57 protein-coding genes and 1 pseudogene (1 of these 58 running past the window's edge) are annotated in these 57,671 nt (G+C 43.1%); 5 read left to right on the top strand and 53 right to left on the bottom strand.

Features of this window, described 5'->3' with window-relative positions; all coding sequences use genetic code 11:
- The 3 genes from recR to AB3329_RS03870 form a co-directional block, all read right to left on the bottom strand.
- A protein-coding gene (recR, locus tag AB3329_RS03880) for a recombination mediator RecR (RefSeq protein WP_368394431.1) crosses the window boundary here: on the bottom strand, positions 1-218 show its 5' portion. 382 nt of this gene lie to the left of the window's left edge; 218 of the gene's 600 nt are visible here — the first part of the coding sequence; the start codon lies at positions 216-218; its stop codon lies beyond the left edge, outside the window.
- Positions 219-233: 15 nt separating this feature from the next.
- On the bottom strand, positions 234-2,339 hold the full coding sequence (gene pbp2b / locus AB3329_RS03875) for a penicillin-binding protein PBP2B (protein ID WP_368394430.1): 2,106 nt from the start codon (positions 2,337-2,339) through the stop codon (positions 234-236).
- Between the two features lie 229 nt (positions 2,340-2,568).
- The gene (locus AB3329_RS03870; RefSeq protein ID WP_067063232.1) at positions 2,569-3,264 is read right to left on the bottom strand and encodes a phosphoglycerate mutase; all 696 of its coding nucleotides are present in this window, start codon (positions 3,262-3,264) and stop codon (positions 2,569-2,571) included.
- Positions 3,265-3,665: 401 nt separating this feature from the next.
- Between AB3329_RS03870 and AB3329_RS03865 the strand changes: the two genes are divergently transcribed.
- A complete protein-coding gene (locus AB3329_RS03865) occupies positions 3,666-4,604 on the top strand; it encodes a dihydroorotate oxidase (protein WP_368394429.1) in 939 nt (312 codons plus the stop codon).
- 188 nt (positions 4,605-4,792) lie between these two features.
- Here AB3329_RS03865 and AB3329_RS03860 read toward each other — a convergent pair whose 3' ends face one another.
- The 20 genes from AB3329_RS03860 to argF form a co-directional block, all read right to left on the bottom strand.
- On the bottom strand, positions 4,793-4,984 hold the full coding sequence (locus tag AB3329_RS03860; protein WP_368394428.1) for a hypothetical protein: 192 nt from the start codon (positions 4,982-4,984) through the stop codon (positions 4,793-4,795).
- 850 nt (positions 4,985-5,834) lie between these two features.
- The gene (locus tag AB3329_RS03855; RefSeq protein WP_067063244.1) at positions 5,835-6,110 is read right to left on the bottom strand and encodes an HU family DNA-binding protein; all 276 of its coding nucleotides are present in this window, start codon (positions 6,108-6,110) and stop codon (positions 5,835-5,837) included.
- 111 nt (positions 6,111-6,221) lie between these two features.
- Positions 6,222-6,818, bottom strand: a complete 597-nt coding sequence (locus AB3329_RS03850) for a YpmS family protein (protein ID WP_368394427.1) — start codon at positions 6,816-6,818, stop codon at positions 6,222-6,224.
- On the bottom strand, positions 6,796-7,632 hold the full coding sequence (locus tag AB3329_RS03845; protein ID WP_368394426.1) for an SGNH/GDSL hydrolase family protein: 837 nt from the start codon (positions 7,630-7,632) through the stop codon (positions 6,796-6,798). The genes AB3329_RS03850 and AB3329_RS03845 overlap by 23 nt, the downstream gene beginning before the upstream one ends.
- Positions 7,625-8,461 carry a DegV family protein gene (locus AB3329_RS03840; RefSeq protein ID WP_368394425.1) on the bottom strand — a complete coding sequence of 279 codons (837 nt, stop codon included), beginning with the start codon at positions 8,459-8,461 and terminating at the stop codon, positions 7,625-7,627. The genes AB3329_RS03845 and AB3329_RS03840 overlap by 8 nt, the downstream gene beginning before the upstream one ends.
- 246 nt (positions 8,462-8,707) lie before the next feature.
- Positions 8,708-10,366 carry a DNA repair protein RecN gene (recN, locus tag AB3329_RS03835; protein ID WP_368394424.1) on the bottom strand — a complete coding sequence of 553 codons (1,659 nt, stop codon included), beginning with the start codon at positions 10,364-10,366 and terminating at the stop codon, positions 8,708-8,710.
- Between the two features lie 11 nt (positions 10,367-10,377).
- Positions 10,378-10,848: an arginine repressor gene (locus AB3329_RS03830; RefSeq protein ID WP_368394423.1), complete on the bottom strand. Its 471-nt coding sequence runs from the start codon at positions 10,846-10,848 to the stop codon at positions 10,378-10,380.
- The gene (locus AB3329_RS03825) at positions 10,835-11,662 is read right to left on the bottom strand and encodes a TlyA family RNA methyltransferase (protein WP_368394422.1); all 828 of its coding nucleotides are present in this window, start codon (positions 11,660-11,662) and stop codon (positions 10,835-10,837) included. Before AB3329_RS03825 ends, AB3329_RS03830 begins: the two co-directional genes overlap by 14 nt.
- Positions 11,655-12,521 (bottom strand): polyprenyl synthetase family protein, encoded by an 867-nt coding sequence (locus tag AB3329_RS03820; RefSeq protein WP_368394421.1) that lies wholly within the window; start codon positions 12,519-12,521, stop codon positions 11,655-11,657. Before AB3329_RS03820 ends, AB3329_RS03825 begins: the two co-directional genes overlap by 8 nt.
- Positions 12,521-12,751, bottom strand: coding sequence for an exodeoxyribonuclease VII small subunit (locus AB3329_RS03815; RefSeq protein ID WP_368394420.1), 231 nt, complete (start codon positions 12,749-12,751; stop codon positions 12,521-12,523). Before AB3329_RS03815 ends, AB3329_RS03820 begins: the two co-directional genes overlap by 1 nt.
- Entirely contained in the window at positions 12,741-14,069 is a 1,329-nt protein-coding gene (xseA, locus tag AB3329_RS03810; RefSeq protein WP_368394419.1) for an exodeoxyribonuclease VII large subunit, read from the bottom strand. Before xseA ends, AB3329_RS03815 begins: the two co-directional genes overlap by 11 nt.
- A gap of 322 nt (positions 14,070-14,391) precedes the next feature.
- Complete coding sequence (locus tag AB3329_RS03805) at positions 14,392-15,237, bottom strand: NAD(P)H-hydrate dehydratase (RefSeq protein WP_368394418.1); 846 nt, start codon at positions 15,235-15,237, stop codon at positions 14,392-14,394.
- Positions 15,227-16,090 (bottom strand): bifunctional methylenetetrahydrofolate dehydrogenase/methenyltetrahydrofolate cyclohydrolase, encoded by an 864-nt coding sequence (locus AB3329_RS03800; RefSeq protein WP_368394417.1) that lies wholly within the window; start codon positions 16,088-16,090, stop codon positions 15,227-15,229. The genes AB3329_RS03805 and AB3329_RS03800 overlap by 11 nt, the downstream gene beginning before the upstream one ends.
- A gap of 104 nt (positions 16,091-16,194) precedes the next feature.
- A complete protein-coding gene (locus AB3329_RS03795; protein ID WP_368394416.1) occupies positions 16,195-16,347 on the bottom strand; it encodes a FeoB-associated Cys-rich membrane protein in 153 nt (50 codons plus the stop codon).
- A gap of 17 nt (positions 16,348-16,364) precedes the next feature.
- Positions 16,365-18,515 carry a ferrous iron transport protein B gene (feoB, locus tag AB3329_RS03790; protein WP_368394415.1) on the bottom strand — a complete coding sequence of 717 codons (2,151 nt, stop codon included), beginning with the start codon at positions 18,513-18,515 and terminating at the stop codon, positions 16,365-16,367.
- Positions 18,512-18,988 carry a FeoA family protein gene (locus AB3329_RS03785; RefSeq protein WP_368394531.1) on the bottom strand — a complete coding sequence of 159 codons (477 nt, stop codon included), beginning with the start codon at positions 18,986-18,988 and terminating at the stop codon, positions 18,512-18,514. Before AB3329_RS03785 ends, feoB begins: the two co-directional genes overlap by 4 nt.
- Positions 18,989-19,059: 71 nt before the next feature.
- The gene (locus AB3329_RS03780) at positions 19,060-19,794 is read right to left on the bottom strand and encodes an amino acid ABC transporter ATP-binding protein (RefSeq protein WP_368394414.1); all 735 of its coding nucleotides are present in this window, start codon (positions 19,792-19,794) and stop codon (positions 19,060-19,062) included.
- 6 nt (positions 19,795-19,800) lie between these two features.
- Positions 19,801-20,481, bottom strand: coding sequence for an amino acid ABC transporter permease (locus AB3329_RS03775; protein WP_368394413.1), 681 nt, complete (start codon positions 20,479-20,481; stop codon positions 19,801-19,803).
- A gap of 582 nt (positions 20,482-21,063) precedes the next feature.
- On the bottom strand, positions 21,064-21,294 hold the full coding sequence (locus AB3329_RS03770; RefSeq protein ID WP_067063289.1) for a YkuJ family protein: 231 nt from the start codon (positions 21,292-21,294) through the stop codon (positions 21,064-21,066).
- A gap of 79 nt (positions 21,295-21,373) precedes the next feature.
- Positions 21,374-22,354: an ornithine carbamoyltransferase gene (gene argF, locus AB3329_RS03765; protein WP_368394412.1), complete on the bottom strand. Its 981-nt coding sequence runs from the start codon at positions 22,352-22,354 to the stop codon at positions 21,374-21,376.
- Positions 22,355-22,578: 224 nt separating this feature from the next.
- Here argF and AB3329_RS03760 point away from each other — a divergent pair, with 224 nt between their 5' ends.
- Positions 22,579-24,840, top strand: a complete 2,262-nt coding sequence (locus AB3329_RS03760; protein WP_368394411.1) for an ATP-dependent Clp protease ATP-binding subunit — start codon at positions 22,579-22,581, stop codon at positions 24,838-24,840.
- A gap of 514 nt (positions 24,841-25,354) precedes the next feature.
- Here AB3329_RS03760 and AB3329_RS03755 read toward each other — a convergent pair.
- Positions 25,355-27,400 carry a DUF2079 domain-containing protein gene (locus AB3329_RS03755; RefSeq protein ID WP_368394410.1) on the bottom strand — a complete coding sequence of 682 codons (2,046 nt, stop codon included), beginning with the start codon at positions 27,398-27,400 and terminating at the stop codon, positions 25,355-25,357.
- Positions 27,401-27,792: 392 nt separating this feature from the next.
- Between AB3329_RS03755 and AB3329_RS03750 the strand changes: the two genes are divergently transcribed.
- Together AB3329_RS03750 and AB3329_RS03745 are read left to right on the top strand one after the other, a co-directional pair.
- The gene (locus AB3329_RS03750) at positions 27,793-28,254 is read left to right on the top strand and encodes an NUDIX domain-containing protein (RefSeq protein WP_368394530.1); all 462 of its coding nucleotides are present in this window, start codon (positions 27,793-27,795) and stop codon (positions 28,252-28,254) included.
- A gap of 56 nt (positions 28,255-28,310) precedes the next feature.
- Positions 28,311-28,610 (top strand): DUF1827 family protein, encoded by a 300-nt coding sequence (locus AB3329_RS03745; RefSeq protein WP_368394409.1) that lies wholly within the window; start codon positions 28,311-28,313, stop codon positions 28,608-28,610.
- A 192-nt stretch (positions 28,611-28,802) separates the two neighbouring features.
- Here the strand turns inward: AB3329_RS03745 and ileS are convergent, their stop codons facing one another.
- From ileS to AB3329_RS03655, 19 genes and pseudogenes are all read right to left on the bottom strand, one after another.
- A complete protein-coding gene (gene ileS / locus AB3329_RS03740) occupies positions 28,803-31,595 on the bottom strand; it encodes an isoleucine--tRNA ligase (RefSeq protein WP_368394408.1) in 2,793 nt (930 codons plus the stop codon).
- 419 nt (positions 31,596-32,014) lie between these two features.
- Positions 32,015-32,803 carry a DivIVA domain-containing protein gene (locus tag AB3329_RS03735; protein WP_067063317.1) on the bottom strand — a complete coding sequence of 263 codons (789 nt, stop codon included), beginning with the start codon at positions 32,801-32,803 and terminating at the stop codon, positions 32,015-32,017.
- A 10-nt stretch (positions 32,804-32,813) separates the two neighbouring features.
- Positions 32,814-33,605 (bottom strand): YlmH family RNA-binding protein, encoded by a 792-nt coding sequence (locus AB3329_RS03730; RefSeq protein ID WP_438272891.1) that lies wholly within the window; start codon positions 33,603-33,605, stop codon positions 32,814-32,816.
- Positions 33,605-33,859 (bottom strand): YggT family protein, encoded by a 255-nt coding sequence (locus AB3329_RS03725; RefSeq protein ID WP_368394529.1) that lies wholly within the window; start codon positions 33,857-33,859, stop codon positions 33,605-33,607. The genes AB3329_RS03730 and AB3329_RS03725 overlap by 1 nt, the downstream gene beginning before the upstream one ends.
- A 6-nt stretch (positions 33,860-33,865) precedes the next feature.
- On the bottom strand, positions 33,866-34,441 hold the full coding sequence (locus AB3329_RS03720; protein ID WP_368394406.1) for a cell division protein SepF: 576 nt from the start codon (positions 34,439-34,441) through the stop codon (positions 33,866-33,868).
- Positions 34,442-34,453: 12 nt separating this feature from the next.
- Positions 34,454-35,125 (bottom strand): YggS family pyridoxal phosphate-dependent enzyme, encoded by a 672-nt coding sequence (locus tag AB3329_RS03715; protein WP_368394405.1) that lies wholly within the window; start codon positions 35,123-35,125, stop codon positions 34,454-34,456.
- 1 nt (position 35,126) lies between these two features.
- Positions 35,127-36,431 (bottom strand): cell division protein FtsZ, encoded by a 1,305-nt coding sequence (ftsZ, locus tag AB3329_RS03710; RefSeq protein ID WP_067063335.1) that lies wholly within the window; start codon positions 36,429-36,431, stop codon positions 35,127-35,129.
- 20 nt (positions 36,432-36,451) lie between these two features.
- Positions 36,452-36,628 (bottom strand): cell division protein FtsA C-terminal domain-containing protein, encoded by a 177-nt coding sequence (locus tag AB3329_RS11630; protein WP_438272890.1) that lies wholly within the window; start codon positions 36,626-36,628, stop codon positions 36,452-36,454.
- Positions 36,619-37,813, bottom strand: a pseudogene (ftsA, locus tag AB3329_RS03705) (cell division protein FtsA); the annotation flags it as partial. The gene AB3329_RS11630 and the pseudogene ftsA, both read right to left, overlap by 10 nt.
- A 140-nt stretch (positions 37,814-37,953) precedes the next feature.
- Positions 37,954-39,108, bottom strand: coding sequence for a cell division protein FtsQ/DivIB (locus AB3329_RS03700; protein ID WP_368394403.1), 1,155 nt, complete (start codon positions 39,106-39,108; stop codon positions 37,954-37,956).
- Entirely contained in the window at positions 39,109-40,185 is a 1,077-nt protein-coding gene (locus tag AB3329_RS03695) for a UDP-N-acetylglucosamine--N-acetylmuramyl-(pentapeptide) pyrophosphoryl-undecaprenol N-acetylglucosamine transferase (RefSeq protein ID WP_368394402.1), read from the bottom strand. It lies immediately after the preceding gene.
- Positions 40,178-41,542: a UDP-N-acetylmuramoyl-L-alanine--D-glutamate ligase gene (gene murD / locus AB3329_RS03690; protein WP_368394401.1), complete on the bottom strand. Its 1,365-nt coding sequence runs from the start codon at positions 41,540-41,542 to the stop codon at positions 40,178-40,180. Before murD ends, AB3329_RS03695 begins: the two co-directional genes overlap by 8 nt.
- A 421-nt stretch (positions 41,543-41,963) precedes the next feature.
- Positions 41,964-42,215 carry a DUF3165 family protein gene (locus tag AB3329_RS03685; protein WP_368394400.1) on the bottom strand — a complete coding sequence of 84 codons (252 nt, stop codon included), beginning with the start codon at positions 42,213-42,215 and terminating at the stop codon, positions 41,964-41,966.
- A 38-nt stretch (positions 42,216-42,253) separates the two neighbouring features.
- Positions 42,254-44,098, bottom strand: a complete 1,845-nt coding sequence (gene typA, locus AB3329_RS03680) for a translational GTPase TypA (RefSeq protein ID WP_368394399.1) — start codon at positions 44,096-44,098, stop codon at positions 42,254-42,256.
- Positions 44,099-44,490: 392 nt separating this feature from the next.
- Entirely contained in the window at positions 44,491-44,874 is a 384-nt protein-coding gene (locus AB3329_RS03675) for a rhodanese-like domain-containing protein (protein WP_067063360.1), read from the bottom strand.
- 383 nt (positions 44,875-45,257) lie between these two features.
- A complete protein-coding gene (locus AB3329_RS03670) occupies positions 45,258-46,229 on the bottom strand; it encodes an ROK family glucokinase (RefSeq protein WP_368394398.1) in 972 nt (323 codons plus the stop codon).
- Positions 46,226-46,441, bottom strand: coding sequence for a YqgQ family protein (locus tag AB3329_RS03665; RefSeq protein WP_368394397.1), 216 nt, complete (start codon positions 46,439-46,441; stop codon positions 46,226-46,228). The genes AB3329_RS03670 and AB3329_RS03665 overlap by 4 nt, the downstream gene beginning before the upstream one ends.
- Positions 46,442-46,535: 94 nt before the next feature.
- Positions 46,536-47,261 (bottom strand): metallophosphoesterase, encoded by a 726-nt coding sequence (locus AB3329_RS03660; protein WP_368394396.1) that lies wholly within the window; start codon positions 47,259-47,261, stop codon positions 46,536-46,538.
- 86 nt (positions 47,262-47,347) lie between these two features.
- On the bottom strand, positions 47,348-47,875 hold the full coding sequence (locus tag AB3329_RS03655) for a Dps family protein (RefSeq protein ID WP_368394395.1): 528 nt from the start codon (positions 47,873-47,875) through the stop codon (positions 47,348-47,350).
- Between the two features lie 114 nt (positions 47,876-47,989).
- Between AB3329_RS03655 and AB3329_RS03650 the strand changes: the two genes are divergently transcribed.
- Positions 47,990-48,649, top strand: a complete 660-nt coding sequence (locus AB3329_RS03650; protein WP_368394394.1) for a prepilin peptidase — start codon at positions 47,990-47,992, stop codon at positions 48,647-48,649.
- Between the two features lie 46 nt (positions 48,650-48,695).
- Here the strand turns inward: AB3329_RS03650 and trpA are convergent, their stop codons facing one another.
- The 10 genes from trpA to AB3329_RS03600 all read right to left on the bottom strand — a co-directional run bounded on the left by trpA (position 48,696) and on the right by AB3329_RS03600 (position 57,295).
- On the bottom strand, positions 48,696-49,484 hold the full coding sequence (gene trpA, locus AB3329_RS03645) for a tryptophan synthase subunit alpha (protein ID WP_368394393.1): 789 nt from the start codon (positions 49,482-49,484) through the stop codon (positions 48,696-48,698).
- Entirely contained in the window at positions 49,481-50,698 is a 1,218-nt protein-coding gene (gene trpB / locus AB3329_RS03640) for a tryptophan synthase subunit beta (RefSeq protein WP_368394392.1), read from the bottom strand. Before trpB ends, trpA begins: the two co-directional genes overlap by 4 nt.
- The gene (locus tag AB3329_RS03635; protein WP_368394391.1) at positions 50,695-51,276 is read right to left on the bottom strand and encodes a phosphoribosylanthranilate isomerase; all 582 of its coding nucleotides are present in this window, start codon (positions 51,274-51,276) and stop codon (positions 50,695-50,697) included. The genes trpB and AB3329_RS03635 overlap by 4 nt, the downstream gene beginning before the upstream one ends.
- The gene (gene trpC, locus AB3329_RS03630) at positions 51,263-52,030 is read right to left on the bottom strand and encodes an indole-3-glycerol phosphate synthase TrpC (RefSeq protein WP_368394390.1); all 768 of its coding nucleotides are present in this window, start codon (positions 52,028-52,030) and stop codon (positions 51,263-51,265) included. Before trpC ends, AB3329_RS03635 begins: the two co-directional genes overlap by 14 nt.
- A complete protein-coding gene (gene trpD, locus AB3329_RS03625) occupies positions 52,027-53,031 on the bottom strand; it encodes an anthranilate phosphoribosyltransferase (RefSeq protein WP_368394389.1) in 1,005 nt (334 codons plus the stop codon). Before trpD ends, trpC begins: the two co-directional genes overlap by 4 nt.
- A 515-nt stretch (positions 53,032-53,546) precedes the next feature.
- Positions 53,547-54,146 carry an aminodeoxychorismate/anthranilate synthase component II gene (locus AB3329_RS03620; RefSeq protein WP_368394388.1) on the bottom strand — a complete coding sequence of 200 codons (600 nt, stop codon included), beginning with the start codon at positions 54,144-54,146 and terminating at the stop codon, positions 53,547-53,549.
- Entirely contained in the window at positions 54,143-55,498 is a 1,356-nt protein-coding gene (gene trpE / locus AB3329_RS03615; protein WP_368394387.1) for an anthranilate synthase component I, read from the bottom strand. Before trpE ends, AB3329_RS03620 begins: the two co-directional genes overlap by 4 nt.
- A gap of 591 nt (positions 55,499-56,089) precedes the next feature.
- The gene (locus AB3329_RS03610) at positions 56,090-56,536 is read right to left on the bottom strand and encodes a hypothetical protein (protein ID WP_368394386.1); all 447 of its coding nucleotides are present in this window, start codon (positions 56,534-56,536) and stop codon (positions 56,090-56,092) included.
- 5 nt (positions 56,537-56,541) lie between these two features.
- Positions 56,542-56,754 carry a helix-turn-helix domain-containing protein gene (locus AB3329_RS03605; protein WP_368394385.1) on the bottom strand — a complete coding sequence of 71 codons (213 nt, stop codon included), beginning with the start codon at positions 56,752-56,754 and terminating at the stop codon, positions 56,542-56,544.
- 4 nt (positions 56,755-56,758) lie between these two features.
- Positions 56,759-57,295, bottom strand: a complete 537-nt coding sequence (locus AB3329_RS03600; RefSeq protein WP_368394384.1) for a DUF2975 domain-containing protein — start codon at positions 57,293-57,295, stop codon at positions 56,759-56,761.
- Positions 57,296-57,671: the final 376 nt, after the last annotated feature.

The raw sequence follows: 57,671 nt of genomic DNA, 5'->3' as shown, positions 1-57,671 counted from the left end.
CTGCAAATACTGCAAGGATCATCATCTGTTAAATTACCGCAGACAGAGCAGTATGTCAGTTCACGCTTAGCGGACAAAAGATTTTTAGCAAAATCGTTAACATCTTCATCATTCATACCCACAGTATAAAAGGCCAGGCGGGTTGCTGTTTTAATCCCGATCCCAGGGAGTTTAGTAAAACTTTCAATCAATTTAGCAATAGGAGTGGGATAAAGCATGAAAACCTCCTTGAATTATTCAGTCTGGCTTGTTTCATCAGAAGACTCATCAGTTTCATCGGTTTCACTGGAAGCATAGGAAGAGACATAGAGATTGATGATATCTCTGGCTGCATATTTATGGGCATTGACACTGTCATCAGAAGCATGCGGATAAACCACAGCCACAGCAATGCTTCTGTCAGCATCGTAGGCAACAACATTAAGGTTAACCGTGGAGATACTTCTGCCTGAGGAATCTGTTACAGAAGTTTCAGCTGTACCGGTTTTCCCGCTGATAGTGGTGATTCCGCTTGCCATATCGGTTCCTGTCGCGTAAGCACTGTAGCTGTTAACAACATTGTAAAAACCCTGCTGGATAATTGCCATCTCTTCAGAAGAAATCCCAACTGTGTCCAATGTTTCACTTTCAATGGTCCGGACCAGCTCGCCTAAATCACCGGATTCATTATTATGATAGACACCCTCCACAATATGAGCAGCCATCCGTTTTCCATCATTGGCCACCGTTGCTGCATACTGAGCCAGCTGAATGGTCGTATAAGAATCATACTGGCCAAAAGCTTCATTGAGAACATTTCCCATTTCAAAATCATCCGGCAGATAGCCTTCAGATTCCGGCAAATCAAGACCTGTGCTTGTCCCCATTCCGTACTGGGCATAAGTCGCTCTCAACTTTGCCATCGCTTCTTTATAGCCTTTGGTCGTCATCGCATCAGCACTTGTGTATTCCTGTCCCATCAGTCGCAAAGCAACCTGAACCATATAAGTATTAGATGAGTACTCTAAGGCCTGAGCTGCACTGATTGGCGTGAAACCGCGAGTAAACCATGATCTGATACTGCCGATCTGCTGGTCATAAAGCACCTCATTGCCGGAGAGCACCCCATTTTCCCAGCCCGATGACAAAGTAGCCCCCTTGACGACAGAACCGGGCGTGAAAACACTGTTAATCGCTCCAATATTATTAGCTTCAACTGTACTGGAGCCCACTTCATGCGAAAGTCCGGCCAATGCTAAAACCTTGCCAGTTTTAGGCTCTAAAGCCACAGCATACATGCCGTCCGAATAGGCCGCATAGCCTGATGCCAGCTGACTGTTAAAGTACTGCTGCAAGATGCTCTCCACACCTTCCTGAAAGTCCAAATTAATGGTCAGCTTCAAATTATCGCCGTCAGTTCCTTCAGCGGTAATATCATCGCTTAGAATCTCACCGTCCTTATCCACTTTAATTGTTCGGACAGTCCGCTTCCCTTGCAGATCATCCTCATATTGTTTTTCCAGATAGGAGGTCCCAACCCGGTCATTTAAAGAATAGCCTTTTTCCAGATAAGCATCAGCTTCCTCTTCCGGGAGACCGGTTTCCTCTGAGGAAACCGTTCCTAAAATATCGGATAATGATGTGTCAATACTCCTTCGTGTCCAGTCTGTTGTCACAGTAATCCCCGGCAAATTAGCCTGATTAGCCGTCAGATAAGCCACCTGTTCCTCTGTCAAATCACCTGTTTTTAAGTTGACTGTATAGAAAGTGGAAGCAGAATTCATTTGGTTAAAGATATAAATAATTTTCAGCTCATCTTCCGAGTAATTAATCTGCTCGTCTGTGACAGCATCAACAGCATTGGCATAAATTTCCGATTCCGTAAGACTGTTGCCGAAATTATCATTTTTCTTCTTGTCGGGCAGGCTGTCTACAACCTCTTGGTAAGTCTGACTGTCAGCTAAATAATAATCCTTCTTGGCCCGCTCAGAGACATTAGTCTGAGTCAGAGTAACATAATTAGCCAATTCCTGAGCTAAAGCTTTAATATCAGCAGCAGTAACTGTATTGCTGCGGGTAAAGGCTACAACTTCTTTAACTTCATTTTCAACCAAAGGTCTTCCCGTCGCATCATAAATCGACCCGCGGGGACTGGATGTCTTGACGGTATAGGTTGTTGTGGCTGTCAGTTTGGCTGTATAGAAGTCTTTATTGATAATTTGCATCTGAGCCAGACGAAAAATAATAATGGTAAACAGCAAAACGATAATTCCAAATAAAAGATTGACCCGGCGCGGAATACTTGCCGGACGTTTAACAATATGAAGTTTTAATTTAAAATTGTTCTTCACTAGTCTCATTCTCCATACTTTTCAAAAGGTGCATATTATTATTTTATCATAAAAAACCTGTTTCCTTTTCTAAATTTGCATTTTAGTCCCCTAAAAATGAAAAAAAGCAGGACCAGCCGTCTTTCAAAGAGACAGACTCAAGGAATCTGGCTTTTTGGACAGCTTAGCCCGCTTTTAATTATTTTTTAACCGGGAGCCGTATATTCTGAGACACCCTGAAGTTCCGGCCAAAACAGTCCTACTCTTGACCGAGATAGTATTCTGCTGTAACATTTAAATCCTTATCAAATTCAAAAACAAGAGGCGGGAAGTTGGGAATCTCAACTCCCATAATATCGTCATCTGACAATTGTTTAATATGTTTTACAAGAGCGCGAATCGAGTTGCCGTGTGCACCGATAAAGACATTTTTCCCATCTTTAAGAGCCGGTGCAATCTTATCTTCCCAAAATGGCAAAGCCCTCTCCAAAGTAACTTTCAGATTTTCAGCATCAGGTACAACAGTATCGTCAAGGTTAGCATAGCGGCGGTCAGTATGTGCTGAATACTGGTCATCTTTAGCCATAGCCGGCGGCAACACATCATAAGACCGGCGCCAGATATGCACTTGCTCATCACCAAACTGCGCTGCAGCTTCTGCCTTATTTTTACCAGTCAAGCCGCCATAATGCCGCTCATTCAGGCGCCATGATTTTTCTACAGGAACCCAAAGCTGGTCTGAATATTCAAGAGCTAAATTAGTTGTCTTGATAGCACGAGTCAGCACTGAAGTAAAAGCCAAATCAAATTCAATACCAGCCTCTTTAATCAATTTGCCGGCATCAATGGCCTGCTGTGTGCCTTTTTCTGATAAATCAACATCGGCCCAGCCAGTAAAAAGATTAGCCTTATTCCATTCTGACTCACCGTGACGTGCAAATACTAATTTTACCATTAGATCGTCTTCTCCTTTTTAAATGATACAAAGTTCGTTAAAATCATAGCAAAAACTAGCACAAATCAGCTTTTCAACCGAGTGCCTGCTGCCTCGGACAGCCTTGATAACTGTTGAGGATCCGCCTTAAAAACAGGAAACCTGCCAGACCTGATAGGTTTAATCATTAAACTATCAAACCAAAAGAGACAGAAGAAAGCTGCGTTTTTTCTACAGTTTTACACTTTGTTCCAGTTGATCGACAGCCTTACGGCCGCTTACTCTTACTATTTTACAAAAAAGTCAAGAAAAAAGCTAGCCTCTTTCCGAAAAAAGCAGACGGCAGCTTTCGATTTAACAGAAAGACTTGCTTTTGAAGGACTTAAATAGTAGAATGAAAAAAAGTTCTTTCGGAGGTAATCATGGTTTCAACACAAACGACAATCGGAGATTTTCATTTTAACAACTGCCTTATGAATGCTGCGGGCGTTTTTTGCATGACAAAGGATGAACTGGCAGCCATTGAACAATCAGCAGCCGGTTCTTTTGTGACAAAAACCGGAACTTTCAAAAAGCGTGAGGGCAATCCAAAACCACGTTATGCTGACACTGCCTTAGGCTCTATCAATTCCATGGGGCTGCCAAACTTCGGCTACCAGTACTATCTGGATTATGTTATCGATCTGCAAAAACAAGACGGCAGCAAACCCCACTTCCTCTCAGTGGTCGGCATGTCACCTGAAGAAACCCATCATATTTTAAAAGCTGTTCAGGCTTCTGATTATCAGGGACTAGTTGAGCTCAACCTTTCCTGTCCAAATGTTCCCGGCAAACCGCAGATCGCTTATGACTTTGAAACAACTCAAAATATTCTTCAGGAAGTCTTCACTTATTACAAGAAACCGCTTGGCCTTAAACTGCCGCCTTATTTTGATATGGTTCATTTTGATCAGGCAGCGCAGATTTTCAATCAATTCCCCTTAACTTTTGTCAACTGCATTAATTCTATCGGCAATGGTTTGGTGATTGAAGATGAACAAGCAGTCATTAAACCCAAAAATGGTTTTGGCGGTATCGGCGGTGACTATGTAAAACCAACAGCGCTGGCTAATGTCCATGCCTTCTATCAGCGACTGAAGCCAAGTATCCAGATTGTCGGAACCGGAGGCGTCAAATCCGGTCGTGATGTTTTTGAGCATATCCTTTGCGGTGCCAGCATGGTTCAGCTGGGAACCGTTTTACATCAAGAAGGGCCGGACGTTTTTACCCGCATCACATCTGAATTGAAAGCCATCATGAAAAGCAAAGGTTATAAAAATTTAGCCGATTTTCGCGGAAAACTTCGCTATATTAATGATTAATACCTAAAAGACAGCAGCCTTGTTGCCAAAGAGAGTGAAACAACCACTGCGTCAAACGCATAGGTCTAAAAAAGTAAAACAAGGCAGGACTTTTGTCCCTGCCTCTTCTTTACGATAATAAAAAACCCCTGTCCATTTTGGCATTTACAGCCAGATGACAGGGGTTTTGTTCGATGATGGATTCAGCCTCAAAAGAAAGACTCGAACTCTCTTTCTTCTTCTGCTTCTGCCTGTAAGAGCTCCTGCTCGGAAGCAGACTCCTCTTTTCCTTTAGACAACATATGCCCGGTATCAGGCTTCATAGCCCTAGACAGAAAAATCAGACTGACTATCCTCACAAGAGACAAAAAAACCATCAACATAACAATAATACCAAACATCCTACCTCCAACAAGATACAAAGCCCGTTTAAAGAGCAAAGCAAAAATAGTAGCCTGACCGCGAGTCACTAAAGACTTAAGGGAGGGCTGCCTTTTTTGCACAGCTCTTAGGGCGTGTTCAGTTCATCAAGATACAAAGCCCGTTTAAAGAGCAAAGCAAAAATAGGAGCCTGACCGATGAGTCACCAGAGACTCAAGGGAGGGCTGTCTTTTTTGCACAGCTCTTAGGGCGTGTTCAGTTCATCAAGATACAAAGCCCGTTTAAAGAGCAAAGCAAAAATAGGAGCCTGACCGATGAGTCACCAGAGACTCAAGGGAGGGCTGTCTTTTTTGCACAGCTCTTAGGGCGTGTTCAATTCCAACAAGATACAAAGCCCGTTTAAAGAGCAAAGCAAAAAGGCGGTAAGCCAGAAATCTTTGATTTCGTAGGCGCACCCCTGCCAGAACGACTAGAAAGGTGCGGTCGACTGTCAAGGCGACAAAGCTTTCAGACGTTTACGGCTGGCGGTAAACCAGAAATCTTTGATTTAGTCTGCGCACCCCTGCCAGAACGACTAGAAAGGTGCGGTTGACTGTTAAGGCGACAAAGCTTTCAGACGTTTACGCGGCTGGCGGTAAGCCAGAAATCTTTGATTTCGTAGGCGCACCCCTGCCAGAACGACTAGAAAGGTGCGGTCGACTGTTAAGGCGACAAAGCTTTCAGACGTTTACGGCTGGCTAACTTGAAATCAATTCTCAACTTAGCCACATCTTTTTTGCAAAGAGCTTAGGCCGCCTTCAGTCCCATCAGCAAGATAAAAAAACCTATGCTCCCGATAAACCGGCAGCATAGGCTTCATGGAAAACACAATTATTTTACAGCGTCTTTAAGTGCTTTACCAGCTTTAAATGCTGGTACTTTAGAAGCAGCGATTTCGATTTCTTGGCCAGTTTGTGGGTTGCGGCCTTTACGAGCTGCACGTTCACGCACTTCAAAGTTACCAAAGCCAATTAATTGAACTTTTTCACCTTTAGAAAGGTAGTCTGAAACTGCTGCGAAGACAGCATCAACTGCTGCAGCAGAATCCTTTTTAGTCAATTGAGTAGCTTCTGCTACTTTTGCAATCAAATCTTGTTTGTTAGCCATTTAACAAATCCTCCAATTAATTTATAAGTAAAATGCCTTAGCAATTTACTTTAACAGATAATATCATATCTAAAAAATAGCCATCGGTCAAGTATTAAGTGTTAAAATCGCTTATTTCTTATAGATTTCAAAAATAATCTGGTCATTTACCAAGTCAATTTCACTGGCTTTCAGGTAAACTCCAGCCGCATTATCCAGATTTTGGATATTAATATTAATAGCGGATTTATCCGGCAGAACTTCTACAAAATCCGGCAGATCATAGCTGGACTGCAGATACTGCAGGATTTGCTTTTCCGGAAGCGAAAGTGTTCCGGCTGAAAAAGAGGTCACTGTCAGCTGAACCGCACCGCTTTCCAAACGTACAGGCTGGAAATAGATATAAAGAGGCACTTCATAACCAAGCAAAGTGTAGCTGCCTTCAAACATAATCTCTGTAGAAGTCGCATAAAAGGCATAGCTCGTATTATCAGTCTGGTAGTCTGCCAGATAGGCAGTTACAGCAGCATTCAGCTGTTCGGTATTTGTTGAAAAGGTCCCGACTTTTACGCCCTCATTCACATTTTGTGTACTGCTTTCAGGGATATTTTCTCTCACTTGTATAACACGGCTGACAACGACAGCAACAAGAGCTGCATTTAAAGCCAAAAGCAAGAGGAAAGCCCATTTCCATCCATTTTTTTTATTACCAATTTTCTTTTGTCTCATTGATTCTCTCCATTACTGCATCTGACATAATTTGATAGCCGATATTGTTGGGGTGGAAGTTATCTCCGGTAAACAGTGCATCATTAACAACATTAGACTGTTCCCCTGTATTCTGGACAACCCCTTCCTGACCGTTAATCCCTTTATAAAGCAGGTCATTAATCGCAACAAAATAGACATTATCATATTCCTGAGTTAAATCCTGTGTTGTCTGATTCCAGTTATCAACAATCTCCTGCATGGCAGTCATATCCGGGAAATTTAAATAAAAAGGATTGTAAATGCCTAGAATATAAATAGGCAAATCCGAATTGTCGGAACGTGCCAGCTCGATAATCTGGCGCAGCCGTTCCTGATAAGCTGCTGCAGGTTCAGTGAAACTGTCCACAGATAAATCAGACAGATTTTTACGAACAACAGCCATAACATCATTCCCGCCTACTGTCAGAGTCATTAAATCAGCCTGAGCCAAAGCGGACTGAATGTCTGCTTCCTTTTGCATCCGCTTCAGAATCTGCTGGCTGGTATTGCCGGCAACACCAAAATTGCTGGACGTCACCTCATACTGATAATCAGATGTTAGACTATGGGCCAACAAAGGGACAAAACCGCCCTGTTCTGTTGTATCGCCGACACCCTCTGTCAAGGAATCCCCGATTGCGACATAGCTGAGCGCCTGTGTCTGACTGGCAGTAAAATCGTTTGAGCTAAAATGGGATTTTGCCCTAGGGAGCAGCCAGTTTAAAAGCAAAAAAGAGAGCAAAAGACAAACCAGAAAAAAAGCAAAGCCGCTCAATAATGACTTCTTACTCATAGCGCACCATTACTGCAAATGCCCCTTCACCTGTATGGGTCTGAATGATTGATCCTGTTTCCAAGACAGCAACCGGCGCTCCAAAAACAGCTAATTTATCCTTAAAAGCATTGGCCATGTCTGCAGTCCCGCAGTATGAAATCCCCAGTTCAGCAATCTTTCTGTCCTTCACATGCTCCATAAAACTATCCAGCCATTTATTGAATGTCTTAAGCCCGCGGCCTTTGATAACAGTAATTAGTTCATGATTTTTTAATTCCATAACCACTTTGATATTTAAGAGAGAACTTATAACCCCAGTCACACGGCCTATCCGTCCGCCCTTAACGAGATTTTCAAGAGTGGAGACCCCGATAAAAAGCTCTGTTTTATCACAAATGCCTCTGATAGCCTCCAGAACAGCCGTTAATGAACTGCCTGCCTTTGCCAGCTTTGCTGCCTGCACCACTTGAAATTTCATGGCCTGATCCGTAAAAGTAGAATCAATAACCGTTACATCCAGTCCTGCTAGGTTAGCGCCCTGACGCGCAGCCTCTACCGTTCCGGATAAAGCATGCGTTAGATGAATAGAGACAATATGCTCTGCCCCTTCTTTTACCAGTCTTTCGTAAGTATCAGCGAACAAACCAACTGGCGGCTGGCTGGTTTTAGGTAGATTTTTGCTGCTTTTCATCATATTAAGGAATTTTCCTTCTTCCTTTAGGTCACTGTCTGAATAGACTGTTCCGTCAATCATAACAGACAGCGGCACGACTGTAATATCCAGCTCTTCAACTAAATCAGGTTCAATAGTGACTGAAGAATCGGTCACAATCTTAATATTTGCCATTTCTCATCCTATCTCATTTCCAAATTCATTTGTAATCAATGCCTATTATACCAAAATTTTAAAGTCTGAGAAAGTTTAATGAGTAACAGCCGTCCACAATCTAAACAAAAAGAGTATGGGCTTCCGTCTCCCAAACTCCTTCGGTGCACTTTTTACCATAGCTCAGCAAAACCAAAACATCACCGCCCCTACCGGCTGCACTATCAGCCTCATAGATACCGTTTTAAGTCTTGAAACAAAGGGGGGTTATTTGGTCAGAAGCGCTTCGGCTTGTTTGCGGGCAGCATCTGTGATATCGTTGCCTGCAAGCATTTTGGCAATCTCTTCAATCCGCTCCGCCTTGGTCAGAAGTTTAGCAGTAGAAACCGTACCTTGACTGTCGCTTTGTTTTTCAATGTAATATTGATAGTCAGCGATAGCAATGACCTGCGGCAGGTGTGAAATGGCTAAAACCTGGCCGTGGCTGCCGATTTTATATATTTTTTGGGCAATGGCCTGAGCGACACGGCCGGAAACACCGGTATCCACCTCATCAAAGACAATGGCTGTTTTCTCTTCCTTGCGGGCAAAGGCTGATTTAACAGCCAGCATAAGACGAGACAGTTCACCGCCCGAAGCAATTCTGACTAAGGGTTTAAAGTCAGAACCCGGATTGGTCGAAATATAAAACTCCACTGTTTCATTGCCTTCACGGTTAAATTTCCCTTTAGCAAACTGAACACGGAAATCTGCCTTTTCCATATACAGATCCTGCAGTTCCTGCTTGATCTCTTTTTCAAGTTCTGCAGCCAGCTGACGGCGTCTCTGACTGAGCTCTGCGGCTGCCTGAATCAGTTCTTTCTCCAGTAGCTTCAGCTCTCTTTCCATGCTGTCAGAAGACTGGCTGCTGCCGGTTAAAAGACTGTATTCCTGACTGATTGCAGCAAAGTAAGCCAGCACATCAGCGACACTGCCGCCATATTTACGTGTGATGGTATTGATAACATCCAGCCTGGCTTCGATTCGCTGCAGGAGGCCTGCATCAAAATCGAGGTCCGCTGTCAGATCTTCCAAGTGCTTGCTGACCTCTTCCAAGATGTAATAGGCCTCAGAAATACTGCCGGATACAGGCTTATAGTCCGAATCAAATTCTTCTAAGCTTTGCAGGTCGTTCATGGCTGAACGAATATTGGACAGACTGGAAAACTCTTCATTGTCCAGCATAAGAGAAGCATTCGTTAAGGTATCAGCAATCTGTTTATGGTTTAACAGCTTGTCACGCTCTTTTAAGAGCTTTTGATCTTCATCAGGCTGCAGAGCAGCCGCTTCAATCTCAGCCAGCTGAAATTCCAGCATTTCGATTCGAGCCTTGTTTTCCTGCTCACTGCGCTGTTTTTCAAGAACTTGCTTGCGTAGCTGCCGGTAGTTTTCAAAAAGCTTCTGATAACGCTGCTTCAGCGAAAAGAAATCCTGACTGCCAAAACTATCCAGCATGCTGATATGAAGGGCCGAATGCATAAGCTCTTCTTGGTCGTGCTGACCGTGAATATCAACTAAATAGCGACCGACAAGACGCAGAATCCCCAGATTAACCATCTTTCCATTAATGCGGCTGACAGAACGGCCATTGGCTAAAATCTCTCTGCGGATAATCAATTCATCTGAAATATCCAAACCATTTTCTGCTAAGATCTGGTTTAAAGCTGGATTGTCCGAAACGGTAAAAAGACCCTCAATTTCAGCTTTTTGAGCTCCCTGCCTGATGACTTCCACATTAGCGCGGCTGCCCAGCATCATATTCATAGCATCGATGATAATTGATTTTCCCGCACCGGTTTCACCAGTTAAAACAGTCATGCCGTTTTCAAAATTCAAGGAAATTTCTTCAATAATGGCGAAGTTTTTAATGGAAATTTCTAGAAGCATGCGTCTTCCTCTCAATCTTGCTCTGTCATCCAGTTTTCGACTTTTTGGCGGACGGTATCGGCGGCAGCGGTATCCTTAGCGATTAAAAGTAGGCTGTCATCATCGGCCAGCACACTGAAAATCAGCTCAGAAAAATCTTCCAGTAAAAAACGTTTAATCAGGCGGCTGTTCCCAGGAACAACGGTAAGGTAAAGCATATGCTCCAAACCCGATGTATGCTGAGAAACCGACAGGATAGTACTTTTTATCGGTTTAGGGGGCGGGCTGACACTTTGATTGCTGTCCTGAGATATACCGTAAATATAGGGGCCTTTTGACGAAGGAATTTTGATAATCCCAATCTCATTCATATCACGGGAAATCGTCGCCTGAGTGAGGCGCAGACCTTCAGCAGCCAAGAGTTCCAGCAGGTCGTGCTGGGTTTCGATTTCATTGGTTAAAACAATTTTTTTAATCAGTTCTAGACGTTCACTTTTCTTCATGTTTGCTAAATTCCTTATGTGCTTGCTCTGTTACTTTTGGTATCGCTCCTGCCACCCGATTGACTGGATTTGCAGCCTTCTGCAAATAGGCTAAAAACTCGATATTCCCCTGACCGCCCTGAATGGGAGAAAAGTCAAGTCCGGATATAGTAAAGCCGCCGGTTAAGGCAAAATCTGTGATTGTGCTTAAGACAGCGGCATGCACAGTCTTGTCCTTTACGATTCCCTTTTTGCCTACTTGGCTGCGGCCCGCTTCAAACTGAGGTTTAACCAAAGCTACAACTTGCCCTCCATCTGCTAAAATGGCCTGCAAGGCCGGTAAAATCAGCTTTAAGGAGATAAAACTGACATCGATGACGGCAAGGTCTGGTTCTCCTTCTGTAAAATCGTCCGGCAGGGCATAGCGAAAATTATACTGTTCCATACTGCGCACGCGCGGATCCTGACGGAGCTGCCAGACCAGCTGATTGCGGCCGACATCAACGGCATAGACCAGCTGCGCACCATTTTGCAGCAGAACGTCGGTAAAGCCGCCGGTAGAGGCACCAATATCCAGAGCTATTTTATCCTTGACATCAATTGCGAAAACCTGCAGGGCTTTGGCCAATTTCAGACCGCCTCGGCTGACATAAGGCATTTTTTCACCTTTACGTATTAACTGTATGTCGGCCTCTATTTTTTCGCCCGGTTTGTCAAAACGCTGACCGTTGTCAGCAGCCAGGACTAAACCAGCCATCACAGCACGTCTGGCCTGTTCGCGTGTATCAAACAAGCCCTGCCTATAGGCCAAAACATCCACTCTTTCTTTAGGCATCAAGCTTTAACCTTTCTATGGTTTTTAAGACTTGGCCGGCAGCAAAGCCATTCTTCTCCTCCAGATTGTAAAAAATAGTCTCTACTTCTGCCAAAGTTTCCTCCAAAATTCGGTAAGACTGATCCAGCCCTAATAGACTGGGATAAGTTGCTTTTTCGGCAGCCAGATCCTTTTGGGGAGTCTTTCCGATTTCCGCAAAGTCAGCCGTCACATCTAAAATATCATCACGCACTTGAAAAGCTAAGCCTGTCAGGGAGCCAGCCTTGGCCAGTTCTGCCTGTACATCATTTTTCGCATCTGCTATCAGACCTGCAGCGACAAAAGGAAAAGCCAGAAGTTTCCCAGTTTTATTCGCATGAACAGTTTGCAGTTCTGACAGCCTGAGCTGTCTTTTTTCCCCCTTTAAATCCAGCATCTGCCCGCCGACCATACCACAGCTGCCGGCAGCAGCTGACAGCTCATAAATCAGAGAAAGCTTGGTTTTTTCCGGTAAATCTGCGGCAGCCAGTAAACCAAAAGCATCCAGAAAAAGACTGTCACCAACCAAAATAGCTGTCGCCTCATCAAACCGTTTATGGCTGGTCAGCTGACCTCGCCGGTAATCATCATCATCCATTGCAGGTAAATCATCGTGCACCAAGCTGCCGGTATGAATCAGCTCCACACTGGCAGCAACTTGGTAGTGACTGTCAGTCAGAGACAGCCCGAAGCCCTCAAGTATCTGCAGCAGTAAGACAGGCCTTAGCCTCTTACCGCCGGCTTCCAGAGAATAAAGAAGAGCCTGAGATAAGTCTGGGGATACAGCCCCCTCTTGATAATAGGATTGGATAGTCTGATTGATTTTAAGAATTTTATCCATTAGGCATCCATCTCTTTTTCTGTTCCGTCAGCCTGCATGACTTTGACCAACGTTTTTTCTGCATCCTGCAGCGTTTTTTCCAGCTGTTTTGACAAACGCATGCCTTCCTGAAATTCAGCAATGGCAGTTTCCAAAGGAACATCCCCATTTTCCAGTCTGCTGACAATGGATTCTAAATCCTTAAGATTTTCTTCGAAGGTTTTTTCATTTATTTTCTCTTTATTTGACATCTCTTACCTCAACTTCTAAAAGGCCGTCCTTCAGTTCAACCTGCAGCTGATCGCCTTTTTTGACAGTTTGTACACTGACTACAAGCTGCTTATCTTTTTGAACAAGGGCATAGCCGCGTGCAATAATCCGTTTGGTGTCCAAGGACAGAAGGGCAGCCTGAGCTTTTTCAAATTTAGCTGCCTGAGCTTCATAAAGTGCAGTCGTCTTGCTCATAAGCAAGCGGTTAAGCTGCTCCAGCTTTTCTTGATAACGGCCGATTTTTTCACTTAAGCCCACAGACTGCAAGCGCTGCTTGAGCAGACGCTCTGTCTGCAAAGTTTCTTTGTACTGCTGCTGCACAGCGGCCGACATAGCAGCAGTCAGCCTGTCCAGCTGCTGCATTTGGCGGTCATAAAGACGCTCCGGCTGTCGAAAAACAACTGAATGGGTCAGTGCTGCCAATCTATCCCTCTTTTGCCTTATCTGCCTGCTGACAGCCTGATAAGCCCTCTGCCTGTTTTCTGACAGCCAAGAGACAAGATCGGTCTTTGTGACAGGCGTTGCCAACTCAGCTGCAGCTGTCGGTGTTGCTGCCCGCTGATCCGCTGCAAAATCCGCCAAAGTCGTATCGGTTTCGTGACCGACACTGGAGATAACCGGCAGGCGGGAAGCAAAAATAGCTTCAACAACAATTTCCTCATTAAAAGCCCAAAGGTCCTCAATCGAGCCGCCCCCGCGGCCAACAATGAGCAAGTCTAAGTCAGATCGCTCATTAGCTGACCGGATATTAGCTGCAATCTCCTGGCTGGCTCCTTCTCCTTGCACTTTGGTAGGAAAAAGGAGAAGCTCTACGCCAGGAAAACGTCTGGACAGAGTTGTAATGATATCTCGGATAACCGCTCCGCTCGGACTGGTAACCACACCAATCTTTTTAACAAAGCGCGGCAGCTGCTGCTTATGTTCTGCAGCAAAATAACCGGCTGCTGTCAGCTTTTTTCGAAGCTGCTCAAACTGGACAGCCAGAGCTCCCAGACCATCAGGCTCTGCTTTTTCAATAATAATAGAATAAGAACCGCCGGGTTCATAAAGCCGAATGCGTCCAATGACATTGAGCTGCATGCCCTCTTCTAAATCAAACCCAAGCTTTTTAAACTGACTGGCCCACATGGTAGCCTGAATAACAGCCTTGTCATCTTTTAAGGAAAAATACTGATGAGCCGGCCGCTTTCGAAAATTAGAAACCTGACCAGTCAGATAAACCCGCTCTAAATAAGGATCCCTGTCAAATTTCAGCTTCAAATACTTAGTTAAAGACGATACGGATAAGTAATCTGCCATAAGTTCTTCCGGCACGGCAAAAGCAAAACATTTATAAGGAAAGGCAGAAACACTGACCTGCTCGTTCCCACATCATAAACTGCTTTTTGCTGTGCCCAAAGCCTTTCTTTACATTTATAAATAGGTAAAACCATTATAGCATTTTTGCAGAAAAATAGCAGAAAAGGCGGTAAAAAGAGTTAAGCAGCCGGCAGACATCCCAAGGGTTGCTTTATACTTTTACTGTAAGTTCTGATTTCTTAATATAAAAGCCTGATTGCCTATGAACGACAATCAGGCTGAGCAGTAAAATCAAATCATTTTAGAGCCGACAAAGCCGGTATTAATAATTTTTCATTGACAGTTTTTTCATAGCTCCCGGCAGTTCCTGACTGATACGGGTCGGCAGAACAACATAAGCTGTTTGGCTGAGCTGATCGGCAATCGCAGAGTGCAGATATGCTGCAGCAGCTGCTGCAGCAAAGGAAGAAACAGAAAACTGAGCTACAAAACCGGCAATCATACCGGCCAAGGTATCTCCCATACCTCCTGTTGCCTGATAAGGACCGCCGACAGTCAGCTCGCCGACTTGGCTGTCCGGGCCGTAAATCACCGTTTGATGAGACTTAGCGACCAGTACCGTCTGAGAAGGAAAATGAGCCAGTGCTGCCCGATTTTCATTGGGCGTCTGTTTTTCAACTGCAAGACCGGACAGCCGTTCCCATTCTTTCTGATGAGGGGTCAGAATGAGCTTTTGCGGCAGGAACTTGTAATCTTCTTTTTCAGCCAGCAGATTCAGCGCCGACCCGTCAATAATTAAAGTCTGCTGCGGACCGATTCCATTCAAAACCTTCTCAAGACTGCACCGAGCCAGATAATCTTCTCCCAAACCCGGACCAATCAAGACCACATCTGCACGCAACAGCTCCTGTTGGAGCTGTTTTTTATCTGCCATAGTAAAGGCCATCGCCTCTGGGAGCTGACTGTGCAAGGCCGAAATCGTATTCTGATCCGTCGCAACAGAGACTAAACCGGCGCCGCTATTAACACAAGCGCAGGCTGCCATGATGACCGCTCCGCTGTAAGGAGGATTTCCTCCCACCAAAAGAACACGGCCAAAAGTCCCCTTATGGCTTTTAAGGGGACGAGGCTGGACCACTTCTTCAGCAAAACTCCGATCAATAATCATATGGCATCACACTTCTAAGCGCCGCTTGATAGGTTTGTTCCAGCAGCATGGTAATCGTCATAGGACCCACTCCTCCAGGGACCGGCGTAATCAGACTGGCTGCTTCTGCAGCCTGTTCAAACTGAACATCACCGATAAGCTTACCGCTTTCGCTTCGATTCATACCGACATCAATCACTACCGCTCCATCTTTGATAAAATCCTTGGTCACAAAGTGGCCGCTGCCGATTGCAACAATCAGAATATCAGCCTGTCTGGCCATGTCGGGGAGCTGTCTGGTTCTTGAATGGGTCAGCGTCACTGTTGCATTTTTATCCAAAAGGAGCTGGGCCATAGGCTTGCCGACAATGTTTGAACGGCCGACAATCACAGCGTGCTTGCCTTCCAGCTCAACTTCATACTCATGCAGCAGCTCCATAATTCCAGCCGGAGTACAAGGCACCATGCCCGGACGGCCGCTCCACAGATGACCGGTATTCATCGGATGAAAGCCATCAACATCTTTGTGCGGGTCAATAGCCAGTATAATTTTTTTATCATTAATATGCTGCGGCAGAGGAAGCTGAACCAGAATACCATGAAAAGCCGGGTCGGCATTGTAGAGATTAATAATTTCAATCAGCTCCTCTTCACTGGCTCCCTCGGACAAGCGGATTGTCTCACTGCGAAAACCAGCTTTAAGAGCAGCCTGTTCTTTATTTCTCACATAAATCTGACTGGCAGGATCGTCCCCAACCAGAATGACAACAAGACCCGGAACTAAATCGTATCTGCTTTTCATTTGTTTCACTTTTTCAGCCAAAGCAGACTGCATTTTCAAGGCTAAAGCCTTACCATCAATAATGTTTGCCATATAAACTCCATCTCATTTTTTTCTATTATATCAAAAAACAGCACCTGAAACACTTGCTTTCTGAAAAAGTATTTGAAAGGGCTCTTATCCTTTAGATTAGGCAGTTATTTCGATCTTTGTCCGGCTGCTTTTTGCATTTCCTCCTTCACCGGGCAGGAACAGTCACAGTCCCCGCAAGACCCTTTCTGTCTAATATAACGGCGCAAACTCATCCATACGGCCCAAATAATCAGACCGGCAATAATCACTGTTGACATCTTTTCACCTTTCCAAGCTATTCCTGTACCATTCCCAAATTATCAATGCTGATTATCTTTTCTTTAAACTGCCGAGGTTTTCTGCTGACAAAGTACAGCAGCAAACACAGTAAAACCATAGCGACTATACTCCAAGCTGATAAGGGCTGACCATAAAAGAGGACAAGCCCAAACTGATAGATCATCAAACTGACCGCATAAGCCAGCCCTGTTTGAAAACCGATGGCCGCAAGTGTCCATTTCAAAAGCCCCATCTCCCGTTTAATAGCCCCAATCGCAGCAAAACAAGGGGCACACAGAAGATTAAAAGCCAAAAAGGAATAAGCAGCCAGAGAACTGTAATCGCCTTGCAGACTTTGCCAAAGCTGACGGCTCCCCTCTTCTGCTCCGGGATTATGATAGAGCACCCCAAAAGTTGCGACGACTGTTTCCTTGGCAGCAAGACCGGTTAGCGCAGCAACTGTTGCCTTCCAATTACCAAAACCAAGAGGTGCAAAAACCCAGGACAGCGTATGACCCAGACCGGCTAAAATGCTCTTCTCTGCAGATACAGCCTGCAGAGAAAAATTATAGGAAGAGGTAAACCATATGAAAACAGTCAGGGTGAAAATAATCGTTCCTGCGCGTTTAATAAAGCTTAAAGCCTTACCAAAAGCATAGCGGAAGACAGCCGTGATTTTAGGCAGATGATAAGCTGGCAGTTCCATAATAAAAGGACTGGCATAACCGCCTAAAAGGCGTGTTTTCTTAAGGGCAATTCCCGATAAAATAATAGCTCCGAAACCTAAAAAATAGGCACTGGGCGCAATCCAAGGGTTGCCGGGGAAAAAGGCACCGGCAATGAGGGCAATAATTGAGAGTTTGGCCGAACAAGGCATAAAAGTTGCTGTCATGATTGTAATACGGCGGTCGCGTTCATTTTCAATTGTCCGGCTGGCCATAATTCCCGGAACTCCGCAGCCTGTTGCAATCAGCATAGGAATAAAAGATTTTCCGGACAGCCCGAAACGCCTGAAAATCCGATCCATAACAAAAGCAATCCGACTCATGTAACCGATATCTTCTAAAACTCCCAGACAAATAAACAGCACAAAAATTTGAGGCAAAAAACCCAGAACGGTTCCTACACCGGCGATAATCCCATCAACAATCAAATCAATCAGCCAAGCCTCTACATGCAAGTAAGCAAGAAAAGATGCTGCAGCAGATGGAATATAGTCCCCAAAAAGGACATCATTGACCCAATCCGTGCCAATTGTCCCTACTGTTTGAATAGATAAATAGTAGACCACAAACATGGCCAAAGCAAAAATAGGTAAGGCCAGCAGCCGGTTTGTAACGATTTTATCAATCTTATCAGACAGGGTCATTTTAAAATGGCTGTCCTGACTTTGAGCCATCTTGCTGACACGTTCAATAAAAGCGTAACGCTCATTAATAACAATGGTTTCTGCGTCTTCTGTAAAAATATCTTCTGTTATCCTGATGATATCGGCAATTTCGCTCTTTTGAAAATCAGATAAATCCAGCTCTGCCATAACCAGCTGATCTCGTTCAAAAAGTTTAATAGCATAAAAACGTTGGGAAGCTGTCGGCACAGTATTCCCCAGCACCTCAATAATTTGTGCGACAGCCGCCTCAAATTTGCTGTCATAGAGTGGATACTGAATTGTCTCAACACTTGCTTTAGTCATCTGGCAGGCTTTATTCAGAGCCTTAACCGTGCCAGTATTTTTTAAAGCGCTGGTAGCTACAACCGGAACTCCCATTTGATAAGACAGTTTTTCCAGATTAATCGTTTTTTTCTGCTGCTTCAGAACATCGCTCATATTAAGAGCAATGGTGACTGGAATCCCCGTTTCAATCAACTGAGTGGTCAGGTAAAGATTTCTCTCCAGATTTGTCGCATCCACAACATTTAAAATGCTGTCAGCCTGATGGCTCAGCAAATAATCTCTGGCTACCTTTTCCTCAGGACTGTAAGGTGACATGGAATAAATACCGGGTAAATCCTGCACACTTATCTCTTTATTCCCTTTTGCCCTGCCGCTCTTGCGCTCGACAGTGACTCCCGGCCAGTTTCCCACATGCTGATTTGTCCCTGTCAGCAGATTAAACAAGCTGGTTTTACCGCTGTTGGGATTGCCAATTAACGCAACTTCAGTCATCTTGTCTCCTTATCATTTAATTTAACCACACTGATCATCTGTGCTTCTGATTTTCTCAGTGTCAGTTCATAGCCTCGCAGATTAAGTTCAAGCGGATCGCCAAGCGGAGCCCGCTTTCTTAAATAGACTTTTGTATGGCGGGTCAGCCCCATATCCATTAACCGGCGTTTAGCTTCACCAACTGTATGAATATCAGCTATGTAAGCAGATTCCCCTGCCTTTAGCTGCGATAAGGGAATCTTTAACTGCTTATTCTCTATTTCAGCTACATTAATTTTACTTAAAATAGAAGCATCAAAAGCAAGGCGGCTGGACTTTAACATCACTATCGCACTTGTTTTCGTTTTAGAAACCAGCTCCAGTCGACCCCCTACCTTTACCCCTAAGTTAGACAGATATCTGACACTTTCTTCAGGCAGATCAATACTAATAATTTGATAAGGAACTCTGACAGTGCCATTTTTCAAAATCAATTGACTCATCCCCCCTTCTGCAGTTTAAAACTCAAAAAACGCCAGAAATATCAAGCGTTTTTTATTAGTCGTCATAAAACTTTGCTTAAAAAGTCCCGTGTCCTCTCTTCCTGAGCTGCTTCAAAAATCGCTTCCGGTTTCCCTTCTTCAACAATGATCCCCTCATCCATAAAGAGAACACGATCCGCAACTTCTCTGGCAAAGCCCATCTCGTGGGTTACAATAGCCATTGTCATACCCGATTTTGCTAAATCCTGCATAACAGACAGAACCTCTCCTACCATTTCCGGATCAAGAGCTGATGTGGGCTCATCAAAAAGCAGGACATCAGGATCCATCGCTAAACTCCGTGCTATAGCAATCCGCTGCTGCTGGCCGCCGGACAAACTGGCCGGGTAGGCCTCCGCCTTATCCTGCAAACCAACTCTTGCCAGCAGTTCAAAAGCCTTTTCCTTTGCCTTATCACCGGCCAACCCTTTAGTTTTAATGGGAGATAAGGTAATATTTTCAAGCACTGTCATATTTGGAAAAAGATTGAACTGCTGAAAAACCATACCCATCTTTTCCCGCATCTTAAAGATATCATTGCTCTTATCCGTAATATCCACACCTTCAAAACTGATTGTGCCTTTAGTCGGCAGCTCAAGAAGATTCATGGTGCGCAAAAAGGTGGATTTCCCCGATCCGGAAGGTCCGATAATCACAACGACTTCCCCCTGTTTGATATCCAGATCAATCCCTTTCAGCACTTCGTTTTTTCCAAAATATTTATGAAGATTCTTAATTGAAATCAGTGTTTCTGCCATCAGTCCTTACCTCCCTTGTCCCATCCGGTTCTCCAGTCTTTTAACCAGAGCCGACATGACTGTTGTCACCATTAAATAGTAAAAAGCAGCGAACAAAAGCGGGCTGACTGGCAAATAGGTCGCCGTCACAACCGACTGAGCGCCGTTCCACAATTCCATAACGCCGATAGTCTGTAAAAGCGAGCTGTCTTTAATAATTGTAATAAACTCATTCCCCAAAGCCGGAAGGATATTTTTAAAAGCCTGCGGCAAAATAACATAACGCATAGCATTCACCGGACGAATACCCAGCGAATATGCGGCTTCAAGCTGACCTTTAGGCACAGCCTCAATCCCTGCCCGTACGATTTCAGAAATATAAGCTCCGCTGTTAAGAGACAGGATAATAATCCCCGGAAGCAGACGGGAGAAATCCAAATCCAGCACACCAAAGCCGATTGTCGGTACATGGCTGAAATGCATCCAGGCAAAAGCAATCATAATCTGCACAACCATTGGCGTACCGCGAAAAACCCAAACATAGAAACTGGCTAGCCAGTCAAATACCTTTATATTAGTGCGTTTGAGCAGGGAAACTAAGATACCGATAATTGTCCCAAAAAATACCACACAGGCTGAAATCATAATGGTCACTAAAACACCATAATTAAAATAAGCCCAGTAGGTCGGCAAAAACGAAAAATCCATTATCTTCTCCTCTATACTGTCATTTTGTTTTATTATACCATTAATTGAATAAACATACAATCCACCAAATAATGACGGAATAAGAACTGTCTAGTTTTCAAAAAGTATTTTCTCAGAGAAATAAGCAAGCAGCGCCTTATACTGACAGACTTTTTCAAACAGGAAAACCTACCCAGACTGGTACCTTAAGAGCTGACCGCACCCCTCTAGCCGTTCTGGCAGGGGGCGTCTGCGAAATCAAAGATTTCGGACTTACCGTCAGCCGTAGCCGTCTGAAGGCTTTGTCGTCCTGCGGCCGACCGCACCCTTCTAGCCGTCCTGGCAGAGGGGCGTCTGCGAAATCAAAGATTTCGGACTTACCGTCATTTTTGCTTTGCTCTTTTAACGGGCTTTGTATCTTGATGAATTGAACACGGCCTAAAATCTTAGTGAAAAAGATGGCTGTCAGCGTGATGCCAGCATCACTTGCCATCCCCTATTTTCATACAGATTTTTATACGGCCTTTGTATCTTGCTAATTGAACATGGTCTAAAATCCCAATGAAAAGGGCCGGAACAAATGTTCCGACCCTTGTTTATGGTTTAATACAATAAGTCATAAATTTCCATTGCAATAAGATCAATACTATCAAATGAGTAGGTCTCATGCGCTTCAACATCACGTAAGGTAAAAACCGGACCAGCCTCTGGCTCATTACTGAAAGAGACTTCTGCGACAACAACACCATCGCGTTCAAAATTACGTTTAAGATTGGCACCATCAGTCGCCATTAAATCAAGACGATTGATAATTCTCACTAAGTGTGATTCCATGACTATTCTCCTATAAGTTTATTATCCTTTATTATTTTAACATAAATAAGCCTAAACTCACAGGAAAAGATGCTCTCTTTTATCCTTCTTTTAAGGAATAGTACATTATAGCTTTGATTGAGTGCAGACGATTCTCTGCCTCCTGAAAAATAATGGGACTGTGCTTTTGGAAAATGTCGTCTGTAATTTCCAACTCAGCAAGGCCGTATTTTTCATAGAGACTCAAGCCAATCTCTGTTTTACGGTCGTGAAAAGCTGGCAGACAGTGCATCACAACAGTATTAGTTTTACCTGTTTTTGCAAGAAGTTCTGCATTGATCTGATAGGGCAGCAGCAAGTCAATCCGCTCCTTGAAATCAATCTCTTCTCCCATAGATACCCAAACATCTGTATAGAGCATGTCGGCTCCCTCAACAGCTTCAAGCTCATCTGTAATCTTGATAAGAGCCCCGTTATTATGCTGCTCAGCAAGCGCAACAATTTCCTTTTCCGGCTGCAGTGAAGCGGGGGCAATAATCGTAATATTAACTCCTAAAATAGCTGCTGTAACCAAAAGCGAGTGTGCCACATTGTTGCGGCCATCACCTACATAAGCGATATGCAGACCCTCTAAAGAACCAAAGACTTCTTTTAAAGTCATAAAATCAGCAATCATCTGGGTCGGATGCCATGTATCAGTCAGACCGTTCCAAACAGGCACTCCGGCATAGCGAGCCAAAGTTTCCGCATCTTCCTGTTTAAAACCACGGTACTCAATGCCATCAAACATTGAACCCAAAACTTTAGCCGTATCAGCAACAGACTCCTTGCGGCCAAGCTGGATTTCATCCGAACCAAGATAAGTAACATGCATACCTAAATCCTGTCCGGCGACAGTAAAGGCCGACCGTGTCCGTGTGCTGGTTTTCTCAAAGATAAGAGCAATATTGAGGCCTTCTAAATAATGGTGAGGGGTTTTCTCTTTTTTTAGCTGTTTAAAATGAAGGCTCAAATCAATCAGCTCCAAGAGTTCTTCTTTACTGAAATCAACCTCTTTTAAAAAAGATAGGGGTGCATTCATTGCTTTTCTCCTGTATTTTTATACAATTAATTTTACATTATTATACATTTTTTGGCAAGTTTTTTTGAGAAAAAATTTTTTATCACTCTCATGGATAAAGTGCTAAATTTTTTAAACTTTTTACTTGAATTCTTTTTATGGGGTGTTATAATATGAATATAAAGTTTGACCATCTTTGACTAAACAAGGTTAAACGAATTGAAAATGACAAGGGAGGTTATTTTATGCTCTGTCAAAATTGTAATCTAAATGAAGCAACCATTCACTTATATACAAATGTTAATGGTAAGCAAAGACAAGTTGATCTGTGTCAGAACTGCTACCAAATCATGAAAACTGACCCTAACAATACGATTTTAGGTGGTCTCAACAAACAGCCTCAGGATCAAAGCAATCCAGGCAATCCGTTCTTTGATGATTTCTTTGGCGATTTAAACAATTTCCGAGCCTTCAACGGGCAGCTCCCCAACACGCCTCCTACACAGGCTGGGGGCGGCCGAGGCGGAGGCGGCAATAACGGACGGCCGAATGGTCCGCAAGTTCAGCAGCCAAACGGCCTGTTAGAAGAATATGGTATCAATGTCACTGAAATTGCTCGCCGAGGTGATATTGACCCTGTAATCGGACGCGATGAAGAAATTGTCCGGCTCATTGAAATCCTCAATCGCCGCACTAAAAACAATCCTGTGCTTATCGGTGAGCCCGGGGTCGGTAAAACAGCTGTTGTTGAAGGTCTGGCTCAAAAGATTGTTGACGGCAATGTTCCGCAAAAACTGAAAAACAAGCAGGTTATCCGCCTGGATGTGGTCAGCCTTGTTCAAGGAACAGGTATTCGCGGCCAATTTGAAGAACGCATGCAAAAACTTATGGAAGAGATTCGCAAGCGTCAGGATGTTATCCTCTTCATTGATGAAATTCATGAAATTGTCGGTGCCGGCTCTGCAGGTGACGGCAATATGGATGCTGGAAATATTCTCAAACCGGCTTTGGCTCGAGGAGAGCTGCAGTTAGTCGGAGCCACCACACTTAAGGAATACCGCATTATTGAAAAAGATGCTGCTCTGGAACGCCGGATGCAGCCGGTTAAGGTAGACGAGCCTTCTGTTGCTGAAACCATTACTATTCTTAAAGGTATCCAAAAGAAATACGAAGACTATCACCATGTTAAGTACAGCGATGATGCTATTGAAGCTGCTGCTCTTCTTTCAAACCGTTACATCCAAGACCGCTTCTTACCAGATAAGGCCATCGACCTGCTTGATGAATCCGGTTCTAAGATGAACTTAACCTTGAATTTTGTTGATCCTAAAGAAATCGATCAGCGCCTGACTGAAGCAGAAAACCTGAAAGCACAGGCTACACGTGATGAAGACTATGAACGGGCTGCTTATTTCCGCGATCAGATTGCCAAATATAAGGAAATGCAAAAACAAAAGGTTGATGAGCAGGATGTCCCTGTTATCACTGAAAAGACGATTGAAGCCATCGTTGAGCAAAAAACGAATATTCCGGTCGGGGATTTAAAAGAAAAAGAACAGTCACAGCTTATCAGTCTTGCTGATGATTTAAAAGCCCATGTTATCGGTCAGGATGATGCTGTTGAGCGAATTGCCAAGGCTATCCGCCGAAACCGGGTCGGTCTAGGAACACCTAACCGCCCTATCGGTTCTTTCCTCTTTGTCGGTCCTACCGGTGTCGGTAAGACAGAGCTCTCCAAACAGCTGGCAATAGAACTGTTTGGATCGGCAGACAGCATGATTCGTTTTGATATGTCGGAATATATGGAAAAGCATTCTGTTGCTAAACTGGTCGGAGCCCCTCCAGGTTATGTCGGCTATGAAGAAGCCGGACAGCTGACAGAACAGGTCCGCCGAAACCCTTATTCACTGATTCTGCTTGATGAAGTTGAAAAAGCTCATCCGGATGTACTGCATACATTCCTGCAAGTCCTTGACGACGGACGCTTAACAGACGGACAAGGCCGGACAGTCAGCTTTAAAGATACTATCATTATCATGACTTCAAATGCAGGTACCGGCCGCACTGAAGCCAATGTTGGTTTCGGAGCAGCCCGAGAAGGACGGACTAATTCTGTTTTGGGAGAGCTCAGCAATTTCTTCAGCCCGGAATTTATGAACCGTTTCGATGGTATCATTGAATTTAGAGCGCTTGATAAGGACAACTTGCTGCACATCGTTGATTTGATGCTCGATGATGTTAATGCTCGGCTCAGCCACAGCGGGATTCATCTTGATGTCACCGATAAGGTAAAAGAAAAGCTGGTTGATTTGGGCTATGATCCAAAAATGGGTGCTCGTCCGCTTCGCCGCACAATTCAGGAAAACATCGAAGATGCGATTACAGATTATTACCTGGAAAATCCAACCGAAAAAAATCTTAAGGCAGTCATGTCCGGCAATGGCAAAATCGTGATTAAATCTGCCAAAAAAGTGGAAACACCAAGTGAAACTGTCTCTGCTGAATAAAAAGCATTCATTCTGACAAACAGAAAATCCCGCTCTGGATTGGGAACATTCTCAATCCAGAGCGGGATTTTTTCTTAAATTAGCTAATGCTGACAGTAATCTAAAGATAAGCAGTTTGAACATCAAACAGCCGCAGACATCTTGTATGCAGAAATAGGTTAGAAGCGATTGGGAAGCAAAATCTTTGTTGCCCCCTTCTAGCCGTCCTGACAGGGGGCACAGACGAAATCACAGACTATTTTCCTTTTGCTCTTTAAACGAGCTTTGTTTCTTGGTGAAATTAAACACGCCCTAAGAGCTGTGCAAAAAAGACAGCCCTCCCCTTAAGTCTTTAGTGACTCGGCGGTCAGGCTACTATTTTTGCTTTGCTCTTTAAACGAGCTTTGTTTCTTGGTGAAATTAAACACGCCCTAAGAGCTGTGCAAAAAAGACAGCCCTCCCTTAAGTCTTTAGTGACTCGGCGGTCAGGCTACTATTTTTGCTTTGCTCTTTAAACGGGCTTTGTTTCTTGGTGTTATTTTGTTTTTTCCAAAATCAGGACGTCTTTTGTTGATGCTGCTGTTTCTGTATAGCCTTTTTCCATATAAAGTTTAACGATAGTAGCTTCTGTCGTCGTTTCCTGATTTTCTACAGTTGAGCGTGGGGTTACAACTAAATCGACGGAAGAATCGAACTCTTGATTGTTATGATAAAAAATATCATAAAGTTCTCGAGTTCTGCGCAAATCAACAGTATAAGAGTAATGCGCCAGTATTTTTTTCTCTTCAGGCAGTGCAGCTAAAGTCTGGTGGATAGCAGTAAATTTATCCCGATTTTGCTGGTAATACAGGATATCTTTGTACCAGCTGCCTGTGTAACTGTAAAGAATCGCTGAGGAAAACAGCAAAGCTGTCAGAATAAAGGATAAAATTCGTTTGGAAACTGTAAAATGTGTCTGCCCCTTCTCCTGCCAATCAATAAAGAGACCTTCCAAAGCCAATAAAGTCATGAAGTAGACCAAAACAGTACTGCCGTAACTGTACTGAAAACCAAAATCGGTTTGATAATCATAATTTGACAGCAGATTAATAGCTACCAGAGGCAAAAGCAGAAAATAATTCTCCCATCTCTTTTGCATTAAAGGCAAAAAGGCCAACCCGCTAAATAAAAGGAAAAGATACTGTAATTTATGCTGGGTGAAAAAACTGGCAAAAATGTAGGTAGGATTCAGAAAAATTGTTTTAAAAGCCCCCCACAGCCCGTCTTGTCCGTCCAGCAGATCGAACCGGCTGACCAAAAGTCCCTCTCCATAGTGCGTTAAGACAAAAACGCTGAAAGCAAAATAAAACAAAGGAAAAAGCAGCTGCCAGAAAACAAGAAAAGGCTTGGATCCAGAAGATTGAGAAAAACGGTTCTGCCAAAGAAAATACAGGCCGACTGCAAAAACATAAATGAAGGCATCTTCTTTAATCATCAGTGTCAGCAAAACCACCAGCAGCAGCCGCCAGCGCCACTGCTTAATATTCGCATAAATCAGCCAAAGCAGACAGGGAACCAAGAAGCAATTTTCATGCAGGTGATAGGAGCCGGCCGTTGTCATTGCCGGTGTCAGCATAAATAAAAGCAAAAGTAAAGGTCGGGCAAAATCAGGTAACTGTAGGTGTTTTAACAAGAAATACAGCGGAATAACCCCTGAAAATACAATCAGAACTTGCAAAATTTCCAAAGTTTCAAGATAAGGAAACAAGCTGTAAACAGGCAGCATAAGGTAATAAATGGGGGAAATATGCACGGCAAAATGTGACAGGAGCCTGTCTCTCTCCAAGGTTGTCATGGGTGTCAGGCTGCGACGCATACTCTCAAACATCTGCGAGAAGATACCAATATCGAAGGTTGATACCGACAGCGTTTTTGCTTTATATGCAACAACCAAACATAGATAAAAAACATAAACCAGACCGATAAAACCAACTAAGCGGTAGAGCTGCTTTTCTTTATTGGCCAACGAAAAGAGTCCCTTTTTCAGCTTTTCTCCAGCGCCATTCAGTAAAAAATAGGCACACAGGGCGTAAACACCCGCCAAAAACAGAAGCCAAAGCTGGTTGCTGTCCCATTTCTCCGCCTCAATAACAAAATGCTTAAGATCTACAGACAGGGGATGATAGAGACGGTAAAGCATCAGAGGGAAAGTCAGCAAAAGACTGGCAGGAATAATATAAGAGAGACTTTCCTTAGTTAAAAACAGCTTGAAATAGGCTGCCAGCCCCAAGAGGAAGAAAGCGCAGAAAAGCAAGGGGGAAGGACTCTTATAAATACCTAGAACCAGATAGACAGACATAAGTCCCGTAAAAACAAGATTGGGGTTAAATGCAGCAAATCGCATACTCAAATAGCCCTGTCCCAGACTGAAGGCTAAGATAAGCAGAAACACTTCTGCTACAGAAAGAGCCGGCAGAGGCTGCAAAAAAAGTGCATCTGCAGAAAGTAAAAACATGCTCCAAACAGCATAGAGCAAATAGGCATTTACCAGATACAAAAGCCAAGTCATCAGCGTCTTTCTTTCAGTGAAATAGTTAAACATCTAGTCTCTTCTCCATAACAATCTGCTTATTCTTAAGCCCTTTGCCGGTGAAATACCGCTTCCTCATAAGGATTAAAGGACTGACCTAAGCGAAATTTTTCAAATCCGAAAATATTTCTCTGTTCGGTTTGTAAATGACAAGCAGGTTGACCGTTTATAAAAATATTTTCTCTTTATTTTACCATTTTTCTTAGAAGTTAGCTCGTTTTCTAACATTAAATGCAGACTGTTAAAAATAGGATAAGGTCTGCTAGTGTTATGTTTTTGGAGACCGACCAAAAAATTATTGCTGGTTTAAACAGCCAAATTCTAACTTGTCTCAAGTCTTTCTTCCATATGAGGAGCATTTTCCTCAAATTTTTAGTATAATAAACCAAAGGGAGGAAGGCATGATGACAATTCCGATTTTTGGCGATAAAACAGCACAACAGGCAGACTATAAAACACGCTACGGCGTTTATGCAGTTATCCCCAACGCAAATAAGGATGCTATCGTACTCGTTCAGGCTCCCAATGGCGCTTGGTTTTTACCGGGCGGCGAAATTGAAGCCGGTGAAAATCACAAAGAAGCTTTAGAACGGGAACTTCTTGAAGAACTGGGTTTTACGGCAGATATTGGGGAATATTACGGTCAGGCAGATGAATATTTCTATTCACGCCACCGAGACAGTTATTTTTATAATCCTGCCTATATTTATGAGATCACTCACTTCCGGCAGGCAGCAGACCCCTTAGAAGATTTTAATCAAATTGCTTGGTTTCCTATTGAAGAAGCTGAAAAAAAATTAAAACGCGGCAGCCATAAATGGGGAGTCAGGCAATGGCAAAAAAAACACGGCAATTCATCAAGCTAGCATTTTTTTAAGAAAAAACATGCTATAATAGAAAAAAGGACTTGAGGAGGACGATTATGAGACTTATAAACACAACCAGCAGTCATCCGGAATTAGTAAAAAATCAATTAAAAAATACAGATGCAAAATTGGTGGAAGTCTATTCTGCCGGCAATACAGATGTCATTTTCACACAGGCTCCTAAACACTATGAAATTTTGATTACTAATAAATATCGGGCAATCAAAGACAGCGAACTGGAAGCTATCCGCGAATTTTTCCTCAAGCGTAAAATTGATGAATCGACCGTCCTTTTTGATCAGCTAAAGACATTGCATACAGCTAATTTGATTGAGATTTCTTTCCCAACAAAATAACAGCAGGCTGTCCCTCATGATTATCAGTCTTGAGAAACACTATTGGATTCACCGAGGAACGGAGATACAAAGGATCGCACTTCAGATCTAGGATATACTTAAAAAGTCTGAGACACTTAGTGTATCTCAGACTTTTTTTGAGAAGGGAAGTTTTCAAAATATCTCCAGCAGTCTGTAGTATGTATCCCCTTCTTATTTATCTGAAAAGCCCTGTGCCACAGCCTGCGGGAAGGTTTCTTCAACAATCTGCGCACATGTATCGCAAATGAAAGCATTGTAAGACCGGTCCCTGACTGTTTCATCAACCCGCCGGCAGCGATCGCACACTGAACCGTGAGCATGCTCAACTGTAAAAACCACACCTGTGAAGGCAAGACCTTCTGCCGGTGCTGGTTCTTTACTTACTGTCAGCTGTGAAACAATCAAAAGCTGTGCCAAATCGCTGTCCAGTGAATCAAGCAAAACTCTGTGTTCTTCACCGGCATAAATGGTTAAATGAGCTTCAAGTGATTTACCGATAATTTTATCATTTCGGGCCAGCTCAAGTGCTTTTTGAGCCTGTGTCCGCAGCGTCATAAAGGCTTCCCATTGTTCAAGAATAGCATCTTGGTCAGGAACATGCTGGGCTTCAGGCATTTCTGATAGCTGCACGAATTCTTCCGGTTCAAATTCTAAATAAGACCAGATTTCTTCGGCTGTATGCGGAAGAATCGGTGTCAGAAGCTTGGTAATTTTGACCAAAATATCGTAGAAAACAGTCTGCATCTGCCTTCTGGCTTTGCTGTCAGCTGCCTCAATGTAAACAACATCTTTAGCAAAATCCAGATAAAAGGCTGATAAGTCAACCGTTACAAAATTGACAACGGCCTTGTAGATATCCAGAAAATTATAGGCATCATAAGCTTCTCGAATACCGGCAACAAGCTGATTGAATTTAACGGTCATGTATTTATCGACAGGGCGCAGGTCAGCAAATGCTACAGTATGGAGGTTAGGATTGAAGTCGCTCGTATTAGCAAGCAGAAAACGCAGAGTGTTGCGAATTTTACGGTAAGTCTCTGATACTTGCCCCAAAATATCCATTGATACCCGGACATCATTATCCGTATCAACAGAAGTCACCCAAAGGCGCAGAATTTCTGCCCCATATTGTTTGGCAACATTATTTGGTGAGATAATATTGCCTTTTGATTTAGACATTTTTTCACCCTTGCCGTCGAGTACAAAACCTTGAGACAAGAGATTTTTATATGGGGATTGACCATTGACTGCTACTGAGGTAATCAGCGATGAATTGAACCACCCACGGTATTGATCAGACCCTTCAAGATAAAGATCTGCCGGATAGCTAAGGCCATCTCTTGCCTGCATCACTCCGCTCCAAGAGGAACCTGAATCAAACCAAACATCCATAATATCGGTTTCCTTCGTGAACTGTCCGTTAGGTGAGCCGGGATGGCTGAATCCCTCAGGCAGGAGGTCCTTGGCTTCACGTTCCCACCAAACAGCAGAACCGTGTTCTGCTACTAAATCGGCAACATGATCAGTCACTTCTTTAGTCATAATCGCTGTACCGTCTTCAGCATAGAAAATCGGCAGAGGGACACCCCAGACACGTTGACGTGAAATAACCCAGTCTCCGCGGTCGCGAATCATATTGTAAAGCCGAGTCTTCCCCCAAGATGGATGGAAATTGACCTTTTCGATCTGAGACAGAATATCCTGACGAAAATCTGATACTGATGCGAACCATTGAGGTACGGCACGCCAAATAATCGGCTTTTTCGTCCGCCAGTCAAAGGGGTAAGAGTGATTAATCACTTCGCTGGCTAAGAGGAGGTCGCCAAGTTTTTCCTTAACTGTCGGCAGAACCTTATCATAGAACTGGCCAGCAAAATCCGATCCGGCTAAATCATTCATTATACCGCGTTCATTAACAGTCACAACAACATCCAGATTATATTCAACCCCGACTTTGTAGTCATCTTCACCAAAACTTGGTGCCGTATGGACAACCCCTGTTCCGGAATCCAGTGTCACATGGTCGCCAAGAATGACCAGTTCTTCGACATCTTTATCCCAAGGGTGTTCGGTCACAATCAGCTCCAGTTCCGTCCCTTTGTAGGTTGCTAAAACCGTATACGATTCCCAGGAAAATTTGGCAGCCAGACTGTCAACCAGAGCTGAAGCCAGCACATATTTGCGTTCTGATCCTTCCGGACGTACAAGCAGGTAGTCTATATCCGCCCCAACCGTTAAACCGCGTGAAGCCGTTATGGTGAACGGTGTTGTGGTCCAGACTACAATATAAGTATCCTGATCAAGAATCCCTTTCCCATCTTTTATGCGGTTGGCATAGTAAAGAGACGGCGAATCAATGTCATGATATTCGATTTCAGCTTCTGCTAAGGCAGATTCTGAGGACCAAGACCAATATACCGGTTTTGCCCCGCGATAGATATAACCCTTGTCTGCCATTGCACCAAAAACACGGATTTGCGCCGCTTCATAGTCAGGAGTCAAGGTGACATACGGATTTGTCCAATCAGCAGAAACGCCCAAACGTTTAAAGTCATCACGCTGTTTATCAATCTGGCTCAGAGCGTAGTCACGGCACATCCGCAGATAATCTGCCAAATCCAGCTCTTTGCGCTTAACACCCTTTTGGGCCAGTACTTGTTCAATTGGCAGGCCGTGTGTATCCCAGCCCGGCACATATGGGGCAGAAAAGCCAGACATTGATTTTGAACGGACAATAATGTCTTTTGAAATTTTATTTAAGGCATGACCTAGATGAATATTCCCGTTGGCATAAGGAGGGCCGTCATGAAGGTGAAAATCAGGTTTGCCGGCATTGAGCTCCTGACGTTTTTTATAAAGTTCTGCTTCTTCCCATTTTTGCTGCCAAAGCGGTTCTTTATTAGGCAGACCGGCGCGCATTGGGAAAGCTGTTTTTCCAAGGTTAAGGGTTTCTTTTAATTTCATGCTACACTCCTATAGAATCATATCAAAATAATAATGCGGGCTATCAAGAATGAAAGCCATCAGAGAAAAATCAAAAATGGCGGCTATCACTCTTACCGTAATTGCAGGACGGATGGCTTTAACCAGAAATGTCCTCTCAGCCGCAGCACCACAGCAGTTTTAAAAAACATAAAAAAGCTCCCATCTTCAAAGGACGAGAGCTCGCGGTACCACCTTAATTTAGAATCCTTTTGAATAGTTTCCATCCAAAACAAATTCCCTTTTGACCCGTAAGGCAGGCACACCTTCTGTCTTACGACTTACCCTAAGTAAGTTTTCAGACAAAAAATCAGAAAATGATAAGCTGACAGCCCAGAGACTGCAGGGCTTACACCGTCCCCTGCTCGCTTGAAAAGTATCAGCTGTGCTTCTGTTTTTCTTTATTCCTCAATATTAAGTTTAAACGTTTGTGTTTCGCTCAGATTGATTTCACCAGACGGGCTGTCGCTCTCGCTGGACGTATCAATAACGGCTGACTGATCAGCTGCCTGAGCTTCTGCCAGCTGCCTATTGCCTGCATCAGCACGGCGCTGCAGCTCTTCCATTTCTTCAGGAGTGAACTGGCGTGTGGCATCAAAAACACCTGTATCATCAATGTCGGAAACATGTTCATCAAGAACCTTTTCGACAACTTCTTTAAAGGCAGCATCTGAATTTTGCAGATAAACAGCGGTAGGCTGCAGCAAATCATTCCACTCCGGTGAGTTAGCCAAACCGAGCTGACCTTCAATCGCTGCAATCAGGCGCTGATGAAAGACACGGCTCTGGCGCTTCAAATCTTCTGTTTCAACAGCAACACGTTTAGCTTCATCGGTCGCATCGCGCAGAATTTCATTAGCCTTTGATTTTGCCTCATCAATCAAGTGCTGAGCATCATAGTTGGCCTTGCTGACCACATTAGTGGCTTCATTGCTGGCAGATGCTTTGACTTTCTCAGCCGTTTCCTGTGCTAAAATAACGGACTGACTGAGAGATTCGCGCATTTCATCAAAATATGCCAGTTTTTCTTCCAATTCTTTAATCTTATTTTCCTGATCACGATTTTTACGGACCAGCTCCTCATAGTCATCAACGACGATAGAAAGGAACTCATCCACTTCTTCATCATCGTAACCGCGAAATCTCGTATTAAATGTTTTATCCTTAATCTCAAGTGCTGTAAGTGCCATTCGGGCCTCCTTATTTATGTATCATTTTATTCACTGTCAACTTATGCTTCCCGCTTTTAGAAAGACCATTCTCCCTCACAAGAGTAAAGCGCCCAAAACCTCTGACACTGACTAAATCATCAGTTTTTAAAAGATCTGAGCTCTTACCGGCTAAAGCATAATTAACCTTCACCTTATCGGCTTCAACCAATTTCAGGACCTGGCTGCGAGAAATTTTTAAGACTGCTGCAATTATCTTATCCAAACGCATACTGGATACCAAGATATCAGTTTCTTCACTTTCCTGCTGAGAGTGAATCAGTTTATCAAAGCTAGTTTCTTTTAGCTTTACAGTTACTTTAGCAATTTTTGTTACATTTGTCAAAAAGTAAGCTGCCATACTGCTGTCCACCATCAGCTGAGCCCGTCCGGGCTCCACAACAATATCACCTATGACAGTTCGCCTAATTCCCAAACGATGAAGCAGGCTGCCCATAATTTGAGCATGGGTCAACTGATTAAATTTGCTATTATAAACGATTTCGAACAAACTGATTTGAAAGTCAAGAAAATCAAAAACATAGTAGTCCGGTGCTATAATAACTCTGGCATATTCCATAGGATAGTAATCGCTGGAAACAAAACAGTTTAATTCTGTCTGTCCCACAATACTTTTGAGAATAAAAACCTGTCTGGGATCTAAAAATTCTGACAGCTGCAGACTGTAAGTATCAAGCGCTTTAGCCGTCAAATCTGTAGCTTTCTCGATAAACTGATATTCATCAGGTTTAAAATGCTGAAGTATCGCTTTATCTATCATTATTAAATAAGAATCGAAATAATAAGCTGGCTGATTAGGTTCAGACTGATAACAGCAACCCAGATTGTAAAATCAAGCCCTGCAAACTGTAGATTCAGCTGCCGAAAGGGCTTGAGGAAGGGTTCTGAAAGCTGCTGCAAGAGCCTGCCGAGCCAAGTATTATAAGCCCCAGGGAACCATGAAAGCAAGGCATAAGCGATTAAAATATATGAATAAATACGCACCAGTCTGATAAGAACCGATATTAAAAATATAATCATTTATTAACGTCTCTTCATATCAAAATCAAAATTAGAATCCTGCCCATTGTTATGAGCAAAATTTAAAGCATCAACATCAACCTCAACATTGGAAGGTGTCAGCAAAAACATTGAACTGCCAACCTTTTGAAGGTTACCGTCGACGACCCGTCTCGCACCATCAATAAAATCAATACAACGGCGGGCTTGGGCATCCAGCATATACTGAAAATCCACTAATATACATTCTTTGCTGATTAGCAAATCAACAATTTCCTGAGCATCTTCATATTTGTGAGGATATTTCAAAACAATAGTGGTCTTGATTTCCTCTGTTTCTTGATTTTTTACCTGCCGTTCCTCACTTATCTGCCGAACCGAAGAGTCATGAGCTTCGCGGCGGGTCGGCTGCTGCGGACGGGCTGTAGGCCGCTGTTCTCTGCTTGCTGCCTGCTGCGGACGAGGTCTGGCAGCAGAAGACTGCGGACGCTGAGCTTGTCTGGGAACAGGTGCTTCCTGCTCCACGGTCTCCTCAACATCACTCACCTCATCAGTATCAAAATAAGAAATAATTTTATCAAATCTATCTCTAAGGGCCATTATTCTCTCCATTTACTCAAAGAAGGCAGTGCCAATCCGTACAAATGTTGAACCATTGCGGACAGCCAGTTTAAAATCACCGCTCATCCCCATACTTAATTCTGTAAAGGGCATATTCTTTATTTTTTTATTCTGTAAAGCTATTTTCAGTTTATTTGCTTGTTCAAAGATAGTGTTAATCTCCGCATCAGAAGCCGCCTGAGGCGCCATTGTCATGAGACCGACCAGCTCTATTTTGTCAAACTGGGCTATCTGTTGCAGTGCTTCTTCCACATCATCAACCCTAAAGCCATGCTTGCTCTCTTCACCGGAAATATTAACCTGCAAAAAACATTTAATCGTTTTTTCTGCCCGTTTTTGGATTTCAGATGCGAGCTTGACACTGTCCAAAGCATGAAAATAATCTACATAATTGATAACATCCTTGACTTTGCGCCGCTGCAGGCTGCCAATCAAATGCCATGTAACACCGGTACTTTTAAGAAGTTCATATTTAGCAAGAAACTTATCAACCCGGTTTTCTCCGATGTGGCTGACCCCGGTATTGATAAGCTGCCTGATAACATCACTGTCTACATATTTTGTTACAGCAATAACAGACACACTGTCAGCCGAACGGTCAGCTCCTTGAGCAGCAGCTGCTACTTGCTGGAAAATAAGATCTTTATTTTTTTGTAAGTTCATCTTAGCGGTTCTTAAAGAAAGGCGGTGTTTCTAATTCATCATCATCAGTTTCATCAGCAGCTGAGAAGGTAGACATGTTTAATTTGCTGTCCAGTTCACCTTCTGCCGGGCGTGAGATATTATCACGGCGCAAATCCCAGTTGCCAAAAGCAGATGACGGCTGAGAATTCTGATTTTGAGGCGAACGCGGCGGCATGCTCGGTGCATCGGGCATATCAAAGTTATTGCGTTCAAAGTTGGATTGACTGTCCTCTACACGATTTTGAGCATACTGCGCACCAGCTGTCTGCTGAGCATTAGCCTGAGTAAAACTGCGCTGCGGACGCAAGCCAGCGACTTGATCCGATTTATCTTGACGAACACCGGTTGCAACGACCGTCACTCGGATTTCATCTTTGAGACTGTCATCAATAGCTGTTCCCAGCCAAACATTCACACCCTGGCCGGCCGCCTGTCCGACAATTTCAGATGCTTCCTGTGCTTCGGTCAAGGTCATATCAAGTCCGCCGGTCACATTGACAATAACATCTTCTGCACCGTCAATAGTTGTTTCCAAAAGCGGTGAATAGATAGCCTTACGAGCCGCTTCAACAATTCTTTCGTCACCGGAGCCAATTCCAATTCCCATAAGGGCATTCCCCTTATTGGCCATCACAGTTTTGACATCAGCAAAGTCAAGGTTAATCAGTCCCGGACTTGTAATCAAATCGGTAATCCCCTGTACCCCTTGGCGCAGAACGTTATCAGCTTCGCTGAGAGCTTCAAGGAGAGGTGTCTTTTTGTCGACAATCTCTAGGAGGTTATTGTTAGAGATAATCAGCAGAGTGTCAACTTGCTCACGCAGCTCCTGAATCCCTTCAATTGCATAATTCCCGCGCTTATTGCCTTCAAAGCCAAAGGGCCGTGTTACAACAGCAACAGTAAGGGCACCTAAGCTTTTAGCAATACGGGCAATAATAGGAGCAGCTCCAGTTCCGGACCCGCCGCCCATACCAGCGGTAATAAAGACCATATCCGCACCTGTCAGGGCCTCTGTTAGGGCTTCTTCGCTTTCTTCAGCTGCCTTGCGGCCAACCTCGGGCTGCCCTCCGGCACCTAGACCGCGGGTCAGTTTAGGGCCAAGCTGAATGACCGTTTCTGCTTTTGAGGAGCTGAGCGCCTGTACATCAGTGTTGGCTGCAATAAATTCGACACCGGCTACCCCTTCGTCAATCATTCGGTTGATGGCATTTCCGCCGCCACCGCCGACACCAATTACTTTAATAACTGCACCCTGAACTGATGCAGTGTCAAATGAAAATGTCATTTTATTTCCTCACTTTTACTTTAATCAAACATACTGCCAAAAATACCGCGGACACGTTCACTCATTTTTTGCTTTGGCTTAGTAGGCTGCTCGGGCTGTACAGGCTCTTGAAGAGGCTGCGAGTTCCGTACAGGAGCCGCAGGTATTTCAGGTTCATTAAAAGCTGGGGCTACTGGATTGCGTGAATCAACATCAATCGGCTTCCGTCTCAGCAGCTCTTCACCGGCTACAGCACGCTGCGAAATCACATCAACCTCTGTCATCCTGCCGACATATTCAACCAGACCAATCACATTGGCAAACATTGGATTGCGGATGCCAACCTGATTAGGAACATGAAGTTTGACAGAAGTCCCGAAAATTTCCTGAGCTACTTCAACGATACCTGGCATAATGGCGCCGCCGCCAATAAGCACAATGCCCCCAGGCAGCTCTAAAAGCCGAGCGCGTTCCAAATCCTGCTTGACATGTTCTAAAATATGTTTCACACGAGCCGAAATAATCTCTGACAGATATCGTTCGGTTATTTCAATCGGAACATCACTTCCCACAACATCGACTTCAACTGTTTCTGTCATACTGGCTTCAGCCAGATTAGCCTGACCGAAGTTAAACTTAAGCGCTTCTGCAATTTGCAGAGACGTTTTCAGAACCTTAGAAATGTCTTTGGTGACATATTCACCGCCTTCAGGGTAAGTGTTGGTAAACTGCAGTTCCTGCTCCCTCATGGAAGCAACAGAAGTTTGACCGCCGCCCATATCAATAACGGTGGCCCCGAATTCACGTTCTCCCTCATTCAAAACAGACTTGGTCATTGAAAGCGGAGAGATGATAACATTTTCAACATTAATGCCGGCTCTCTCAACGGTTTTACGCAGATTATGAAGAATAGTGCTCGGTCCTGTATAAACAAGTCCGCGCATCTCCAAACGTATTCCCATCATTCCGCGCGGATCGCGGATGCCCTGAAACCCATCAACAATAAACTCTTCCGGCACAAGTGAAATCACTTCACGTTCCGGGCTGACGTTTTTTGTCAAGGCCGACTTGATAACCGTCTCAACATCTTCATCTCTAATTTCTTTTGAATCACTGGGAACAGGTATCATACCCTGTGTCGGTTCAATTTGCAGCAGATTAGCCGGCAGACCGACATTGATTTTATCAATGGTCATCCCCGCTTTTTCTTCCGCCTGTTCCACAGCCGTTTTTATCGCTTCAGCAGCAGCTTCAATATCTACAATGATGCCGTCCCTTACGCCTGTACTGGGAACATTGCTGACACCAATAACATTCATTTCACCGGCTGCAAATTCCGCAACAAGCACTTTAATCGAGCTAGTCCCTATGTCTAATCCCGTAAAAAAGCCATTTCTAGCCATTCACTCGACCTCACTATCTTTCCAAACTTTTTCCATACTAAAACCTGTTTAAAAAACAGAATTATTCAGAAAATATTATATCATAAAAAAACGTAAAATGTGAACATTTTACGTTTTTTTGTTATATAAACTTAATCTTTCTACTGAGCGATTTCAGCTTCAGAATCTGGCTGATTAGGAATCTCTTGGCTCTCGTTCCCCTCTTCCTGAGCTGCCTCTTCCTGTCCCCCAGTATTTTCGGCTTCACTCGCCTCAGCATTAGCGCCGTCATCATCTGAAGAAGCCGGCTCATCATTTTCTGCATCTCTTGTTTCTTCAAGGGCAGCTGTCGTAGCATAAAGGCCAACTTCCATATCAATAATGCTGGGCTCACTGAGTGTGCTTTTAATCTTACTGTAATAGGGCAGTTTGACCTTGATTTCAGACAGCGGCACCCTGACAATATTGCCGTCATACATCGTCAAAGAAAGCAAATCAGCTGTTGCTGCTGTACTTGCAAGGTCGACACTCCGAATATTGCTGATCAGTTCCTTATCCATATCGGCAAATGCTTTTACCAATGTCTGGATATCATCTTCATTCTCCAGATTAATGATAAGGTAATTATCGGGCAATTCTGTGCTGTTGACGGCTGCAGCATGTTTTCCATTTTCCAAAATCGGCTGATAGCCGGCGTCAGTCTGCATATAGCCGACAACATTATACTCAGTTAGCTTGATAGTGAAAATATTAGGGAATTTGTAGCTGATAGCAGCTTTTTTCACCCACATATTCCCTTGTTCTATGGCCTGTTCATAAGGATCAGGCTGAAAGAGAAGTGAAAAGAAATAATCCGAATCAGCAATCCCTGACTGAGTCAAAACATCTTCTTCAAGCGCATGGGTCAGCCCTTCTACCTGAATAACTTTTTTCTTACTGTAGGGAGAAATTAAAAATAAGGAAAAGAGCAGAACTGCCAAAGAAAGGACGACGACCGGACTTGCCTTGCGCCAGGCTTTCTGTTTTTTGGTCAGGCTTTTTTTCTGTTTTGGTTTAACGCGCTTTTTTTCTTTTGTTTTTTGGGAGGACTTTTTCTTTTTTGAAGACGATTGGGCCTTCTCCTTTACTTGTTTCTCTTCTGTTTCACCCTTGTTTAAATGCTTTTGAAACTGAGCCCGTTTTTCTGCCTGAAGCTTCTGCTGTAGCTTTTCTTTCTCCTCTTCTTCTTTCTTTTTTCTTTTAAGGAATTCGACGTTTCGCTTCTGCCATTCGGTCAGAGCAACTTCATCTTTTTCTTCTTTCTTCTTTTGAGCCATTTATTTTCCTTTTGTCCTTGCGGCAATGTCTTGATTTAATAAATTATAGAATGCTTCCGGTGATTTAATTTCTTTGGAGGCTGCCATTGTTCCCTGATAAACGGCTTTTCGATCAAGAAGCTGAGTAACTTCTTTCTTTAAATTAAGAAAATTTAAAGCACTTTCTTCCAGCTGCCTAGCATAGCCTTTTTTTTCAAAATAGGCAGCATTTTCCAGTTGGTCGCCTCGGCTGACTTCTTTTCCCAAAGGAACAATCAAATGAAGTTTTTGCATAGCCAGCAGTTCAAACAGGGTGTTTGAGCCGCCGCGTGTTATAACAACATCTGCTGCAGACAGCAAAGGTTGATATAATTCGGTGACATAATCCGTTCTGTAAAGATTTTTAGTCAGCACATTGAGATTTTTATCGCCTGTTATATTAATAATATTGTAGCTGTCAGTCAGCTCGGGTGTCTGACTGATAAAATCATTGAACACCTTAGCTCCGGCAGATCCACCGACAAAAAGAAGGGTGTGCAGTTTCGGGTCAAACTGCTTCTGGATAGCTGCAAGCGCCTCAGGAGTTTCCGCTTCTTGTTTTTTAACCTTGGTCACGGCTCCAACATGTTTCACTTTAGTCAAAGACGTGTCCTGCTCAAAGGTCGTGTACATTGTTGTTGCAAATTTATAAGCAATTTTATTAGCCAGTCCCATTGACAAATCTGATTCATGGATAAAAACCGGAATTCCCAGCAATCTGGCAGCAATCACAGGCGGGACAGAGACAAAGCCGCCTTTAGAGAAAAGAACTTGCGGACGAACTTTAAGCAAAATAAGCAGAGACTGCAAAATACCAAAAGCGACTTTGAAAACATCCGCCATATTCTGCCAGGAGAAATAGCGGCGCAGCTTTCCTGTCGCAACTGCATGAAACTGGACTGCTAAACCGGATTGTTTTATCTGCTCGTATTCAATTCCTTTTTTGTCGCCAATATAATGCACCTGCCAGCCATCTTCCAAAAACTTAGGCATCAGCAGCAAATTTAAGGTGACATGCCCCACTGTTCCGCCACCTGTGAAAACAATTTTTTTAGCCATGAGCCGTCTCCTTCAGTGCATTAAAGGCTGCAATAAATTCATCACCGCGCACTTCAAAATTTTGATACATATCCCAGCTGGCATTGGCAGGGCTGAGAAGGATAAGATCTCCCGGCTGAGCAGCAGCAAAGGCCAACTTTACAGCTGCCCTTATATCCTCTGCGTCAAGGCAGGACACTCTGGCTTTATCAGCTGCCCGTTTGAGACGGGGAGCCGATTCCCCAACAAGAATCATTTTTTTCAGCCCCTCAATATCCGGCACTAGTTCATCAAACTCGTTGCCGCGGTCAAGTCCTCCAGCAATCAGAATAACTCTGCTGTTATCAAAACCGGACAGTGCTTTCTGTGTTGCCAAAATATTGGTTGATTTACTGTCATTATAGAACTTAACATTATTGACATCACCTAAAAACTGCAGTCGGTGCTTAACACCGCGAAAGCGGCTGAGACTTTGTTCGATAGCTGAATTGGCAATTCCAGACAGCTTGGCTGCCGCAATTGCTGCCAAAGCATTCTCCAGATTATGGCTGCCCGGGACACCGACAGCATCAGCAGGCATCACAGCTTCTCCTTTAAAATAAAGCATGCCGTCTTCCAGATAAGCTCCGTCAACTTTTTCTTTTGTCGAGAAAGGCACAACAGTCGCTTGAGTTTTTTCTGCAAGCTCTCTGGCTAAGTCTTGATTAAAATTGAGAATCAAAAAATCAGACGGTCCCATGTGCTTCTGAATATTCCACTTAGCAGCGGCATAATCCGCAAAAGTCCCGTGATAGTCGATGTGTGTCGGCAGTAAATTGGTTATAAGAGCAATGTGAGGATGGAAGGCCTTCGTTCCCATTAGTTGAAAACTCGATAGCTCCATCACCAGTAGGTCATCTGATTTAGCTGTCCTTACGACTTCACTGGCCGGAAAGCCGATATTTCCGGCTAGAATCCCCTTTTTCCCGCCTGTATTCAGGATATCGGCAATCATTGTTGTTGTCGTTGTTTTACCGTTTGATCCTGTTATACCGATAATAGCGGCCTCTGATACAAGATAAGCCAGCTCGACTTCTGTAATCACAGGAACACCTTTTTCGAGCGCTCTGACTACCATCGGATTATCATAGCGGATACCCGGATTTTTCACCATCAGCTCGAAATTTTCATCCAATAAGTCTAGCGGATGGCTGCCGCATATAACCTTTATCCCCTCTTCCAGCAGGCTTTGGGCGGCAGGATTTTCAGCAAAAGCTTTCCCGTCGTTGACAGTAACAATCGCACCTAATTCAGCGAGCAAGCGCGCCGCTGCCTCACCAGAACGCGCCAATCCCAGCACTAATACTTTTTTGTTTGCAAACTGTCTTATTTTTTTCATTGTCGACCCAATCTATTATTTTATCTCTATTATTTTAACTTTATTTAAAAGGATTTTCAAGATTTTAGACAAGATAGTCCGGCTCCGCCTAAGAGTCCGTCCTTTACTTTAGCCGCCTTCTTAAAGAAAAATAAATAATGCTTTTAAGCTACTGGCTGCAGTGCCGGCCTGCATGCTGACAGCTGAAAACTTTTATTTCTATCTGCTGGACACAGTGAAACTTTAAAAAGCGGGCAAAATGAGAATTGGAAAGGCTTATTTTGCCACAGTCTTACGTACCTGAGAAGCCGCTTTGGTAATTAGTGCAGAAACAAGGGTTAGGCAGCAGCTGGTCGGAATACTTATCGAAAATTCTTGGATTCTTTCTAACAAATAAAGGCCGAGAAACTAAGCTCTCAGCCTTCTTTTAATTTTTAAAATCTTATTTTTTAGGTCGTTTTGGTGTCAGATTCCAAATATCTCTAAGGGCAAAGTAGGCTAAAAGAATCATTCCTACGGTTACAAAAATTTCAGGAGGAAACTGAATAATTTTGACAAAGCTCATAACAGCCAAGGTCAAAAGCAAAACAACCAAGGCTGCTAAGCCAATCATATTCAGTGTATTTCTTATCGTTTTTGGTGCCATAAAAAAATAGTATAAAACAACCAAAATGGCAATAATCAGATAAAACATGACGCCTCCTCAGGTTTCCCCCACACTATGCCCGTTTCTTATTCTTCCGCCGATTTTTTCTTTTTTGCTGCCTTAGCCCGTTGGTTTTTATCTAAAATCTGTTTGCGCAGCCGAATGGACTGCGGCGTGACTTCCATATATTCATCATCGTTTAGGAATTCAAGAGATTCCTCAAGTGTCAGTATCCGCGGAGTTTTTATAACAGCTGTTTGATCCTTGGTCGCTGAACGGACATTAGTCATTTGTTTTGCTTTGGTAATATTGACCGTCAAATCATTTTCACGTGAATTTTCGCCAATAATCATACCTTCATAGACTTCAGTTCCGGGATTGACAAAGATGGTTCCGCGTTCTTCAACAGACATAATAGCATAAGTCGTTGCCTTGCCGGTGTCAATCGACACTAATGCTCCGCGGTGGCGGCCGCCGATTTCCGCTTTAATGACTGGCAGATACTGGTCAAAGGTGTGGTTCATAATACCATACCCGCGTGTCATAGATAAAAATTCAGTCGGATAGCCGATCAAACCGCGTGCCGGAGCTAAGAAAATCAGCCGAGTCTGACCATTACCGGTTGACTGCATATCCAGCATTTCTCCCTTGCGTTCTGAAAGAGACTGAATAACTGCTCCCTGATATTCTTCCGGCGTGTCAATCTGAACGCGTTCGAAGGGTTCCATTTTCACACCGTCAATTTCTTTGACAATCACCTCTGGCCGGGAAACCTGCAGCTCATAGCCTTCACGGCGCATTGTTTCAATAAGAATGGACAGATGAAGCTCCCCGCGTCCGGAAACAATCCACTTATCCGGTGAGTCAGTCGCCTCAACACGAAGTGAGACATCTGTTTGCAGTTCAGCTAAAAGACGTTCTTCTACTTTGCGGGAAGTTACATATTTCCCTTCACGGCCGGCAAAAGGAGAATTATTGGACAGAAAAGTCATCTGAAGAGTCGGCTCATCAATATGCAGAACAGGCAGCGGATCAACCGCATCTGAAGGCGTAATCGTTTCACCGACAAAGATGTCCTCCATACCCGAAACAGCAATCAAATCACCAGCTTTAGCTTCCTGAATATCCCGCCGTTCCAAGCCAAAGAAGCCAAACAGCTTAGTCACCCGAAAATTTTTCTGTGTTCCGTCAAGTTTTGAGAGCGTCACCTGATCACCGACTTTTACTGTCCCCCGAAAGACACGGCCGATTCCGATACGGCCGACAAAGTCATTGTAATCCAGCAGAGAAACCTGAAACTGAAGCGGCTCTTCAGAATTATCCAGGGGGGCGGGAATACGCTCAATGATGGTATCAAAAATCGGCGCCATCGTGTGTTCCTGACTGGCAGGGTTATCTGAAAGCGATGACGTGCCGTTTACAGCTGATGCATAAACAACCGGAAATTCCAATTGGTCATCATCTGCCCCCAGCTCAATGAAAAGTTCCAGCACTTCATCAACAACTTCTGCCGGGCGGGCAGACGGTTTATCAATTTTATTGACAACAACAATCGGAGTTAAATTTTGTTCCAAAGCTTTTTTTAGTACGAAACGTGTCTGCGGCATCGTTCCCTCATAAGCATCAACAACAAGAACAACCCCGTCAACCATTTTCATAATACGCTCAACTTCGCCGCCGAAATCAGCATGCCCAGGAGTATCCATAATGTTGATGCGCACACCGTTATATGCCACAGCCGTATTTTTAGCTAAAATAGTGATTCCGCGTTCTTTCTCCAGATCATTGGAATCCATAGCCCTTTCCTGCAGCTCTTTATGCTCATCGAGTGTATGGGATTGTTTCAGCAGTTCATCCACAAGTGTCGTTTTGCCATGGTCAACATGGGCAATAATAGCAATATTGCGAATATCGTCTCTTAATTTTGTCATGATTTCATAAGATACACAAGCCTTAAAAGCCGATTTACTGTAAAGTTGGTTCTGCTCTCTGCAAAATTAAGAGGAGTCCTTCTTTTATAAAACAACTTATAGACCGTGCCGGCCCTTCCTTTTTGCATGTAAATTTATTCTTAACTTATGAATTATATCATAAAATCGGCTAAAAAACAGAAGAAAGATAATTGTAAATGTTTTCAAATCAATGATAGCCGAAATACTATAAGCACTAACCTGATTCATTTCAGATTAGTGCTTAGCGTTTACTCACTATAAGTTGTTTTGAAAAATCTGCTTATCAATATTTTTTGTCTTAAGTGTGTCCTTATCACTCCCGCTTCGCCTTTGCACCATTTACCGTCTCTCTCCCAAAATTCCTGTCTCAGCTAGTTCCCCTTAGTTTTTCCAGTCCAGTAATCGAAACCATCCTGTAAGACATACAAATCAGTATAGCCTGCTTTTTTGAGCATGGTCAGCACACGTGGCAGGGCTGAACTTCTGCTGGCATCGTAAAGTAAAATAGGTTTATCTTTCCGCAGAGCCGAAAGCGATGTTTGAAACTGAACAGCTGGTAGGTTTCGGGCTCCTAAAATATGCTTGCTGCGAAAGGCAGCAGGCTCACGAATATCGACCAGCTGAGCCCCATGTATTAATTCCTCAAATTCCGCATTGCCTATAAATTTAGCAGCTCTGCGCACCCGAAAATAATTCCAGGCAACCCAGCCCAGCACCAGCACCAAAACAATGATGATAAAAATCCAAGAATTCATCAAATCTCCTTTAAAAATAAGATACAAAGCCCGTTTAAAGAGCAAAGCAAAAATAGGAGCCTGACCGATGAGTCACTATAGACTCAAGGGAGGGCTATCTTTTTTGCACAGCTCTTAGGGCGTGTTCAATTCATAAGATACAAAGCCCGTTTAAAGAGCAAAGCAAAAATGGCGGTAAGCCAGAAATCTTCGATTTCGTAGGCGCACCCCTGCCAGGACGACTAGAAGGGTGCGGTCGGCCACAGGACGACAAAGCCTTCAGACGGCTACGGCTAGCTGACAGTAAGACATAATCTCAGACTATATTCCCTCACTCTCCCATTTCCAAGTTCGGGCTGACATCATCCAGTGGATGATGTCACTCCACAGCTCTTAGGGCGTGTTTAACCGGCTGCAAACTGGTTAGCCAGACTGGCTGCACCTATAATACCGGCGTCATTGCCGAGTTCTGCAATCTTGATTGTTGTGGTTTTTTTCACCTGAGGAAAAGCAAACTTAAGAAAATAGGTTTCAACCCGGCTGCGTAAAAATTCACCGGCAGCTGAAACACCGCCGCCAATAACAATTGAATCAGGATTTAAGATATTAGCAATATTTGCTGAGGCCAGCCCCAGATAAAAAGCCACTTTTTCAACAACCGAATCTGCAAAATAATCCCCGTCTGCAGCTGCTTCAAAAATTGTTTTGCTGGAGACATCATCTCCATTATCAATAGCCGCTTTAACAGCTGAATCCCCTTCATAGCCTTCTGCCATATGGCGGGCAAGCCGTACTACACCGGTTGCAGAAGCCACTGTTTCCAGGCAGCCTTTATTGCCGCAGGTACAGTCGAAACCATCCTCTGGCTCAACGATAATATGACCAATCTCTCCACCTGCTCCGGCTGCTCCATGGATAAGATTGCCATCAGCAATAACACCGCCGCCAACGCCAGTTCCAAGCGTCACAAAAACAACATCTGGATTATTGGCACCGGCACCAACCCAGCGTTCGCCCAGTGCAGCAACATTGGCGTCATTATCAATCGCAAAAGGAATACCCAGCTCGCTTTCAATAACTGAACCAACTTCCTGTTTGGCAGCCCAATTCAGGTTAAAAGCACCAGTAACTGTTTTTTCAGAACGGTCAACGGCTCCCGGCGAACCCATACCAATACCTATAAAATCAGACTTAGTCATACCGTAAAGGGATAAACGGTGCTTAAGAGAAGCCACGATATCCGGAACAATATGCCTGCCATCCTCTAAAATATTAGTATCAATCGCCCATTTTTCCTGAATCTGCCCATCCTGAGTTAAAATACCAAACTTGATAGTTGTTCCGCCAAGATCAATTCCCAAAAGTTTCTGACTCATTTGTTTCTTTCCTTTTCTTTTTCTGACTCCAATCTGTGCTCACGCCGTAAAATCAGCTCGGCCTGCAGATAATCGTCTTTTTCAAGCAGACCATTATCATAAAGCTTACCTAATTCATTTTTCATGACTTCAATATCGTACAGACGCTTGCCGATATAAACATAGATATTAAAATTTTTTAACAGCTTTTGCACATCATAAAGTGTTTTCATACCAAAATTTTAGCAAAAAAAAAGCCGGTTTTCAAGACAGATAAAGTGCTTTATCATCTAAAAAATCAGACTTTTTTATTATAACCGACCATGATTAAGACAGACGGTAGTTTTTGCTGAAAATCTGGTAATCAGCTTCCAGCCCATGTTCAGAAATAACGACTCCATGGAGCGACCCGCCGTAAGCAGCCCCGCCGTCAATATTAAGTTTATTATTACGGTACCACAAATGGGTTTGGCTGGCATTCTGATGAAGATAAGGAAGCGGTGTATGGCCAAAAACAATCAGCTTGTCCAGTGAAGCCTCTTTTGCAAAAAATTCTTCCCGCGACCAGATAAAATCGTATCTGGAACTTTGGCGCCAATCTGCTAAGTCGAGATTGACTCCGGCGTGCACACAAAGGCAAACGTCATGTTCGTAATACAAAGGGAGCTGTCTCAAAAAATCCAGCAAATCGGGATAATCTGCCTCAAACAGCTGGGCAATCTCCTGCGGAGACTTTTCTGTTAAAATACCTTCATGAAAGAAGCTTTCTATCGTTGTGCGTCCCCCATTTAACAGGTAAAGGCCGATTTCTTTTTTGGGAGCAGCCAGCCAATTCAGCAGCATATCTTCATGATTGCCGCTGACACAGACTGCCCCTGCTGTCTGCACCAGCTGATGCACTTTTAAAAAACAGTTTTTGGCATCCGGACCGCGGTCGCCTAAGTCTCCAAGAAAAACCAGCTGCTCCTGCTCAGGATTCCAATGGCGGAGCAATTCTTCAAGCATATCATATTCCCCATGGACATCGCCTACAGCAAATACTTTCTCTTTCACAAAAAAACCTCCCCTCTTTTTGTACAGTATTCCTACTACTAGTATACTACAAGGGGAGATAATCTTCAGTTATTTAGCAGATTTCATTAGTCTTTTGCTGCCAGACCGCGTTCAGCCTGCAGCATCCAAACGGTTTTATCAGCATCAGCCTGTGCGGCTGTGAAAAGATCGTTAGTTGGAGCATCAGCTTCTTCGTCAGTCACATCAAGTCCAACTTGATAAAGGTTAGAAAGGTAAGTGTAGACTTCTGCCAGCCTAGCCAAATGATCATCCATTTTTTTATCGAATGATCCCTTGCTTTCTTCCAATTTGGAGTGATCAGCAAACTCCTTTAATGTAGAATAGGGAGCGCCGCCAATTGTAATCAGGCGTTCACTCATTTCATCGAGATGATTATCGAGACTGTCCATGAGTTCGTCCATTTTAGGATGTAAGTAATAAAAACCCGATCCCCGCATATACCAATGGACTTGGTGGACAATTGAAGCAGCAACAGATAAGTCTGCTACAGCTTGATTCAGCACCGCTTTTGTTTTTTCATTACCGGCTGCTCCTTGCCCTGAAATATTGTGAGTGATTGATGCATAAAGGCTTTGAGTCGCTGTTTGAGTCATAGTGTTTACCTCCGCTTATTTAGAATGATTATTATTTCTATACTTCTATTTTAGAACTCTTATAGATAAAAAACAAGTTATTTGTTTTATTTCTTTCATTACGAATATAAAAGTATGGAAACTTTTTTGTACTTCTTTTTAGGTGCCAGTACAGCTTCTTTTTTAGGGGTGATTATTGAACGTTTCCCTAACGAATCCATTATTGCACCCAGAAGCCGCTGCAACAGCTGTGGACGGACGTTAGCAGCAAGAGATTTAATTCCCCTTGTTTCTCAAATATGCAACCGGTCCCGCTGCCGCTTCTGTAAAAGTAAAATCCCGATTTGGTACGGCCTTTTTGAGGCAGGCATCGGTATCCTCTTTGCTCTCTGGAGCAAGGGAGTGCTGACATCAGAACAGCTCCTGCTCCTTATTTTCAGCTGTACACTCAGTCTTTACGACCTCAAAGAGCAAGCTTACCCTCTGCTGATCTGGTTCTGCTTCACCCTGCCGCTTTTATTTTTTCACAGCCCCAGCGAACTGACAATTATTTTCCTGCTTATTGCAATAGCAGCTAGTCTCATCAGTCTGCGGATAGGCAGCGGTGATTTTTTATATTTAGCTACCTTAACCTTGAACACTGATGGGCAAAAAATCTTGTGGATTATTCAGCTGGCCAGCCTTTCTGCTATCTTCTTTATCCTCTTTTTTCACAAAAGAAGGAAAGCAATACCTTTTATTCCCTTCTTGTCTGCGGCTTATCTTCTGCTGACAGTATGGGAACTGCTCAGTTAAAAAGGTTCAAAATCCTTCTGAAACACAATTTTAGTCTAAAAACCTGCTAATGACCCCTGCTGTTAAAAACAGCCTGACGGATAAATCGGCTCAGTTCTGCTTCCTGCCCTTGATGAAGGGCCTCCACGACTTTACTTCCGACAATAACACCATCTGAAACTTGGTTAAAGCGCTCAACATCTGCTAGAGTTGAGACACCAAAACCGGTAAGAACAGGGATATCAGCTATGTCATGAAGGCTGCTAAGATGTTCATCCAAATTGTCCTGATAGCCTTGGACTCTGCCTGTCACACCATTTACAGCAACAGCATAGATAAAGCCTTCGGCATGTTTGGTTAGTTCTATTTGACGCTCGACCCCTGTTGTCAGAGAAACAAGAGGGATTAAAGCTATATCCGTGTTTTCAAGGTAAGGAAGAATGAAGTCTTCATGCTCATGCGGCAAATCCGGGACGATAAGGCCTTTAACAGATGTCGGCTCCAAATCAGCTATAAATTTTTCAACGCCATATTGAAAGACCGGATTGAAATAAGTCATGATAAGCAGAGGAACCGGGCTTTCTTTTTCTTGCAGCTTCTTAATCACAGCGCTTAAACTTGTTCCCCTCCCTAAGCTCCGCTGTCCGGCTGCTTCAATAACTGGCCCGTCAGCAACCGGATCAGACCAGGGGATACCTACTTCAATAGCTGAAGCTCCGCTTGCTGCCAGCAAATCAATAGTCTCAAAAAGTCCGTCAAGTCCTCGCTTGTGGTCACCAGCCATAATATAGGGCACAAAAAGTCCCTGACCCTTTGCTTGAATAGTCTGCAGATGCTTTGTCAGTGTTTTTATCATGCGTTTTCTCCTTCTGCTGCAGTTTTTTCCAGCCTTTTTTTGACCTGTGAAACATCTTTATCTCCGCGGCCTGAAAGGCAGACAATGATTGATTTATCCGGACCGAGTTCTTTAGCAACTTTTTGGGTAAGGGCAATCGCATGACTGGATTCCAGAGCGGGAATAATCCCTTCTAAGCGTGATAAAAGCTGAAAAGCTTCCAAAGCCTCTTCATCTGTCACGGCTGCATAACTTGCCCGCCCTATTTCATTAAAATAAGAATGTTCAGGACCAACACCCGGATAATCAAGTCCAGCTGAAATGGAGAAAGCTTCCATAATTTGACCATGTTCATCCTGCAGTACATCCATAAGAGCACCATGCAAAACACCTGGGCGTCCTTTAGCAAAAGTAGCAGCATGCTGGTCTGTATCAAGACCTAAGCCCGCAGCCTCTGCCCCATACATTGCCACAGTCTCGTCATTAACGAAAGGATAAAACAAACCGATAGCATTTGATCCGCCTCCGACACAGGCTAGAACAGCATCCGGCAGCTGACCGTCAGTTAGCGCTGCAAATTGCTTTTTAGCTTCTCTGCCGATGACAGACTGCAAATCACGGACGATTTCTGGGAAGGGGGCCGGACCGAGAGCAGAACCCATAATATAATGTGTGTCAGTAATGTGACTCACCCAGCTGCGCAGTGCAGCATTAACAGCGTCTTTAAGAACATGCGACCCGTCTTTTACAGCATGAACCTTAGCCCCCAGCAATTCCATGCGAAAAACATTAAGTGCCTGCCGCTTTACATCCTCTTCTCCCATATAAATCGTGCATTCCATATCGAAAAGCGCTGCCGCCGTAGCAGTTGCTACCCCATGCTGACCTGCTCCGGTCTCAGCAATGATTTTTTTCTTCCCCATCCGTTTAGCCAGCAGCACTTGCCCCAAGGCATTGTTGATTTTATGAGCACCGGTATGATTAAGGTCTTCTCGTTTGAGATAGATTTTGGCTCCGCCAATATGGTTGCTTAAACGTTCTGCATAATAGAGCGGCGTTTCGCGGCCCACATAATTTTTCAAAAGAGCTGTCAGTTCGCTCTGAAAAGCAGGGTCCTTCTTGGCCTCACGGTATGCTTGGTCCAACTCAATAACTGCAGTCATCAATGTTTCAGGAATAAACTGGCCGCCAAAATTCCCATAAAAACCTTTTTTATTTGGTTGCTTATATGTCATGCTTTTACCCTCTCTACAAATAATCTGATTTTTTCTGCATCTTTTCGGCCATTGCTTTCAACACCGCTGGAAACATCTACAGCAAAAGGATGAAACAGACGAATGGCTTGGCCGACATTGTCGGCAGTCAGCCCCCCCGCAATGAAAAAAGGACTGCTGAATGTTTTATTTTGCAGTTTTGTCCAGTCAAAAGTCTGACCGGAACCGGCAACAGGGGCATCTAAAAGCAGATAGTCTGATTGTCCGGCAGGAACTGTCAGCTCATCTTTTACCTGCAGCGCCCTAATGACAGGCACAGAGAGCGTTTTGCTGCTAATTTCCTCAAAATCTCCATGGATCTGTACCATATCCAGCGGTACAGCCTTGATATACTCTTCCAGCATCTCATAGCTTGGGTTGACAAAAACACCGACTTTTTTCACCTTTTCCGGAATCAGCCGAGCCAAGCTCTGAGCCTGCTGCAAACTGACTTGACGGCGACTGGCCGCAAAGACAAAACCGATATAATCACTTCCAGCCTCCACAGCACTGACAACCTCATCGGGAGCAGAAAGACCGCAAATTTTAACTTTTGTCAATTTTGAACTCCTTTATCTTTTCCGCCGGATCATCAGCCTGCATGAGTGCTGTCCCGACTAAAATGCCATTAAAATAGGGTGCAAGAGCTCTTGCGTCTTCCTTTGTGAAAATAGCTGATTCAGAAATATAAACACAGTCATCTTTAAAATGTGCTGACAGCGATAAGCTAGTATTAATATCAGTTGTAAAAGTAAATAAATTGCGATTATTGACACCGATAATCTGCGCCTTAAGCTGGTGAGCGACCGCCAGTTCAGAAAGATTATGGGTTTCAACTAGAACTTCAAGACCAATACCATAAGCAAATTCATAAAGCGCTTTAAGACGATGTTCCGGCAAAGCGGCAACAATCAGTAAAATAACAGTTGCTCCGGCATTGCGGGCTCGGACTATCTGTTTTTCATCGATGATAAAATCTTTAGCTAAGGTAGGAATGGTGACATGATTTGAAACATCTGCCAAATAGCTGAGCCGTCCTTTAAAAAAAACATTATCTGTCAATACCGAAATCATAGCGGCACCAGCTTCTTCATATTGTCTGGCCTGAGTAAGGATATCAACATCTAAATTAATATCCCCCATACTGGGACTGGCTTTTTTGATCTCAGCAATAATCTGCAGCTGCCGTTGATGGGTGCTGAAATAATCAAAAACTTTATAAGTCCTGCGCAAAGGCTTGAGTTCTTCCATGCTGAGCTGGTCCACTTCCAGCCTTTTTTGGGATAAAATTTTTGCTAAAAACTCTTCAGTCATATCTGCACCTCCTGTAACTGCCGCAGTTTTTCCAGAGCCTGCCCTCCAGCAAGAAGCTGTCGAGCCAACGCTGCCCCCTCCTTAATAGAATCCGTTTTCCCGTTAGCATAGAAAGCTAAACCGGCATTAAGAACACTGGTTTCTAGGTAAGGGCTGGCTTCGTTATTCAAAACACTCAGCAAAATTCGGGCATTTTCATGAGCATCTCCCCCTTTTATAGCTTCGGGCTCAACTCTCTCCATCTGCAAATCCTTATAGGTGAAAGTATGTTGACTTATTTTTCCGTCATCAAGCAGCGTATAAGTATTAGTCCCGTAAAGGGCAGCTTCATCCATATTGTCAGGGCCTGTAATGACAATAGCCCGCCTGCGTCCCAAATTAGACATAGCCTGAGCAGCTATCTTTTGGAGTTCGGGGCGGTACAAGCCCATCAGCTGTGTTTCCAAATCAAGCGGATTAGCCAAGGGTCCAACTAGGTTCATAATGGTTGGAACACCGAGTTCCTGGCGGGCCGGACCGATATAGCGCATAGCCGGATGCATTGTCTGGGCAAAGATAAAAGCTAATCCCACCTGCTTTAAGGCATTTGCCAACACAGCCGGTTCGGCAGCAACGTTTATTCCTAAAGCTTCAAGCACATCAGCTGAGCCGGACTTAGAAGAAATCGAGCGGTTCCCGGCCTTAGCCACCCGAATTCCTGCAGCAGCTAAAATAAAGGAAACGGTTGTTGAGATATTAAAACTATAAGACTGATCTCCTCCTGTACCACAGTTGCACATTGCATCATCAAAAGTTTGCGGAAGCTCTCTGCTATGTTTCTTAAGCGCTCTGACAATTCCTGTTATTTCAGAATCTGTCTCACCCTTAATTTTTAGTCCCAATAGAAAGGCAGCAATTTGCGCTTGGGAAATGTTCCCTGCCAGTATCTGCTCAAAAATCTGCTGTACTTGCTCTTCGCTTAAATTTTTTCTTTCAGCCAACTGTTCAAAAATAACTTTCATCAATCCCACACTCCTTCACCAAGATACAAAACCCGTTTAAAAATCCGTATGAAAATAGGGGATGGCAAGTGATGCTGGCATCACGCTGACAACCATCTTTTTCACTAGGATTTTAGGGCGTGTTCAGTTCACCAAGATACAAAAGCCGTTAAGAACGCAAAAGGAAAATAGAGGATTGACTGACGAATCGCCAGATTCTAAGTCAAAACATCTTTTTCCCGCAGCGTTTAGGCCGTGTTCAATTAACAAGATACAAAGCCCGTTTAAAAATCCGTATGAAAATAGGGGATGACAAGTGATGCTGGCATCACGCTGACAACCATCTTTTTCACCAGGATTTTAGGGCGTGTTCAGTTCACCAAGATACAAAGGCCGTTTGAAGTGCAAAAAAGGGTAGCGGCTCCAGTAGATCTTAGGAATGGAAATCAGATTTCGATTTCCTTGTTGCGCTTCTTTTTTGGTTGTTGTCTGTATCTTTTATAGCGCTGTCTGCCTATGGTCTTTAAGACTCAATTTTACTCATTCGCCAGCTTCATATTAGGAGCTGAGCGGTCTTGTGTCTGTTTTATAAAATTCTCAATCATTTTTAGGCCGGACGGTGTCCCAATACTTTCCGGATGGAACTGCAGACCGTAAACAGGCAGCTTGTTATGCTGAATCGCCATCACTTCCTGATCATCTTTGCTGTATGCTGTTACTGTAAAGACAGCCGGTATACGGTCTGCCACAATAGAATGGTAGCGCATAACAGAAATTGGTTCAGCAATATCTGTAAAAATAGCAGATTTTTTATCAACTTCCAACAAACTTTGTTTGCCGTGCATGACCTGCCTTGCTAAACTCAGTTTTCCGCCAAAGCATTCTATAATAGCTTGGTGTCCCAAACAAATGCCTAAAATTGGTTTTTGCTCAGCAAAATGTGCTATTAAATTTTTTGTTTCCCCTGCTTCGCAAGGCCAACCCGGTCCGGGAGAAAAAACCAGGCTGCTGGCCTTCTGAGCTTCTTCATATAAATCATCTGCGTCATTGCGCAAGACTTTGACAGAACTAAAGGTACCAATATACTGAGCCAAATTGTAAGTAAAAGAATCATAATTATCAATCAATAAAATCATTGCCTATCTCCTAGTGCTGTCATTGCTTTGGCCTTATTTACCGTTTCATCAAACTCTTTTTCAGGTATACTGTCATAGACAATCCCTGCGCCCGCCTGTACATAAGCCTTATAATTTTTGATAACCATGGTGCGAATAGCAATAGCAAAGTCCATATCGCCGCTTGCCGATAAATAGCCGATAGCTCCGGCATAAATCCCGCGTTTTTCCTTTTCCAGCTCATAGATGCGCTGCATAGCACGAATTTTAGGAGCACCTGATACAGTGCCTGCCGGTAAAGTTGATTTAAGCGCATCGACAGCTGTCAGATCTGACAGAAGCCGTCCCTTAACGACACTGGTCAAATGCATGACATATCGGAAATAATCAACTTCCATATATTTGCTGAGACGAACAGATCCGATTTGCGAAATCCTCCCCAAATCATTACGTCCGAGGTCAACCAGCATGCGGTGCTCTGCTGTTTCTTTCGCATCAGCCAGTAAATCCTCGCTAAGTTTCTGGTCTTCTTCGTCATCACGGCCGCGCGGCCTTGTTCCGGCAATTGGGTTAGTTGTTACAAGATGATCCTTGACCGAAACCAAACTTTCCGGGCTGGCACCGATAATCTGATAACTTCCAAAATCGTAAAAATAAAGGTAGTTAGAGGGATTGGTCACACGTAAATTTCTGTAGTAGTCCAAAGGATCACCATGAAAATCACTGGAAAAGCGCTGACTCAGCACACATTGAAACATGTCACCCTGACGGATAAGTTCCTTAGCTTTTTTTACCATATTCTCAAATGTTTTACGTTCAAGATGAGCTTTAAACTGTAATTTATGCAGCTCTTGAGGTGAAAATTCATTCACAGCCTGCTTCTGTAAATCAGCTATCGTTTTTCCTAAGGCGTGACGCATACTGTCATGGCTGCGGTGGGAATAGATATTGTCTTCCACTACATGAATCACTTCTTTTTTATGGTCAAAAATTAAGTAAGATTCATAAACAAAGAAATGCATGTCCGGTGTCCCGATACTATCTTTAGGTATTGAGCCGATATCTTCGTAAAGAGAAATCATGTCATAAGCCATAAAACCGATAGCTCCGCCTGTAAAAGGCAGATAAGCAGGGGTCTTCTGTACTGTCAACTGGCTTAAAAAATCAAGCGGGTCTTGTTCTACGATACTATCATTCAGATAAAGTTTTCCACCTTCATATCTAACTTCATAGACCGGATTATAGGCTATGATAGAAAAACGAGCATTTGTTTTCTCCCGCGGAATACTCTCCAGAATAACTTTATGTTCTCCTTTTAGTCGCATATAAGCTAAAATAGGGGTAAGGATATCAGCATTTAAAATCTTTTGCATAAACACCTCTTTTTTAATCATTGTATGCTGCAACATTTGACCGTTCTGCTGCCGGCTGCTATCTCAAATAAAAAAAACCTCACACAGAAAAATCTGTGTGAGGGCGTTTTCAGTCAGTGCAACGCGGTACCACCTCAATTTACGAAAACAAAAATTCGCAATCTCACTCTCCTCCAACAAGGAGCCGCACGGTAAGGAGTGCCTGCCTGAAGAACATGTTTTATCTTCAACAATATACCATCAGCCCAATTTCATAAAAATCTGCTGCCCGTTCACAGTTCCCACGGGCTCCCTGAAAACACATCTTTATTACTTTTCTGATTGCTAATTATTATACTCTCATTTCTGGAAATGTCAAGTGTTTTTTGCAAATATTCTAAAAATTACAAACCTTCTGCTTTAACTGAAAGTTCTAAAATGAAGTTAGTCAGTTGAGCGTATCAAAAAACATCTCAGAGAGATATAATTGTCCTTCACCACAAATACAAGATAAGACATTATGAGGTGGAACCTTATTATTTAGCAAAAGGAGAACATTTAACAATAAATAATAGAATACCACCAGTTGATTGAAAAATGTTTCTTACATTACTACTCATTGTTGCGTAATACTAGTAAAAAGTATTTAGAGAAATTGGAAGATATTTTTATTGAATCAACTTCCTTAACTCTTAGTTGTTTAACTGTAAAATATGTTTTCCCTTGATATCTTATATTGAAATCATGAAAAGTATTTTTTTCTATACTATGGAAATCATTATTACTCAGACTAAAAGTTGAATCTTCAATATCTCCAATATTTTCTTTAGATGCCATTATATAAATATAACCAGTAAAATCTGGCGATATATCTACCTCTTCCTCAGACCTTAATTTAAATATCTTACTAATATTTAGTCCCTCAATACCATCTGATATCTCTTGATGAATATCTTTTTTTATTTCATTAGCTGTATCGTTAATACCTTCTAAACATCCAGTAAGTAAAAGGGATATACATAAAGATATTATGCATATTGATATTTTTTTACTGTTCATTATCTCTATCTCTTCTCCTTATATTTCAAAATATCACCAGGTTGACAGCTAAGCTCTCTACAAATATTTAACAACGTAGAAAATCGTATACCTTTAGCTTTTCCCGTTTTCAAAATTGATAGGTTCGCCTCTGTTATGTTAATCCTTTTTGCTAATTCTTTAGAAGTGAGATTTCTAGATTTTATCATTTCATCTAGATTAATCTTTATTTCCTCCATATCATTAAATTATCTCCTCATTTTCTTTTTGAATATCAATGCCTTTTTTGAAAACAATGATTGCCAAATAATTAAACGTCAGTAATGTTATATTAGTTAAATATTTTTTGATAGAGAAGTTGAATAGCTCACTAACATTTTCAACATTTAAATAATTAAAAATTAAATTCAAAAGCAATTGCAAAATAGTAAATCCACTTAGAAGGAATGCTGACCTTTTAAGTCCTTCTAAATTCTCTAAACAAAAATATTTATCTTTCTGGAAGCTTTTTAATATTTCAATCCAAATATTTATTATTTTTATAAGAACCAAACACATGGATATAGCAATAAGAATCACTGCCAACGGGTAAATGATAGGTAGTTTAATTGAAAAATCCCCATAATCAAATATAAAAGTACCAAGACTATTCTGTCTTCCTAAAAAAATACCTCCTATTCCCATTGTTAACACGAAAATAAGCAAAATGGCTAAGAAACGCCCAAAAAATAAAAAAGCCTTATTATTTTTAACAGTATGGATTTCATTCTCGTCCTCCAATATTATTGTGTTACAATTATTTTTATAAAATTATTGTAACACAATAATTTTCTTTATCAATAGTACTTCTATTTTTGATAAATAAAAAGCATATATCAACTTGAAAATACTTTTTATTTATATTACATAAAAGTTATATCTTAAAAAGTTAGTCAACCTAAAATAAATTTAAATTACAAACCTTCCGTTTTAACAGTTTCTCTAAAACCAAAAAGGCTGTTCAGACAAATAAAAAAGAGTCAGCACAAGTGATATACTCCCCCTATAGTGGACAGTGAAAAAACAAAAATTCACTAGAAATTATAGGAGGAGTTTTCGTATGTCTACAAGAAGCCCAAAATCAGTAGAGGAAAAACTAGAGATTATTCAATTAGCT

The sequence above is a fragment of the Streptococcus huangxiaojuni genome (assembly GCF_040930515.1).
GTDB lineage: Bacteria > Bacillota > Bacilli > Lactobacillales > Streptococcaceae > Streptococcus > Streptococcus huangxiaojuni.
This window is presented reverse-complemented; position numbering and strand designations above follow the sequence as displayed.

Coding starts and splice junctions, on each gene's coding strand:
- trpD (WP_368394389.1), bottom strand. CDS start 53,031: ATGAAAGTTATTTTTGAACAGTTGGCTGAAAGAAAAAATTTAAGCGAA.
- AB3329_RS03735 (WP_067063317.1), bottom strand. CDS start 32,803: ATGGCACTTACAGCACTTGAGATTAAGGATAAAACATTTAATACGAGA.
- typA (WP_368394399.1), bottom strand. CDS start 44,098: ATGACAAAATTAAGAGACGATATTCGCAATATTGCTATTATTGCCCAT.
- AB3329_RS03850 (WP_368394427.1), bottom strand. CDS start 6,818: ATGAGACAAAAGAAAATTGGTAATAAAAAAAATGGATGGAAATGGGCT.
- recN (WP_368394424.1), bottom strand. CDS start 10,366: ATGCTTCTAGAAATTTCCATTAAAAACTTCGCCATTATTGAAGAAATT.
- AB3329_RS03755 (WP_368394410.1), bottom strand. CDS start 27,400: ATGTTTAACTATTTCACTGAAAGAAAGACGCTGATGACTTGGCTTTTG.
- AB3329_RS03715 (WP_368394405.1), bottom strand. CDS start 35,125: ATGAACTTACAAAAAAATAAAGATCTTATTTTCCAGCAAGTAGCAGCT.
- feoB (WP_368394415.1), bottom strand. CDS start 18,515: ATGACTGAAGTTGCGTTAATTGGCAATCCCAACAGCGGTAAAACCAGC.
- pbp2b (WP_368394430.1), bottom strand. CDS start 2,339: ATGAGACTAGTGAAGAACAATTTTAAATTAAAACTTCATATTGTTAAA.
- AB3329_RS03865 (WP_368394429.1), top strand. CDS start 3,666: ATGGTTTCAACACAAACGACAATCGGAGATTTTCATTTTAACAACTGC.
- AB3329_RS03700 (WP_368394403.1), bottom strand. CDS start 39,108: ATGGCTCAAAAGAAGAAAGAAGAAAAAGATGAAGTTGCTCTGACCGAA.
- AB3329_RS03670 (WP_368394398.1), bottom strand. CDS start 46,229: ATGAGTCAGAAACTTTTGGGAATTGATCTTGGCGGAACAACTATCAAG.
- trpC (WP_368394390.1), bottom strand. CDS start 52,030: ATGACTGAAGAGTTTTTAGCAAAAATTTTATCCCAAAAAAGGCTGGAA.
- AB3329_RS03855 (WP_067063244.1), bottom strand. CDS start 6,110: ATGGCTAACAAACAAGATTTGATTGCAAAAGTAGCAGAAGCTACTCAA.
- AB3329_RS03830 (WP_368394423.1), bottom strand. CDS start 10,848: ATGAAGAAAAGTGAACGTCTAGAACTGATTAAAAAAATTGTTTTAACC.
- AB3329_RS03815 (WP_368394420.1), bottom strand. CDS start 12,751: ATGTCAAATAAAGAGAAAATAAATGAAAAAACCTTCGAAGAAAATCTT.
- AB3329_RS03695 (WP_368394402.1), bottom strand. CDS start 40,185: ATGGCTAAAAAAATTGTTTTCACAGGTGGCGGAACAGTGGGGCATGTC.
- AB3329_RS03805 (WP_368394418.1), bottom strand. CDS start 15,237: ATGATTATTGATCGGAGTTTTGCTGAAGAAGTGGTCCAGCCTCGTCCC.
- murD (WP_368394401.1), bottom strand. CDS start 41,542: ATGAAAAAAATAAGACAGTTTGCAAACAAAAAAGTATTAGTGCTGGGA.
- AB3329_RS03720 (WP_368394406.1), bottom strand. CDS start 34,441: ATGGCCCTTAGAGATAGATTTGATAAAATTATTTCTTATTTTGATACT.
- AB3329_RS03750 (WP_368394530.1), top strand. CDS start 27,793: ATGACAATTCCGATTTTTGGCGATAAAACAGCACAACAGGCAGACTAT.
- AB3329_RS03610 (WP_368394386.1), bottom strand. CDS start 56,536: ATGAACAGTAAAAAAATATCAATATGCATAATATCTTTATGTATATCC.
- AB3329_RS03655 (WP_368394395.1), bottom strand. CDS start 47,875: ATGACTCAAACAGCGACTCAAAGCCTTTATGCATCAATCACTCACAAT.
- AB3329_RS03800 (WP_368394417.1), bottom strand. CDS start 16,090: ATGGCAAACATTATTGATGGTAAGGCTTTAGCCTTGAAAATGCAGTCT.
- trpA (WP_368394393.1), bottom strand. CDS start 49,484: ATGATAAAAACACTGACAAAGCATCTGCAGACTATTCAAGCAAAGGGT.
- AB3329_RS03860 (WP_368394428.1), bottom strand. CDS start 4,984: ATGTTTGGTATTATTGTTATGTTGATGGTTTTTTTGTCTCTTGTGAGG.
- AB3329_RS03760 (WP_368394411.1), top strand. CDS start 22,579: ATGCTCTGTCAAAATTGTAATCTAAATGAAGCAACCATTCACTTATAT.
- AB3329_RS03745 (WP_368394409.1), top strand. CDS start 28,311: ATGAGACTTATAAACACAACCAGCAGTCATCCGGAATTAGTAAAAAAT.
- AB3329_RS03780 (WP_368394414.1), bottom strand. CDS start 19,794: ATGGCAGAAACACTGATTTCAATTAAGAATCTTCATAAATATTTTGGA.
- xseA (WP_368394419.1), bottom strand. CDS start 14,069: ATGGCAGATTACTTATCCGTATCGTCTTTAACTAAGTATTTGAAGCTG.
- ileS (WP_368394408.1), bottom strand. CDS start 31,595: ATGAAATTAAAAGAAACCCTTAACCTTGGAAAAACAGCTTTCCCAATG.
- trpE (WP_368394387.1), bottom strand. CDS start 55,498: ATGCAAAAGATTTTAAATGCTGATATCCTTACCCCTATTTTAGCTTAT.
- ftsZ (WP_067063335.1), bottom strand. CDS start 36,431: ATGACATTTTCATTTGACACTGCATCAGTTCAGGGTGCAGTTATTAAA.
- AB3329_RS03840 (WP_368394425.1), bottom strand. CDS start 8,461: ATGGCAAATATTAAGATTGTGACCGATTCTTCAGTCACTATTGAACCT.
- AB3329_RS03770 (WP_067063289.1), bottom strand. CDS start 21,294: ATGGAATCACACTTAGTGAGAATTATCAATCGTCTTGATTTAATGGCG.
- AB3329_RS03795 (WP_368394416.1), bottom strand. CDS start 16,347: ATGTCAACAGTGATTATTGCCGGTCTGATTATTTGGGCCGTATGGATG.
- AB3329_RS03665 (WP_368394397.1), bottom strand. CDS start 46,441: ATGAAAACACTTTATGATGTGCAAAAGCTGTTAAAAAATTTTAATATC.
- AB3329_RS03820 (WP_368394421.1), bottom strand. CDS start 12,521: ATGGATAAAATTCTTAAAATCAATCAGACTATCCAATCCTATTATCAA.
- AB3329_RS03775 (WP_368394413.1), bottom strand. CDS start 20,481: ATGGATTTTTCGTTTTTGCCGACCTACTGGGCTTATTTTAATTATGGT.
- AB3329_RS03685 (WP_368394400.1), bottom strand. CDS start 42,215: ATGTTTTATCTGATTATTGCCATTTTGGTTGTTTTATACTATTTTTTT.
- AB3329_RS03825 (WP_368394422.1), bottom strand. CDS start 11,662: ATGCCTAAAGAAAGAGTGGATGTTTTGGCCTATAGGCAGGGCTTGTTT.
- AB3329_RS03650 (WP_368394394.1), top strand. CDS start 47,990: ATGGAAACTTTTTTGTACTTCTTTTTAGGTGCCAGTACAGCTTCTTTT.
- argF (WP_368394412.1), bottom strand. CDS start 22,354: ATGAATGCACCCCTATCTTTTTTAAAAGAGGTTGATTTCAGTAAAGAA.
- AB3329_RS03620 (WP_368394388.1), bottom strand. CDS start 54,146: ATGATTTTATTGATTGATAATTATGATTCTTTTACTTACAATTTGGCT.
- AB3329_RS03675 (WP_067063360.1), bottom strand. CDS start 44,874: ATGAATTCTTGGATTTTTATCATCATTGTTTTGGTGCTGGTGCTGGGC.
- AB3329_RS03845 (WP_368394426.1), bottom strand. CDS start 7,632: ATGAGTAAGAAGTCATTATTGAGCGGCTTTGCTTTTTTTCTGGTTTGT.
- AB3329_RS03870 (WP_067063232.1), bottom strand. CDS start 3,264: ATGGTAAAATTAGTATTTGCACGTCACGGTGAGTCAGAATGGAATAAG.
- trpB (WP_368394392.1), bottom strand. CDS start 50,698: ATGACATATAAGCAACCAAATAAAAAAGGTTTTTATGGGAATTTTGGC.
- AB3329_RS03605 (WP_368394385.1), bottom strand. CDS start 56,754: ATGGAGGAAATAAAGATTAATCTAGATGAAATGATAAAATCTAGAAAT.